The organism is Nonomuraea sp. NPDC049684, assembly GCF_044465345.1.
Taxonomy (GTDB): Bacteria; Actinomycetota; Actinomycetes; order Streptosporangiales; family Streptosporangiaceae; genus Nonomuraea.
The window spans coordinates 495,327-548,669 of record NZ_JBITLO010000005.1; the positions used below are offsets into that span (position 1 = coordinate 495,327).

Consider the following 53,343-nt stretch of genomic DNA (forward strand, 5'->3'; position numbering starts at 1 on the left):
CCTCTCGACGGAACACGTGTGCGGTGTCTTCTTCTCGTTCTCCCGCCGCGAGGCGTTCTGCTGCCCTGGGCTTGTGCAGCTCGGTCAGCACTTGGACACCCCACTTGGGGACTAGGAGGACGCGACGGGATTTCGGTGTTTTCGTGTCTCCATTTCCTGCTGTGGTCCTTCCATGGCAGGGGACCAGTAGCGATGGAGTGGAATCCAGCAGGAGTGTTGCCTACGCCCGTCCCTGAGCTCACTCCATACAGGTCAGACGCGTATCGGCACTGATCGGAAACTCCCGCGCCACGTACGCGATCGTCCGCTCGCTGCCCAGCGCCATGCCGACCCCTTCTTGCATGAGCTATGGCGAGATGCCTAAGACACCTCGTCACGCACCTGCCTTGTCGATGGCGTCCGTTTGCTGGAAGTTGGCCTGGAGGCGGCTTCATGCGCCAGGTCAAGGGAAGGAAATTAGCGGCGGCTTCTGCCCATCCTCTTCCGCTAGATCAATCCAATCGGCCCACGATAACGAGGTGATCAGATCATGCTGGAAGTCGAACTCGACATTTTTTCCGGAATGCCGAATCCTACGTGGACCCTCACCTATGAAGAGGAGGGTGAGCTGACAGAACGCATTCGGGCTGTACCGCAGCAGGTTTCGCCGCTGCATACGAGCGGCGAGGCGTTCGGTCTCGGTTATCGCGGATTCATCGTGCGTCTGATCAAGGACGACAATGGCCCCTGGAGTCGGTATCAATCCTCCAGAGAAACTCCGTTTCCCATTGAGTTTCGAGTAGGAAGTGTGCCAACAGATGCGGGGTCGTCCGTTGCCGAGTGGCTACTCGAAACGTCTGCAAGGCGAGTGGGGGTAGACGACGAGCTGCTGTCATCTGCATCGCGGGGGGTAAATCTTATTCCGCCGCCACCTGAGGATCCGCCACCGCCACCCCAGTCTGGGGGCTCCCGCCCTGGCAAACAGGAACAATCATTCGAGGGCATACGGGGAGTTTGGCTAGATCCATGCCCGGACGCCAATTCCCTGTATTGGGACAACTATGCGACATTCAACGGTCCGGACGTCGTAGGAAAGAACAACTGTTACTGCTTCGCTGCAAATCACATCGCAAACCGCCGCTATGCCCTGCCCGGGCTTAGAGGAGGGGCGCCGGCCCAAAGTATGTCAGTCGGCCAGATAGCGTCGGGGTTGGACGCTGACGGCTGGAGGGAGACTTGTCAGCAGCCAGACGGGTTGACTATCGCGGGAGCGGTTTGGCCCGGTCAGGACTACCATTTCTACCGCTTGGTAACCAATGGGGACGAGTGGCTTTGGGCGCACAAGCAGGGCGGGACTCCGGTCATCCATGAAGACAGGTCCGGCCGGACGTTGAAGAGGATTCAGACGGGGCCCTACACAGATATCTGGTGGCATCCAGAGGTTTGCGATAGAGGCGACTATACGGCTTTCGTCGGTTTTTTCTATCAAGAGAACGCCACGGCGCTAGTCAAGTAGCTGCCTTTGGTCGCCGTCCCCGAGGCTGGGTACGAGCGCGTCGCCGAGCGAGTCTTTGGGGCGGGCACGTTGAGCCGAGCTCGTCGCGAATGAGCACTTTCCGGCGCGGCCGGAGGAACGTCTGGTCCGGCCCGTTCGTCGTCATGGTGTGACCCTCTCCCCGGAACTCGACGAACGGCTGCGCGAGGCGTCCGCCAGGATGCACCGCGCCGAACACGTCCGGCGGCTGCGCGGGAACGCCGCGCAGCAGATCGCGGACGTCCGCGACACCCTGAAGGGCCTGGAGTCCGAGCTGGCCGGCGAGGAGCGCGACGTCGCCCGGCTGGAGGGCGGGCTGTCCGCCGTCCTGTCGCGCATGCTGGGCAACCGGGAGGAGCGCCTGGCGCGCGAGCGCGCCGAGGTGGTGGTGGCCAGGGAACGCGTGGACGGTCACCGCGCCCGGCTCGCGCAGCTCGAAGCCGACGTCGCGGCGGCCGACGCCGAGCTGGCCGTCCTCGACCCCGCCTCCCGCGAGTACGCGCGGCTGCTGGTCGAGAAGGAGCAGCAGCTCGTCCGCGGCGGCGATCCGCGCGCGCGGGAGCTGGCCGACCTGGCCGCCGCGCTCGACCGGGTGAGCGCCGACGTGCGCGAGTGCGACGAGGCCCACCACGCGGGGCAGGGCGCGCACGACGCGCTGGCCGTCGTGCTGCGCCTGCTCGACTCGGCCAGGACGGCCTCCACCTTCGACGTGTTCGGCGGCGGCCTGATCGCCGACGCCTTCGAGCACGACCGGCTGACCAGCGCCGACCAGGCCGCCTGGCACGCCCAGCGGGCCCTGGACGTCTTCTCCCGCGAGCTGGCCGACACCGGGATCGCGTCCCGGCCGGTGATGCCCAAGGTGGACACCCGGTGGTTCGTGGACGCCTTCTTCGACAACATCATCAGCGACGTGCTCAAGCATCAGCGCATCGAGAGGACCAGGGCCGAGGTGCAGAGGCTGGCGCAGTGGGTGCGCGAGACCAGGGCGCACCTGAGGGGGCGGCGCGGCCAGTTGCTGGCCGAGCAGTCGCGGCTGCTGACCAGGCGTGAGGAGCTGCTGCGTCCGGAGTAGCCGTGCGCCGGGCGTCACCGACCACTGTCGTCACGGACAGTAGTTGAGCGACTGCACTGCGTGCATGATGGCGGGGACGACGGCGCCACGGCGCCGTACCTCAAGGGACAGGAACGCGCTCATGCTCCGTACCACGACCAGCCTGACCGGCCTCGCCACCGCCGCCGCACTCGTCCTGAGCCTGGCGACCCCCGCCTCGGCCGCGACCGGCACCCTCTACATCAACTGGGCACAGCACGAGAACCCCAGCGGCTGCTACACCTCCGACAGCGCGAACCCCTTCGTCTACAACCGGACCGACGCCGTGGCCTTCGCGTTCCTCGGGCCGGGCTGCCAGGGGCCGATCACCGGGACGGTGCCGCCGGGCGACGGCCAGGAGATCGTCGGCACCAGCGTGCTCATCCGGTAGGGGAAAGGCGTCCGGCCACGGCCCCGCGGCGTTGTGCGGGGTCGTGGCCGTCGTCGTTCCGGGGGAGGGGGCGGCTCACATCGAGGCGGCGCCGGAGGCGAGGGCGACGATGCCGACGACGGTCATCAGCAGCGTCGTGCCGGGGTGCATGGTGATCGAGATGCGGATGTCCTGCTTCTTCCAGGCCAGCCAGACGCCGGGGTAGAGGAAGACGAGCTTCGACAGGACGGTCCACGGGGCCCAGAAGTGGTACACGGAGAACAGGAGGGTGTTGAAGATCGGGGCCCACTTGCCGAGCTGCGGCAGGCGGGGCAGCAGGAAGCCGCGGAAGTAGTACTCCTCGATCAGCGGCAGGGTGAAGCCGGTGAACGGCCCGCAGACGATCAGCGTGGTGAGCACGACCGCGTGCGGGTAGCCCTGGAGGTAGGTGGTGCCGTCGGGGCCGGCGCCCTGGTAGTCCACCCAGGTGAAGAACCAGTCGTAGACGAGGTTGTCCAGCGGGGTCAGCGCGAGCGAGACGACGGTCATCCACACCAGGCACGCGCCCCCGAGCCACATGACCTTGCCGCGCGAGAGCGGCTTGTCGCGGTAGCGCAGGACGCCCTTCAACGTGAAGCGGCCGGTCTGCTTCTTTCCCAGCCACAGCAGGAACAGTTGGACCGGGAAGAGCACGATCGCCAGGGCCATGGCCCAGGCCGCGAAGATCGGCGCGCCCATCGCCCGCACCAGCGGGGCGGCGACGAACGCGTACACGGCGACGATGGCCGCGCCGGGCACCAGGTGCAGTGCGACGGAGAGCGGGACGGAGTGACGATCCGCGAGAAGCTTCGCGACGAAGCCTGTCGGGTGGGGGCCGGCCGGGGGCCGCGTTGCTGTGTCCATGCCGGCAATCGTGGCCGGACGACCCGACACGGCCCTGACATCGTTCTGACACGGCTTGGAGCCCCGTGCAAGGCGCACGTCACGAGGGGCCGGAGCGTCCCTGCCGAGGGGGAAGGTGTCAGGCGGGCCAGCGGCCGGTGGCCTTGGCGGCCTCGATCGCGGCGCGGCCCGCCGGGCGCATCCGGCCGGCGGCCGTCAGCGCCTCGGCCTTGGCGACGTTGATGTCGGACCAGGGGCTGCGGCGGGTGCGCGGGGAGTAGCGCTGGAGGTAGTAGTCGCCGTCGAAGGCCCTGCGGTGGCTGTCGATCCAGCCGTGGCACAGGGCTTCGTCCAGGGCCTCGTCGAGGGTGACGGTGGTCGCGGCGCTGTTCTTCTTGGCGATCAGCAGCCAGACGTCGGCGGCCGTCTCGTGGTGCTCGGTGAGCCAGGATTTCCAGGCGGCGGCGTCGTCCAGGCGCAGGGCGTCGTCGGTCATCGTGGTCAGCCCTTCAGGCTCGCGAGGACGTTCAGGTAGTGGTGGTTGATCATGATGCCGAGGATGTTGCCGAAGGGGTCGCGGACCGAGGCGGTGGTGAAACCGGGGCCGCGCTCGGTGGGCTGGTCGTAGGGGGTGGCGCCCATGTCGAGGAGTCGCTGCCAGGTGGTCTCCAGGTCGTCGACGGCCCAGTAGGCGATGGCGCCGCCGTCTTCGGCGGTCCGGCCTCGGGGGGCGTAGCGGGCGTCGATGATGCCGAGTTCGTGCTGGTAGTCGCCGAGGCGGAACTCCACGTAGACGGGGTCGCCCTGTTCGGGGCGCTGGAAGTAGGCGGGGATGCCGAGGAGGTCGGCGTACCAGTCGCGGGCGGCGGCGACGTCGTGGGCGTAGAAGCTGATGGTGGTGAGTCCGCGGAGCATGTTCCGGGCCTTTCGTGCGGTGGCTTGTGAGATCGATACTTCCAGGCAAAGTGCTCATCGAATGAGCACTTTTTCTGGCATCGTCGAAGACATGAGAGCGGATCGACTGGTGGCCGTCCTGCTGCTGATGCAGTCGCGCGGACGGGTGACGGCGGCGGACGTCGCCGCCGAGATGGAGGTGTCCGTCGCCACGGCACGCCGCGACCTGGAGGCCCTGTCGGCGGCGGGCATCCCCGTGTATCCGCAGGCCGGACGCGGCGGCGGGTGGGCCCTGCTCGGCGGCGCCCGCACCGACCTGTCCGGGCTCAAGGCCTCCGAGGCCAGGGCGCTGTTCCTGCTGCTCGGCCCGGCCGCGGCGATCGCGCCGGAGGCCAAGGCGGCGCTGCGCAAGCTCGTACGCGCCCTGCCCTCGACGTTCCGGCAGGAGGCCGAGGCGGCGGCGGATGCCGTCGTGGTCGATCCGGCGCGCTGGGGCGAGCACCGCCGTACCCGGCCCGTGCTCGTCAACCTGCTGGAGGACGCGGTGGTCCGGCGCCGGAAGGTCCGCCTCACCTACTCCGGACGGGAGCGCGTCCTCGCCCCGTACGGCCTCGTCGACAAGGACGACACCTGGTACCTGATCGCCGGCACCCCCGACGGGCAGCGCACCTTCCGCGTCGACCGGGTCACCGACGCCGAGGTCACCGACGAGCCGGCCGAACGCCCGGCGGACTTCGACCTCGCGACGGCCTGGGACGAGGTCGTCACCGCGATGGAGGCCCGGCGCTCGACCACCACGGCCACCGCCACCATCGAGCCCCGCTACCTGCGCGTCCTGCGCGACCGCTTCGGCCGCCACTGCGAGGTGATCTCCCATGGGGAGCGGGTACGCGTCACGCTCACCGCGCCGACCGCGCTGGACATCGCCCGCCAGCTCGCGGGCTGGGGCGACCTCGTCGTCGTGGAGGGCCCGGAGTCCGTCCAGCACGAGCTGACGAAGCTGGCCGCCCAGGTCACAGCCCTGTACGGCGAGGCCTGACAGCCCTACCGGGCGGTGTCGCGGCGGTAGGTGTAGAGGATGAGGCCCTCGTGGAACCTGCCGATCTTGTCGTACAGCGCGCGGGCCTGGGCGTCTTCGAGGGTGTTCCAGTAGAGGCTGGGATAGCCGTGGTCCTTGGCGTCGCGGGCCACCCACTCGATCACCGCCGTGGCGATGCCCCGCCGCCGGAAGTCGGCGTCCACGAACAGGTCCGCCATGTAGCACCTCCCGGCGTACCAGACGCTGGCGTGGAACAGGTAGTGCGCGATGGCCACCATCCGGCCGTCCAGGCGGGCGGTGATCCCGCGGGTCTGGTCGTCGTCGATCAGGCGTCGCCAGGTGCGTTCGTAGGCGGCGTCGTCGCGTTCGGTGTCGAAGTAGGCGTCCTGGCCGCGGGCCAGCACTTCCCAGTGGGCGCGGTCGGGTTCGGCGAGGAAGTCGATCTCCAGCATGGCGTCATCCTGCCGCAGGCCGGCGGTCAGCGGTCGCGGACGAGGGCGAGCATCTCGGCCACCGATCCGGCCGGATCGGTGATCGGGAACTGCACGGCCCGGACGACCGCGTCGGGGTCGACCAGGAGAGTGACGCGCTTGAAGCGGTCGACGCCGGCCGTCCGGAAGGTCGGCAGCAGCAGCCCGGCGGCGAGCCTGTCGTTCTGGTCGGACAGCAGGGGAAAGGGCAGTTCCGCGTGCCGGACGAACGCGGCGAGCTGGTCGGGGCGCTGGGTGCTCACGCCGCGGATCGTGGCGCCGGCCGCCTCGAAGTCGGCGAACCGCGACGCGTAGGTGAGGGCCTCCAGCGTGCAGCCCTTCGTGCCGGGGATGTCGGCCCAGCCGGGCGGGGGGTCCTGGACGCCGGGGGCGAACGCGCCGGGAAAGAAGTAGAGCACCGTCCAGACGTCCGGCGCGTTGGGCGCGACCAGCTCGCCGTCGTGGCGTTCCAGCAGGACGCCGGGGAGCCTGCGGCCGGCCAGCTCGTGCACGCGACGGCTCTCGGCGGAGCCGTTCTCGCTGGTGGCGGTCAGGGCGCCGTCGCCCATCACGTGCCTGGCGCCCCAGTCCTGGAGGGCGATGAGCGCGGGCAGCAGACCTTCGCCCTTCGCCGTCAGCACGTAGTCGTGGCGCGGGGGGCGGGTGGAGTAGGGCCGCCGTTCGAGCACGCCGTGTTCGACCAGCTTGGCCAGGCGTTCGGCCAGGGCCCGGCGGCTGACGCCGAGCTCGCGCTGCAGGCCGTCGAAGCGGGTGGTGCCGCCCGCGATGTCGCGCACGACCAGGAACGTCCACCAGTCGCCGATCACGCCGAGCGCTTGGGCGATGCCGCAGTCGGAGTCGGGGAGATCGGCGCGCTTCACGGGCTCCAGTATAGTGCGTTCCATTCTGGAACTTACTCGGCGGAGGTGCGGGATGGGGATCGACGGCGCAGGCGGCGCGGCCGTCTTCTGGCGGTGGTGGACGGCCGGCACGACCAGCGCGGCCGGCTCGGCGGTCGGCGCGGTGGCGTTACCGCTGACGGCCCTGACCGTGCTCGACGCCTCCGCGTTCGAGATGGGCGTGATCGCCGCCGCAGGTTACGTCGCCTGGATCGTGATCGGCCTGCCCGCCGGAGTGATCGTGCAGCGGCTGCCGATGCGCACCGTCCAGGTCGTCGCCGACCTGGCGCGGGCGGCGGCGGTCGTGTCCGTCCCGCTGGCCTGGTGGCTGGACGAGCTGACCATCGCCCAGCTCGTGATCGTGGCCCTGGTGACCAGCTTCGCGAACGTGCTCTTCGACGTCGCCAACGCCACCTTCCTGCCGTCGATCGTGAGCAAGGAGCAGTTGCAGTCCCGCAACAGCCTGACCTCCGGCACCCACGCCACCACCCAGCTCGCCGGGCCGTCGGTGGGGGGCCTCGTCGTCCAGGTGCTCGGGGCGGTGCCCACCCTGCTCGTGGACGCGGTCAGCTACCTCGCCTCGGCCCTGCTGCTGCGGACCCTGCCGGAACGCCGTCCCGAGAACCCCGACCGCCGGCCGCCGATGGGGGCGATGATCCGGGAGGGCTGGCGGTTCGTCGTGCGTCATCCGGTCATGGGCCCGAGCATGTGGGCCGCCACCGCGGTGAACACGGTCTGCGGGGCGCAGCACGCGCTCTACGCGCTCTACCTGGTCCGCGAGCTGCACGCCGAGCCTGGCCTCGTCGGCCTGCTGCTGGCGGTGGAGGGCGTCGGCACGCTGATCGGCGCGGCGTCCACCAGCCGGCTCACGGCCCGGTTCGGCACCGCCCGTACGCTGCTCGGCGCGGGTTTCGTCGTGGTGGCCGGGGCGCTCGTCATCCCGCTCGGCGACGGCTGGCGGGGCTTCGCCGCGTTCGCCGTCGGCAACGTGGTGTTCGCCGCCGGGGTCGTGGTGCTCAGCGTGCTGACCCGGACGTACCGGCAGCTCGCCAGCCCGCCCGAGCTGCTGTCCCGGGTGATGGCCACGGTCCGCTTCGTCTCCTGGGGCGCGATCCCGGTCGGCGGGCTGGTCGCGGGGGTGATCGCGGGGCTGCTCGGCGCGCGGGCGACCCTGCTGCTCTTCGTCGTCGCGGCCGTCTGCGTGCCGCTGGTCCTGCTGGCCTCGCCGGTCCGGCGCCTGCGCGACCTCGCCGACCATCAGGGGAGCGGGGAGACCTCCGGCTCGCAGGGTCTGTCGATCACATGATGATTCGCGGAAGTGGCGGTGACGTCATGGCGATCTCGCGGCGAAAGGATCACAGCCATGAAGCGCATCCCCCTCTTCCTCTCCACCGCCGCGCTGCTGACGCTGGTCGCCACGCCGGCCCAGGCCGCCGCACTGCGCCCGATCGTCGTGCAGCCGTACGGCGACCTGACCGAGGGCGTCACCGTCGCCCCGGACGGCACGATCTACGTCGGCCTGCTGACCAAGGGCGAGATCAGGAAGGTCGACAGCACCGGCACCGACAGCTTGCTGGCCGCCCTGCCCATCGGCGAGGGCAAGCTGAACGGCCTGGCCACCGACCGCCAGGGCAACGTCTACGCCGCGCTCAACTCCGGTGCGGCCGCCACCAACGGCATCTGGCGGATCACCCCCTACGGCGAGGCCAAGCTCTACTCCGCGCTGCCGATCGGCTTCGCCAACGGCCTGGCCTTCGGCCCCGACCACGCGCTCTACGTCACCGACACCACGAACAGCGTCGTCTACCGCGTGACCGACGGCAAGGCGGCGGTCTGGGCCAAGTCGTCCCTGTTCGTCGGCTCGGACGGCACCGGGGCGAACGGCATCGCCTGGCGCGCGGGCGCGTTCTACGTGGCCGTGTCGGACGAAGGCCAGATCGTCCGCGTCCCGTACGGCAAGGGCGGGAAGGCGGGCACGCCGACCGTGTACGTCAAGGACGCCAAGCTGGCCGGGGCCGACGGCGTGGCCTTCGACGTGCGCGGGCAGCTCTACGTGCCGAGCTACACGGGCAACACCCTCAGCATCGTCCGCACCGGCGGCGGCGTGGAGGTGCTGGCCGACAAGCTGGACAGCCCGGCCAGCCTGGCCTTCGACGGCAAGGCGCTCTACTTCGTCAACATCGGCGGCAACGGCGCGCCCAGCCTGATGAAGACCAAGGTCAAGCTCCCCGGCCAGCCGCTGCTGCGCGGCTGACCCCGCTCCCGCCGCCGGCGGCAGGCGGGCCGATCAGGCTTAGGAACGCCGTGGCCGCCGCGGACGGGTGGGCTCCCCAGATCAGGTGCTCCACCCGTGCCGGGGCGTCGCGCAGGCGGACGAGGCCGAGGTTCGGGAAGCGGGGGGCGTAGGCGGCGGGGAGCAGGCCCACGCCGAGACCGTGCCGGACGAGATCGACCATGAACTCGGCCGAGGTGACCTCGAAGGCGACCTCGCGGTGGACGCCGGCCGCCGCGAACGCCACGTCCGACTGGATGCGCCCGGCGTGCCCGGCGCGGAAGTCGATGAACGGCTCGTCGGCGAGGCCGCGCAGGTCGCTCTCGCCACCGGCGAGGGGATGGTCCGGCGCGACGACGGCGACCAGCTCGCCTCTGGCCAGCGGGCGGCTCTGGACGGCCTTCGGCTCCGCGCGGGTCGGCAGGCCGAGGAAGGCGACGTCCGTCTCGCCGCGCCGGACGCGTTCGATCAGGTCTTCGCTGCCGGCGGAGACCAGCGTGATGCGCACCCGCGGGTGCCGGCGGCGGAACTCCTTCAGCACGACCGGCAGGTCCACGGCGGAGACCGTCGGGATCGAGCCGACGGCGAGCCGCCCGCGGATCTCCCCGCTGGCCGCCGCGACGTCGGTTCGCGCCCGGTCGGCGGCCTCCAGGCAGTCGCGGGCCGCGGGCAGGAACGCCTCCCCGGCCGTGGTCAGCCGCACGCGGCGGCTGGTGCGCTCGAACAGCCGGGCGCCCAGCTCCCGCTCCAGGGCGGCGATCTGGTGGCTGAGCGCCGACTGCACGACCCGGCAGCGCTCGGCGGCCCGGGTGAAGTTGCTGGTCTCGGCGACGGCGAGGACGTACCGCAGCTGCTGAAGCTCCATGGATCAATCGTGTCAGACGATCGATCTCGATGAAAACTATGTGTTGGACTCATCGATGGAGGGTCGGCAGGCTGGTCGCATGACGCAGACTCTTTCTCCGCAGGCGACGAGCTCCGCCTTCCGGGCGTGGGCCGGGGTCGCCACGATCACGGCCAGCCTCTTCGTCTTCCTCACCACCGAGTTGATGCCGGTGGGGCTGCTGACCCCGCTCAGCGAGGATCTGGGCATCTCCGTGGGCGCGGCCGGGTTGATGGTGACGTTGCAGGGCGTGTCGGCCGGGCTGGGCGTGCCGTTCATCGTGGCGTGGTCGCGGCGGGTCAACCGGCGGGTGCTGTTGTCGGTCCTGCTGGCGGTGCTGGCCGTGGGCAACCTGGTGACCGGCATCGCGCCGAACTACGGGGTGATCCTGACGACGCGGCTCCTGCTGGGCTTCGCCAGTGGCGTGTTCTGGGCCATCGGCGTGAGCATGGCGATGCGGCTGGTCCAGGAACGGCACGCCAACCGGGCCGCGGCCATCGTGATGTCCGGCATCTCGATCGCCACCGTGGTCGGCATCCCGCTCGGCACCTTCCTGGAGAGCCTCACCGACTGGCGCACCACGTTCCTCATCTGGAGCGGGCTGAGCGCGCTGGTGTTCCTGGCGGTCGCCTTCGCGATCCCGTCGCTGCCGTCGGCGAACGCCGTCTCCGTCCGCGAGGTGTTCGGGCTCCCGCTGCGGAACGTGCCGCTGCGCATGGTGCTGGTCACGGTGGTGCTGTTCGTGCTCGGCCACTTCGGGGCCTACACCTTCGTCCGGCCCTTCCTGGAGGCCAACGCGGGCGCCTCGCCGCTGCTGGTGACCGGGGTGCTGATGGTGTTCGGGGTCGCCGGCGCGATCGGCAACTTCGTCGCCGGGCACACCGTGAGCCGCAGCCTGCGGGGCAGCTTCGTCGTCGGCGCGGCGGGGCTCGTGACGGCCATGCTGCTGCTGCTCGCGATCGGCGACAGCGCCACGGGGGCGATCGTGGCGCTGGTCGTCTGGGGGCTGTCGTTCGGGGTGGTGCAGCTCGCCCAGGTCAACATGACGCTCGCCGCCGCGCCGGAGACCTTCGAGGCGGCCATGTCGCTCAACACGATGGCGTACAACACCTCCATCGCGCTCGGCGCGCTCTTCGGCGGGCTGTTCGCCGACAACGTCGGCGTCACCAGCGTCGTGTGGTTCGGCGTGGCGCTGACCGCGGCCTCGCTGCTGCTCAACCTCGCCACCGGCCGGCGGACCTCGCGGTCCGTCCAGCCGGTCGCGTGAACGACGGGGACGCCCGCCTCACGGCAGTCGCCGCGCGGCGGTCGCCTCCCAGGTCCGCAGGTACGATTCCGCGCCGTTCGCCAGGTCACGGACGATGTCCGGACCGGCGAGCAGGCGCATGTCCTCGATCCAGTCGGGGACCAGGCCGTAGTTGGCCACGCCGTCGACGTTGACGTCCCAGACCCGCTGCCCGGTGCGCTGCCGGTCGAGGCGCACGCTCCCGTCGAAGGACGTGAACGGGTACGTCACCGGGTTCGCGGCGTTGCCGGCGCGCGCGGCGGGCAGGCGGCCCATGCCGTTGACGTCCAGGCCGTAGCCGTATCCGGGCACGTTGTACTGCTGCCGCAGCGGTGCGGTGCGCCGCCACTCCGCGACGAAGTCGGGGGAGTTGTGGCCGTACTGGGTGATCATGCCGCCGAGGGCGTAGATCCGGCCGAAGAAGCCCGGGTCGGCCCAGCTGTGCGAGGAGATCACGCCGGGGTAGCGGGCCGCCTCCAGCAGGCCGAGCGTCTGGGCCGCGGCCTTCACGCTCATGTGGTCGATCTCCACCATCATGCCGCGCCTGATCAGGCCCTGGACCATGTACGTGCCGAGCGAGGTCAGCCCCCGGGTGTTGCAGTGGGGCGCCGGCGGATACAGCGGCAGCGAGACGCCCGGCGGCAGCAGCCGCGCGATCTGGTCGGGCAGCACGCCGGCCGGGTCGATGGTGTTGTCGTGCTCGGGCCCGGTGCAGGTGCGGGCCTGCCAGAACGAGCCGGTGGACAGCAGGTTGCCGACGTTGACGATCGCGCCCTGGGTGCCGGAGTCGAAGCGCACCCCGCACAGCGCGTTGTCGTACTTGTGGCAGACGAACATGCTGCGCACGCCGAGCGCGTACATCTCGTCCAGGCCCCGGTCGATCTGGGACTTCGTGCACTGCGGGATGCCGAGGATCTGCCGGCAGCCGAACGGCTCCGACGTCTCGATCCCGAGGACGACGGCCAGCTTGCCGGCCGCGGCCACGCTCCTGGCCTCGGCGGGGTCGTTCACGAGGCGGAACCAGCCGCGTCCGGGGCCGCCCGACTCGGCGTCGATGTGGTCCTGCAGCTCGCGGGCCCGCTGGGCCTGCAGGCGGATGGACGTCATCTCGTCGCAGGAGTACTTCTTCAGCGGGTAGATCGCGCAGAGCTGCCGGTTGGCCACCAGGTCGTTGACCAGCACCCGGAGCCCGCCGCGCCAGGCGCGCTCGACCCAGGTGTAGTACGCCTGCTGGTGGGTCAGCGAGTCGTTGGCCGGCCAGTCGCGGAAGGTGGGCCAGCCCACCGGGTCGTGGGTGCCGGTGGGCTTGCCGGTCCTGGTGAAGTTCTCGTACCAGGCCAGTTCGCCGTTCGGGTAGTGGTCGGGGCAGTCGGTCAGCGCGTGCTCGATGCCGTCGGGGTCGAACGGCTTGCCGCACATGAGCATGCCGCCGAACGTCTCGTAGGAGAACAGGTGGCTGTGGCCGTCCACGAAGCCGCTCACGGCGGCGGCGGCGTGCGCGGCGGCGGTCGGGACGGACGGCGCGACCAGCGCGCCGGTCAGGAGAAGGACGGCTGCGGCCGCCCGGCGGATGAGACGGTGGAACACGGGACCACCTCCCAGGCTGCGGTACCGGGGTCGCCGCAAGCATCCACCGCCGGAAGAGTCCCGGCAAGACCGAACATGAGCTGATCTCATCTAAATTCGCGACCGAAATGCCAGGCGCCCACGTCGTCGGCCAGGCGGCCGAGGCAGGCGCCGAACCGCCGCCGGTCCGGCTCGTCCCGGGACGCGGTCAGGTCGTCGAAGACGTGCCGCTGCCATTGCCGGGCCCCTGGAACGGCTGGGACCGTTCTTCGCAGCCGTTCCATGAGTTTTCCGCATGGAAGCCGTTGAACCCCGCCCGCGCGGGACGGCGTACACCCTGACGACGAGCACCGAGCCGGAGGACGGCGATGGACAGTCAGGGATGGGGTGGCGGGCTGGCCCTTCGGCCGCGCGACTACCTGGGGATGGGTGAGCCGCTGGCCGACGTGGTCGCGGCGGCGGGGCCGTACGAGGGGGAGGCGCTGCACCGGCTCGCGCTGGGCGCGGCCGCCACTCTGGCCAGGCTGCATCTGACCGGCATCGCGGGGCTGCGGCTCGGGCCGCACAACGTGCTGGTCGGGCCGCTCGGCGAGGCGTCTTTCGCGCCCGGCCCGAGAAGCAGCGACCTGCCATCGGCCGACGTGCGCGAGTGGGCCGACGTGATCGTCTTCGCCGCCGCCGGGCACGCCGGGGGCGGCGCGGACCTCGTTCGGCTGCCGCCTCCGCTGCGCGGCCTGGTCGACCGGTGCCGCCGGCCGGACCCGGCCGACCGGCCGACGGCGATCGAGCTGGTGCGCGTCCTGCTCGGGCACGCGGCCTCCGCCCGGCACGCCTCGGTGCGCGACCTGCTGCGCGAGGCCGAGGCCTGGGCCGGTCCGCACGAGCCGGCGCGTCCGGACAGGCGGCCGGCGGGACGGCACGGGCGTACGCCGTCGGGGTAAATGATCAGCTTTTATCGCTGAATCAACAGGTGGGGTGATTGATGCAAATCCCGTATCTTGTTCCTCGCCCGTGACTAGGGCAATAATTCAATATCAGTAGTTATCCGGGCGACATTTCATGATGTACGCAGCGCGAGGAGTCGCCGCGTGAATCATCGTGTGACCGACGAGGCCATGGTGCGGGCCCTGTACCGCGAATACGGGTCCCCGCTGATGGCCTTCGCCGTGCGGCTGACGGGCGGCGACCGGCGCTGGGCGGAGGACGTCGTCCAGGAGACCCTGGTACGCGCCTGGCGCAACCTCGGGGACCTGCGGACCGACAACGGCTCGTTGATGCCCTGGCTGGCCACCGTGGCCCGCCGGGTCGTGATCGACGACCGGCGCCGGGCCGGCACGCGCCCCCTCGACACCGTGGAGGAGGTCCCGGAACGGGCGAACGCCGTGGCCGCCGAGGACGACCGCCTGCTGCGCGAGATCGTGGTGACCGACGCCATGCTCTCGCTGTCGCCGGCGCACCGCCAGGTGCTCACGGAGACCTTCCTGCGCGATCGCACGCTGCAGGAGGCCGCGGAGACGATCGGCGTGCCCGTGGGCACGGTGAAGTCCCGCGTGTACTACGCGATGCGGGCCTTACGCATCGCACTGGAGGAAAGGGGGGTGGGGCTCCCGTGAACGAAGTGCACCACGAGGACGTGGCGGCGTACGCGCTGGGCCTGCTGGACGACGACGAGCGCAACGCCTTCGAACGCCACCTGCACGGCTGCCCGAGCTGCGCCGGCGAGGTCGGCGCGTTCGCGGCCATGGGGGAGCTGATGCGCGGCGTCGATCCCGACGACCTGCGCCCCGGGCCGGTCGAGTCGGAGCTGGAGTCGCCGGTCGAGTCGCTGCTGGTGCGCCGGGCCGCCGTGGAGCGCCGCCGCCGGACCCTCCATCGAGGGCTCATGTCGGCCGCCGCGTGCTTCCTCGTCGCGACCGGCGTCTTCCTCGCCGTCAACGCGGCGACCTCGGGCCCCGACCCCGACAGCGTGCACAGCCCCGCCCGCGCCCTGCTCATGACCGGCCGCACCTACCCGGTCAACGACCCCGCGACCGGCGTGTCCGGCGTGGTGGGCGTCGAGGACAAGGGCTGGGGCACCCACGTGGCGCTGGAGCTCAAGGGCGTCAAGGGGCCGCTGAAGTGCCGGCTGGTGGCCTTCGGCGACGACGGCCGCTCGGAGACCGTGGCGAGCTGGGGCGTGCCCGACAAGGGGTACGGCGTCCCGGGCGCCCCCGACCCCCTGCTGCTGCACGGCGGCACCAGCCTGACCCAGGACGATCTCAACCACTTCAGCATCGAGACCCTGGACGGCCGCATCCTCGCCACCGTGCAGGTGTGACCGCCTACCATCGAGCGATGCGCATCGACCTGCACAGCCACAGCACCGCCTCCGACGGCACGCAGCCGCCGGCCGACGTGGTGCGCCGCGCCCGCGAGCGCGGCCTCGACGTGCTCGCGCTGACCGACCACGACACCGTCGCCGGGCACCGCGCGGCCGTCGAGGCGCTGCCCGAGGGCCTGACGCTGGTGCCGGGCATGGAGCTGTCGTGCCGGCGGGCCGGGCAGAGCATCCACCTGCTCGCCTACCTCTTCGACCCCGCCGACCCCGAGCTGCTGGCCGAGTGCGAACGCATCCGCCGGGCCCGCGAGGAACGCGGCAGGCTGACCGTCGAGCGGCTGGTCGAGCTGGGCGTGCCGATCACCTGGGAGCAGGTGTCCGCGGTGGCCGGCGACAGCCCGGTCGGACGCCCGCACATCGCCCGCGCCATGGTCGCCGCGGGGGCCGTGGCCGCGCCCGAGGAGGCGTTCACGCGGGAGTGGATCGGCGCGGGCGGCCGCGCGCACGTCACCCGCTACGCCCTCGATCCCGTACGCGCGGTCCGCCTGGTGCGGTCGGCCGGCGGGGTGCCCGTGCTGGCCCATCCGAAGGCGGTCCGGCGCGGCGAGGCGGTGGCCGACGAGTGGATCGCCGAGCTGGCCGCGGCCGGGCTCTTCGGCGTGGAGGCCGACCACCTCGACCACGACGACGAGGCCCGCGCCCACCTGCGCCGCCTGGCCGCCGGGCTCGGCCTCGAAGTGACCGGGTCCAGCGACGACCACGGCGAGCTGACCGGCCACCGCCTGGGCTGCGAGACCACCGACCCCGAGGTCTACGCCCGCCTGCTGGCCGAGGCGAAGGGCGCCGCCCCGGTCACGGCGCGTTGAAGTACGTGGTGAACCAGTCGCGGGCGTGTTCCGCGACGCTCTCCAGCGCGCCCGGCTCCTCGAACAGGTGGGTGGCGCCGGGCACGACGGTCAGGCGGTGCTCGGCGCTCAGGTGCCGCTGCGCCTCCTCGTTCAGGTCGATCACGATCGGGTCCCGGCCGCCGACGATGAGCAGGGTGGGCGCGCGCACCGCGGCCAGCCGCTTCCCGGCCAGGTCGGGCCGCCCGCCGCGGGAGACGATCGCCGCGATCCGGTTGTCCGGCTCGGCCGCCGCCCACAGCGCCGCCGCCGCGCCCGTGCTCGCGCCGAAGTAGCCGATCGGCAGCCCGGCCGCCTCCTCGCGCCCGCGCAGCTCCTCCGTACGCTCCAGCAGCCGCCCGGCCAGCAGCGCGATGTCGAACACGTTGGCCCGGTCGGCCTCCTCCTCCGGCGTGAGCAGGTCGAACAGCAGCGTCCCCAGGCCGGCCTTGTTCAGCACCTCGGCCACGTACCGGTTGCGCGGGCTGAGCCGGCCGCTGCCGCTGCCGTGCGCGAACACCACCACCCCCCGGGCGGCGTCTGGGACGACCAGGTCGCCGGTCATGCTTCACCTCCGACGGGCGCGCTGCCCCGCTGCGCCACAACCTTGCCGCTACCCAGGCACGGCGACCTCTATCCATCGCTCGAATGGGCATTGACCTGGGAGTATGGACAAAGAGCCGGGGCGCAAGCAGCAGGGCGCCGGCGCGCCGCTCGGGCGGATCGTCTCGGGCGCGGCGGCCGGGCTCGCGCGCCTGCGCGCCCAGGGGTTCCGCGAGTGGCTGGGCGCCGAGCGGGACGCGTTCGCCCAGACGGTCAAGGTGACGCTGGCCTGCGTGTTCGGGTGGTGGCTGGCCACGTTCGCGCTGAAGGTGCCGCTGCCCGTGCTGGTGCCGATCGGGGTGCTGCTCACGGTGTCGGCGACCGCCTACAGCACGGTCGTGCGCGGGTTCCAGCAGGTCGGGGCGGTCGTGGTCGGGGTGGCGGCGGCGTCGGGGCTGATCTGGCTGATGGGCGTGAACGCGCTGACGCTGGGCGTGCTGGTGGCGGCCGGGCTCGTGCTGACCCGGCTGCTCAACCTGCCGGCCCAGAACGTGCAGATCCCGATCACCGCCCTGCTGGTGCTCTCGCTCGGCCGCACGTACGGCTTCGCGCGCCTGGCCGACGTCCTGCTCGGCGCGGCCATCGGCATCGCGGCGAACCTGCTCATCCTGCCCCCGCGCTTCGTCGAGCACGCCGCCAGGGAATTGTGCGACATGTCGGCCGAGCTGGCCGACCTGGCCCAGGACATGGCCGACGGCCTGAGCGGCCACTGGACCGAGGACATGGCCCGCGACTGGCTCGACCGCGCCCGCGAGCTGTCCCAGCGCCTGGAGGAGACCAAGGACACCGCCGACCAGGCGGCCGAGTCCGTGCGCCTGACCTTCCGCAGGCGCCGCCGCTACGACCGGCGCCTGCGCCAGTCGGCCGAGGCCGCGACCTGCCTCGACCACGCCGGGCACCAGCTCAGGAGCATCGCGCGCGGGCTGGTGGACCTGGTCGCCGGCGCCCGCGGCCTGCCCGGCGAGAAGGCCGCCGACCTGCCCGAACCCCTGTCCGGCGAGCTGCGCGCGCTGTCGCGCATCTTCCGCGACTTCGGCCTGATCCAGGTGGGCAAGGCCGCGTCCAGGGACATGGCGAACCTGTGCGCGGCCCTGCGCGAGGGCGAGCACCAGCAGCGCCACCTGGCCGCCGAGCTGGCCGGCTCCCCGCCCAAAGGCCCCCTGTGGCCCCTGTACGGCGCCCTGCTCGACGACTGCGCCAGGATCCGCCACGAGTTCGACCCCGACACCGGCCCCCACCAGGCCGCCTTCCCCTGACCCCGGCACCGGCCCCCACCGGCCTTCCCTGACCCAGCGCGCGGGCCTGCGAAGCGTGTCGTGATCCCCTCGTGATCGACGCGGAGACCGGCTGGTATTTCATGCACGCCTCGATCAAGGGCGTGGTCCTGACCGACGAGGGCGTCCTGCTCTGCAGGAACCCCAGGAACGCCTGGGAGCTGCCCGGCGGCTGGCCCGACCGGGCCGACGACACCCTCGCCGAGGTCGTCCGCCGCGAGGTCCTGGAGGAGAGCGGCCTCGACGTCGAGGTCGGCGGGGTCGTCGGCGCGAAGGCGGCGGGACGCCACCGCGAAGGTGACGGCCCGCCGCGCCCCCGTTCAGGCCAGGAGCAGCGCGGAGACGAACTGGAGCAGGTGCCAGGCCACGTACGCGGCCAGCGAGCAGAACGCCCACTCCTTGCTCCTGCTCACCCGCGCCACCCAGACCAGCACCTCCACCGGTTCCGACCGCGGCCTGACCGCCCGTACCGCGAAGCAGGCCGCCATCAGCCAGGCCGCCCCCGACGCGGTGAGCAGCCCGACGGACAGGGCGAGCAGCACCCCCGGCCCCGCCGGCGGGTCACCCGGCGAGAGCTGACGGGTCCAGGCCGCCAGCACCCCGGCCAGCAGGCCGAGCGTGACCCGCCGGTCCCTGCGCGCCTGTCGCTTGAGTGACTGCAGGTCTCGACGCATATGGTTCTTGAGCATCCGGATCACCTCCGTGTCGTCGCTGGTGGCACCAGCTAACGAGAAGGCGCGGAGAAGATCTGCGACCTCACTTCCGAGATTTCCCGACTTTTAGCGGTCTTTCAGGAGAGCTCCCGCAGCTCCTGCGCCGCCCGCCGGCTCTCGAAGACGTCCCCCACCTCGTCCAGCGTGCGCACCGCCTCGGCCAGATGGGCCGCCGCCGCCTCGCGGTCCCCGAGCCTGGCGGTGATCAGGCCGAGCGCCCTCAGCGCGCACCCCAGGTCGCGCCGCGTCCCGCACTCCAGGTGCACGTCCCTGGCCTGCTTGGCGTGGACCAGCGCCTCCTCGGCCCGGTCCAGGTCGAGCAGCACCATGGCCAGCGTCGTGAGCGCCGCCCCCCACCGGTCCCTGGTGCCGGTCACGTGCTGCAGCTCGACGGTCTCCACGGCGTACGCCAGGGCCGTCGCGGGCTCGCCCGCCGCGTGGAGCGCGTGCGCGATCGACAGCAGCGCGCTGGCCCTGCTGTCGCCCGTCTCCTCCCGGATCGCCAGCGAGGCCCGCGCCGCCCGCACCGCCGGCTCGTGCCGCCCCAGCGACAGGTACGTGTAGGTCAGCGTCTCCTGCACGTCGGCCTCGGCCCGCCGGTTGCCCAGCCCCTGGACCAGGTCCAGCGCCTCCAGCGCGTACACGAAGGCCACCTGGGGCAGGCCCTGGCGGCGCCGTACGCGGGCCAGCCGGTTGAGCATGCGGGCCTCGACGGGCTCGTCGCGGATCACCCGGCTGATGACGAGCGCCTGGTTGAGGTAGTCGTCGGCGCGCAGGTAGTCCGACAGCCGCCAGTGCACCACCCCGATGTCGCCCAGCGTCTCGGCCTTGCCCTGCTCGTGGTGGAGCTCGACCTGCACCGCGAGCGCCTGCTCGTAGCAGGCCAGCGCCTCGTCGTAGCGCGAGCCGTTGCGCGCGATGCGGCCCAGCGCGCACAGCGCCCGCCCGCACCCGTGCTGGTCGCCGGTGGCCGTGTACCCGGCCAGGGCGCGTTCGGCGTCGCGCCGGGCGTCCTGCTGGAGCCCGAGCTGGTCGTAGATCTCGGCCAGGCAGAGCAGCGTCTCGGCCTCGGCGTGCTCGTCGCCCAGCTCGTGGCAGATCGACAGCGCCTCCAGGCCCTCCGACAGCGCCGCGTCGGGCTCGCCCAGGCTCCGCCGCACCCGGGCCGAGATGATCAGGCTCTGCGCGGCGCCCCTGCGGTCGCCCAGCTCCTCCCGTACGCGCCGCGCCTGGCCGGCGTACCGGAGCGCCAGGTCGTTGCGTTCCTGCGACAGGTGCAGCCGGGCGAGCGTGTGCAGGCACTTCGCCACGCCGGGCAGGTCCCCGATCTCCCGGTGCACCTCCAGCGCCTCATCCGCGCGGCGCAGCGCCTCGTCCCTGTTGCCCGCGATGCCGTGCACCTCGGCCAGGTCGTTGAGCGCGCGGGCCAGCCCCGCGCGGTCGCCCAGCGAGGTGAAGTCGGCCAGCGCCTCGCCGATGAACCTCGCCGCCAGCGTGGACGGCCCGATGTCGCGGTGGATCGAGCCGAGGTGGCTGCGCATGAGCGCGACGGCCCGCCGGTTGCCCACCTGGAGGGCCGAGGTCAGCCCGGCCTGCTGCACCTCCAGGTTGTTCTCGTAGTACCGCAGCCTCCTGAACGGCTCGAACACCGCCTCGGCGAGCTGCCAGGCCATCCCGTACGCCCCGCTCTCCTCGGCCAGCCGCACCGCCGAGACCAGCGACCGCCGCTCGGCCTCGAACCACTCGCGCGGCGTGTCCGGGCCGGTCGCGACCGCCAGATAGTGGTCGAGCAGCCGCACCCTGGCCTCGCGCACCCCCGCCTCGGCGTGCCGGCCCAGCTCCCTGGCCTGCCACTTGACCAGGTCGTGCACCCGGTACCGCGACCCCGGCAGCGGCTCGACCAGGTACGCCCGGTGCAGCCCCTCCACCGCCGCCACCGCCTCGCCCACCGGCACGCCCAGCGCCGCCGCCAGCACCTCCGGCGCGAAGTCCCGCCCGGGAAGCAGCCCGACGTGCCGGAAGGCCCGGCGCTGCGCGGGGCTCAGCGACTCGTACGCCAGGTCCAGCGCCGACCTGAACGCCTCCTCCGGGTCCCCGGCCAGCGGCCGGTCCGGCGTACGCAGCTCCGCCGCCCGCGCCCGCACGCTCAGCCCGGGGTCCTCGGCCAGCTTGGCCGCCGAGATCCGCAGCGCGTACGGATGGTAGGAGCACACCCGGGCCAGCTCGGCCAGCGCGTCCCGGTCGGCGGCCCGCGGCGAGCCCTCGCCGAGCACCGACACCAGCAGCGCCACCGCGTTGCCCGGGTCGAGCACCGACAGGTCCATGAGGTCGGCGTGCCCGGTGGCGCGCAGCGGCGCCATCCGCGTCCTGCTGGTCACCAGCACCACGCAGTCCTTGCCGCCCGGCAGCAGCGCCCGCACCTGGGCCGGGTCGGCCGCGTTGTCCAGGACGAGCAGCAGCCTGCGCCCGGCGATCCTGCTGCGGTAGAGCAGCATCAGCTCGGCCTCGTCGGAGGCCGGCATGTGCTCGCCGACGCCGAGCGAGCGCAGGATCTGCCCGAGCGCCTCGGCCGAGCTCATCGGCGGCTGGGTCGGGGAATGGCCGCGCAGGTCGATCATGATCTGGCCGTCGGGGAACCGGTCGGCGTGCAGGTGGCCCCAGTGCGTCACCAGCGCGGTCTTGCCCACGCCGGTCAGGCCCTGCACGACCATGGTGTTCGTCCGCCGCTGCCGGTCCAGCCAGGCCGTGAGCAGGTCGAGGCTCTGCTGACGGCCGGTGAAGTCGGACACGTCGGCGGGAAGCTGGCGCGGCTTCGGCAGCTCGCCGACCGGCAGCGGCCCGGCCTGGGCGCCCGGCCGGGTGAGGAACGGCGTCACCCGGCCGCGCCACGGCTCGGACAGGTGCTCCCAGGCCCCCGCGGCCTCGCGCAGCGCCACCGGGTCGGCGATCCGCAGCCTGCGATACCCCGGCCGCACCAGCCAGCCGCGCCTGACCCACTGCGTGAGCTGCCGCTGCACGACGTCGGGCGCGCTGCCGACGAGATCGGCCAGCGTCTCCATGGACAGCGGCGGCGCGGCGGGGGAGGCCAGCTCGTACCGCTCGTCCAGGTGCAGCAGCCACACGGCCAGCCGGGCGGCGACCGGGGCCCGGGCCAGCGCCTCGTGCCGGCGGGCCGCCAGGTTCCTGGCGAACAGCTCCTGGACGAGCGCCGTCGCCACCGCCGGGTTCGCCGAGGCGTGCTCGCGTAACCGCCGCAGATCGATGGGCCAGGCCCGGACCTCGGTCAGGGCGTCCACCTTGACGCGCTCGCCCGGGCTCCAGAAGGCCAGCTCGCCCACCAGGTCGCCGGGGCCGCGCAGGTCGTGCACGACCTCCCGGTCGCCGCCGGGGACGTGCTCGCGGGCGTACCCGTGGTCGATCACGTGGACGCGGCTGACCGGCCGGACCGGCGAGCAGATCAGCTCGCCGCGGCGGAAGAGGCGGGGGCTCGCGCCCTCGTCCACGAGTGACCTGAACAAACCCATGCCACCACCGATCCGGGGACGGCGGTGTCCTCGACATGACAGGTTGGAAACAGTCCCAACGACAAAGTGTCACATCAGGCGAACACGGGTCAACGGATCACACGTGCGCCGAATCGCTGCGATCGGGCACGAACCGGTAGCCGACGTTGCGGACGGTCCCGATCAGCGACTCGTTCTCGGTGCCGAGCTTGGCGCGCAGCCGCCGGACGTGCACGTCGACCGTCCTGGTGCCGCCGAAGTAGTCGTAGCCCCAGACCTCCTGCAGGAGCTGGGCGCGGGTGAAGACCCGGCCGGGATGCTGGGCCAGGTACTTCAGCAGCTCGAACTCCTTGAACGTCAGGTCGAGCACGTTCCCGCGCAGCCGCGCGGTGTAGGTGGCCTCGTCGATCGACAGGTCGCCGCTGCGGATCTCGTCGGGGACGTCCTCGGCGGCGGCCTGCGACCTGCGCCCGGTCGCCATGCGCAGCCGCGCCTCGACCTCGGCGGGCCCGGCGGTCTCCAGCAGCACGTCGTCGACCCCCCACTCGGCGGTCATCGCGGCCAGGCCGCCCTCGGTCACCACCACCAGCAGCGGGCAGTCGATGCCCGTGGTGCGGATCAACCGGCACAGGCTCTTGGCCTGGACGAGCTCCTTGCGCGCGTCGACGACGACGGCGTCGGCGGGCGGCGTGTCGATGAGCGCCGACGCCTCGGCCGGCGAGACCCGGACGGAGTGGAGCAGCAACCCCAGCGCCGGCAGCACCTCGGAGGACGGCTCGAGGGCGTTGGTCAGCAGCAGCAGGTTGCTCATCACGGCCTCCTCTAACACACAAGGACCCGGAGGCGACGTCGCCCAGGTCCTGTACGCGAGGATATCCCACGGCTTAGTCGCGTCCATTGCGCGTCCACCAGGTGAACAGCGGGCCCTTTGAAACAGGCGTGTTAAGGGCGTCGCACAATAGAGCGAAGGCGATTGTGAGGCAACGCATGGCCACAGGAAAAGTACGTTATTGGGCGGCGGCCAAGGAGGCCGCCGGAGTCGCGGAGGAGCCGTTCGAAGCGGCGACTCTTGACGAACTGATGACCAAAATCACACAAAATCGGGCCGAGCTCGCCCGGGTGGTCGGCCGTTCGTCGTTCCTCGTCGACGGCGCCCCCGTGGGCCGGCGCGCCCACGACACGGTGGTGCTCGGCGAGGGCGTCACGGTGGAGGTGCTGCCGCCCTTCGCCGGCGGGTGATCGACGGCTCCGGCGGGGAAGGAGACCGCCGGATCGATAGGCTCGACACCCCCGCCGACGACAGGGAGCCCCATGCGCAAGCTGATCATCTTTCTGATCGTCCTGGCCGTCCTCTTCGTCGTCGTCGACCGCGTCGCGGTGGCCGGGGTGGAGCGTGACCTGTCCAACCGGATCGCCGCCGCCACCGACCTCAGCGGCACCCCCAAGGTGACGATCGAGGGCATCCCGTTTCTCACTCAGGCCGTCTCGGGGCACTATCCCGAGGTACGGTTCGATCTCGGCACCCTCACCTACGGAGGCGTGCCGGTGAAGAACCTGCGCGGCGTCGCCTACGACGTGACCGCCCCGCTGTCCGACGTGCTGCAGAACCGTGCCGACGTCCGGGCCGGGCGGGTCACCGTGAGCGGCGTGCTCACCCGGGCCACGATCGACAAGTACGCGCCCCGGGGCATCAAGATCAGCGGCAACGGGCGGCGGCTCGTGGCGTCGGGAGAGGTGACGGTGGGGGTGCAGAAGGTGCAGTTCACCGCGGAGATGCGGGTCGACGTGGCCGACGGGGCCATCAGGCTCCAGGCGGAGAAGATCCAGGGCGTGCCCGACCAGCTCGCCCACTTCGTCACCTACACGATCCCGTTCAAGGGCGGCCTGCCCTTCGACGTGAAGATCACCGGGGTCAAGAGCGTGGCCGACGGATTGGAGTTCTCGGCCGAAGCGTCTGACGTGCCGATCCGTGGATGAGCCTGAACCGCTGCGGCCCCCCGTACGTGATGAGGGCGTGAGCGCAGCAGGCACCGCGGACGAGGAGCTCGTACGCACCCTCTTCGACGAGCACGCCGGGCCACTCTACGGGTACGTGCTGCGACTCACCGGTGATTCCGGACGTGCGGAGGACGTGGTGCAGGAGACGCTGCTGCGGGCCTGGCGGCACCCCGACGCGCTCTCCGGCCGTCCCATCCGGGCCTGGCTGTTCACGGTGGCGCGTAACCTCGTGGTCGACCAGCACCGCGCCAAGAAGGCCAGGCCGCAGGAGACCGGCGACGAGGCCCTCGCGGTCCTGCCGGCCGACGACGAGCTGGAGCGGGCGGTCGAGTCGTGGGCCGTGGCCGAGGCGCTGGCCGCGCTGCGGCCCGAGCACCGCGAGGTGCTGCTGGAGGTCTACTACCGGGGGCGATCGGTGAAGGAGGCGTCGGCGACGCTGGGCATACCGCCGGGCACGGTCAAGTCGCGCACCTACTACGCGCTGCGCGCGCTCAAGCTGGCGCTCGAAGAGCGGGGGCTGGCGCCGTGATGACCTGCGAAGAAGTGCGCATCGCCATGGGCGCGCACGCCTTGGGCGCGCTCGAACCCGACGAGGCGCTGGAGATCGACAACCACCTGGCCACCTGCGAGACCTGCGGCGCCGAGCTGCTCGAACTCGAAGGCGTCGCCGCCTTCCTCGGCAAGGTGTCCGAGCGCGACGTCGAGCTGGTGGCCAGCCCGCCGCGCCAGGTGCTCGACCGGCTGCTCAACGCCCGCGCCCGGCGCCACCGGCGCGGCCGGCTCATGCTGGCCGTGGCCGCCTCCGTCGCGGTGATCGCCGTCGGCGGCACGGTCTGGACCGTCACCCGGCAGGACGACACGCACACCGTGGCCGCGCCCGCGGCCGCCCCCCAGTCCTCGGCGGCCGCGAAGTCGCCGCAGACCGAGGGCTTCGTCGCCAGCGACGCCGCGCCCGACGCCCAGCTCAGGAAGGCCGTCCCGACGCCGAGCGCGATGCCCACGGCGGAGCTGGGCGCCACCCGCGACGGCCGGGCCTTCAAGGGCGAGAACCGGGCCGAGGACTACTACGCCACGGTCTACGCCCTGCCCGGCGACGGGCGCACCGAGCTGCTGGTGACCGTGCGGAACGTGCCGGTCGGCACCGTGTGCAGCCTGGCCGTCTACGACGACAGGGGCCGGCGCGAGGTCGTCGGGAGCTGGACCGTCAGCCGCCGGACCTACCGCGAGGAGACCGTCTTCCAGATGGCGACGCCGGTGCTCATGCGGCGCATCGACCGCTTCGAGGTCGTCGACCGGCGGGGACGCGTCCTGGTGCACGTCGCCGGCCCGGCCAGGAAGTAATCGCGGCCGCCCGTGGTTGGCACCTGAGGTGACGGGTCTGTGGATCGCGCTGGCGACGCTGGCGCTCGGCACGGTGATCGGGGTGGTTCGTCTGCGCCGCGACGGACGGGTGCGCGCGGCGGCCGGGGAACGGCTGACCGCGGACATGCTGGGCGCCGCCATGGGCGAGCGGGCCACGCTGGTGCAGTTCTCGACCGCGTTCTGCCAGCCCTGCCGGGCGACCAGGCGGGTGCTGGCCGACGTGAGCGCGCTCGTGCCCGGGGTGGCGCACGTGGAGATCGACGCCGAGTCCCGGCTCGACCTGGTGCGGCGGTTCGACGTCATGCGCACGCCCACCGTGTTTGTGCTGGATCCGTCAGGCAACGTGGTCAAAAAGGCCTCTGGCCAGCCACGGAAGGCCGACGTACTGGCCGCGCTGGCGGTCGCGATCCCCTCCGGGGAGTCACGGCCGTCTCACGAACTGTCTCATAACCCGGACGAGATGTGACAGATGGCGAGACGACGAGTAGGGTCGTCGCTATGAACCCGTCGACAGAGCTGCTCACGAAGCGGCGCGCGGTTGATTTCTGCCGCGTCGCCACCGCGCTCTGTCGCGCTGCCTGAGGACGGTCACCGCGGACATCTGGTCCGCCCCATCCGACCCCTTCAGGAGCATCCCGCGATGCGTGCTGATCCCAGAGCGCTGCGCTTCGGCGCGGCCGTCACCACCTTGGTCCTCGCTCTCGTCCTCGTGACGGGCAGCGCGTGGCTGCTCGCCGTCCAGGCGGCGGTCTTCGCGCTGGGGGTCGTGCGCCGCTCGCCGTACACGATGCTCTTCAAGGCGCTCGTCAGGAGCGCGCCGAAGGAGACCGAAGACGCCCGCCCGCCGCGGTTCGCGCAGGGGGTGGGGCTGCTCTTCGCGGTCGCGGGGCTGGCCGGGTTCGCCGCCGGGATCACACCGCTGGCCCTCGGGGCCACGGCCGCGGCTCTCCTCGCCGCCTTCCTCAACGCAGCCTTCGGATTCTGCCTCGGCTGCGAAACGTACCTGCTCACCCGCCGTCTACTGCCCGCCGCCAAAATGGAGGTTTCCCAATGAGCCGCTCCGCCGCCCTGGTGGACGCCGACTGGGTCGAGGCCAACCTCGACACCCCCAACGTCGTACTCGTCGAGGTCGACGAAGACGTCAGCGCCTATGACAAGGGCCACATCCGTGGCGCCGTGAAGGTCGACTGGCGGCAGGACCTGCAGGACCCGGTCCGCCGCGACTTCGTGGACAAGACCGGTTTCGAGGCCCTGCTGTCGGACCGCGGCATTTCCAACGATGACACCGTCGTGCTCTACGGCGGCAACAACAACTGGTTCGCGGCCTACGCGTACTGGTACTTCAAGCTCTACGGCCACCAGGACGTCAAGCTGCTCGACGGCGGGCGCAAGAAGTGGGAGCTCGACTCCCGCGAGCTGGTCCGCGACGTGCCCGAGCGCGCCAAGACCCAGTACGTCGCCCAGGAGCAGGACACCGCGATCCGCGCCTTCCGCGACGACGTGGTCTCCGCGATCGGCAAGCTCAACCTGGTCGACGTCCGCTCGCCCGACGAGTTCACCGGCAAGCTGCTCGCCCCGGCCCACCTCCCGCAGGAGCAGGCCCAGCGCGGCGGCCACGTGCCCACCGCCCGCAACATCCCGTGGTCCAAGGCCGCGAACGACGACGGCACCTTCAAGTCCGACGACGCGCTGCGCGCCCTCTACGGCGAGGCCGGCGTCGACTTCGGCAAGGACACCATCGCCTACTGCCGCATCGGCGAGCGCTCGGCGCACACCTGGTTCGTGCTGCACGAGCTCCTCGACCAGGGCAACGTGAAGAACTACGACGGTTCGTGGACGGAATACGGCTCGCTCGTGGGCGTGCCGATCGAGCTGGGGGAGGCCCGCTGATGACCACTGCACAGGGTTGCGGAGCGCCGGAGCAGACCATCGCGCTGCCGGCCGGGATCGATCTGTCCAACCAGGCCGTCATCCAGGGCGTGGTGACGGGCGCCACCACCGCCTACGCGCGGCTGCTCGACCACTCCGGCGAGTTCACCGGTGAGGTCGTCGTCTCCGACGACGGCGTCTTCCGCTTCTTCGCCGCGCCGGGCGACTGGACCGTCCGCATCATCGCGGGCGGCGGCGTCACCCGCGACGTTCAGGTGGAGGCCCGGCTGGGTGAGGTCTCCCAGCTCGCGGTCGCCGTCTGAGCCCACGCTGAGCCCATACTGAGCCCAGACAGCGCCCACCACGGCGCCGAGACGGGGCCCGTGTCCACACCGGACACGGGCCCCGTTCCCGTTCCGGACGGGCGCAACGAAACCGGGCGCGGCGGTGTTGTAGAGGGCGTGAGTGGAACCGACTGTCTCGACCCGGTGCGCAAGGCGCTCCTCGACGACCTCGACGAGGGCTTCGCCGAGCTGTACGCCGCCCACCGCGGCCTGGTCTTCTCGACCGCGCTGCGGCTGAGCGGGCGCTGGGCAGACGCCGAGGACCTCACCGCCGAGGCCTTCCTGCGGGCGTACCGGGCACTGGCGGGCTACGAGCCCGACCGCGTGGCCGCGCTGCAGCCGCGGGCCTGGCTGATGACGATCCTCATGAACATCTGGCGCAACTGTGCCAGGGCCAGATCCCGCAAACCGCCGCCCGACCTGCGTGACGAGCCCGTGGACGAGCCCGACCCGGCCCAGGACGTCGAGGGGGCAGCGGTCCGCAGGGAGACCGGCGACGAGCTGTCGGAGCTGCTCGCACTGCTGCCCGAGGAACAACGGTCCGCCGTGGTGCTCAGGCACGTCGTCGACCTGCCGGTCAGCGAGATCGCCACCGTGCTCGGAATTCCGCAGGGGACGGTCAAGTCGCACGTGTCGCGAGGGCTGCGGCGGCTGCGCGAACTGGGAGGTGCCCGATGAACGACGACTCACTGCTGGCCGGGCTGGCCGCGCTGGCCACCGACGCGCCCGCCGGACTGCTCGACCGGATCGCCGCCCGCTGGGTGAGCGTGCCCGCGCCGATCGGCGAGCTGCGGGTGGCCTTCACCGACCAGGGCGTGGCGTACGTGCACGCCGGCGACGACTTCGCCGCCACGTTCAGGAAACGCTTCGGCCGGCCGCTGCTGGCCGCCGACCGGCCGCCCGCGGGGCTGGTTCCAGCGCTGCGCACCGGCCGTCTCGGCAAGGTGCCGCTGGACCTGCGCGGCGTCAGCGACTTCCAGCGTGACGTGCTCGACGCGGTCAGGACGATCCCGAGGGGCGAGGTGCGGCCGTACTCGTGGGTGGCCGAGCAGATTGGGCGCCCCCGGGCCGTACGGGCGGTGGGGACGGCGCTCGGCGCCAACCCGGTGCCGCTGCTCGTGCCGTGCCACCGGGTCGTCAGGTCCGACGGCGTGACCGGCGACTACGTGTTCGGCCGGGCGGCCAAGGAACGGCTGCTGCTGGCCGAGGGCGTCGACCTGGACCGGGTGCGCGCGCTGGCCGGGGAGCGGGTGTTCTACCTGGCCAGCGACACCACCGGCGTGGTGTGCTTCCCGACCTGCCACAACGCCCGCCGGATCACCCCCGCGCACCGGCACGGCTTCCGCAGCCTCGCCCAGGCCAGGGCGGCCGGCTACCGGCCGTGCCGAAGCTGCCGGCCCGCTCAGGCGGAGGGCTTGGTCGGGTAACGCATCAGGAGGGTGGCGCGCACGACGTCGGGGCCGTGCGCGCGGTACCCGTGGGGGACGTCGGAGAGCCAGGAGATGTGGTCGCCGGGCCCGGCCGTGAGCGGCTCGTGGATCGGGCCGGCGCTGAGCGTGCCGGTGAAGACCGTGACGTGCTCGCTCACCCCCTTGTGGTGGGCGGGCGAGGTCTGGGTGACGCCCGGGGGCACGCGGACGCGGTAGAGCTCGTAGGTGACGCTGTCGTCCTCGAAGACCTCCAGCAGGTCGGCCTCGATGGCGGCGCCGCGCATGGTCTGCGGCTCGGGCGGCGAGTCGAGTATCGCCCCGATGGGCACGCCGAGCTGCGCGGTGATCGCCCACAGCGTCTCCAGCGTGGGGTTGCGGGTGCCGGTCTCGACGCCGGACAGCGTGGCCTTCCCGATGCCCGCCCGCTTGGCGAGCTCGGACAGCGAGACTCCGCGCGCCTGGCGCAGCCGTCGCAGCCGGTCGCCGACGACGGCGGGGTCCTGGTCGAACGCGGGCAGCGGCTCCATAACGCCATCGTGCCGCAAGGCTCGTCCGGTGTGACCGCCTCGCGGGGGCCGAATCGTCGATTCCGGCATTTGCCAGTGCTCAGGAATGGCCTGGAAACACCCTGGCCACAGGCTGTCCACGGGTTGCTGCTGCGGCGTAAGGGACAGACCGCTACGATTCAGCAGATGTCCGGATCGACAGGTGTGATGGCCCCGCCCCGACCTGGGCCTACGCCGGCTCAGCGGATGCCGTCGCCGTATTCGCTGCCCCTGCACGCCCTGCGCCTCGCGGGGAAATGCGCGCTGCCGCTGATCCTCTGGTACGCGGCGGGCCAGGTCGTGCGCTTCGTCCTGCTGTACGCCGCCACCGAGCTCGCCTACGGCGACCTGCGACAGCTCCGGCTGGTGGGCACGGTCACCTTCCTGACCCTGATCGTCCTCGCGGTGCTGACGGTCACCACGGGCATGCTCTACACCCTGCGCGGCGCGCTGTGGGAGATGCGCGCGAGGAGGGAGGAGGGCGTCGAGGACGAGCGCTTCTTCCGGGTGCTGGACCGGGTGGCCCCCGCCTTCGCGGTGCTCTACCTGTCGTGGGGCTGGCACGTGGAGGACGCCCGCGCCCTCCAGAAGATGGACCTGAACCACCACTTCTACGACATGACGTCGGCGGCCTGGTTCGGCGAGGAGACCCAGGTCGGCAAGGGCCTCACCGACCTCGACTGGCGGGTCTCGCTCGGCGCGATGGTCGTGCTGTTCGGCCTGAAGTGGCTGTTCGCCAAGCTCGTGGAGCAGGGCAAGGGCAAGCTGTACGGCTTCGGCGCCGCCTTCTCCGAGTTCGCCTTCGTCTTCTACGGCCTGAACGCCACCGTCGCCATCGCCGGGCTGCGCTCGGACTGGGTGGAGCACCGCAGCGTGGTCGCCGGCACCGCGGACCTGGTGGAGCAGGCGGAGAAGAGCGTGCCGCTGTGGAAGACGGTCACGGGCGCGGTGGGCGACTTCTGGCCGTTCTTCATCGACGGCGTCGCCGTCCCGCTGGCCTGGCTGACCGTGGCGATGCTGGTGTTCGGCGCCTACTCCGACGAGACCCGCAGCCTGGTCAAGGGCACCCGGTTCGAACGGGGCGTGGACCGGCTGGAGGACAGCCACGACCTCACCAAGAGGTCGTTCGACCAGCTCACCGGCGGCTTCCGGGACCGCTGGCTGCCGCTGGCCAACTCCCTGCGGATGATCGCCAAGGGCGGCGCGCCGCTGTTCGGCATGATGTGCCTGAGCTACGTCGCCCTCACCGTGGGCGCCGAGTACGCCGAGCGCGCCGTGGTGACGCTCGTCGGCTCGCAGGCCGAGTGGGCGTGGGCGTACAAGGAGGGGCCCGTGACGTTCGTGCGCGGGCTGGTCGTGACCGTGCTCACCATGGCGCTGCTGGCGGCCACGTACGACCTGGCCGCCACGCGGGCCCGGCTCAAGGGCGAGCCGCTCAGCGACGTGTGAACCGCAGCACGTCCGCCTCCGGCTTGCCGGCCTTCTCCCGCTTGAAGAAGTCCGCCGTCGGGGTGTCGGAGCGGTAGTCGCTGACTCTGAAGGAGAGCTCGACCTCGTCCTTGACCGGAGTCGGCACGATGGCCATGCCCTCGAACCGGTACTCCTTGCCCAGCTCCAGCCGGTCCGTCGGGCGGTCGCCCGGGGTGAACTCCACCGTCCAGGTGCGGCCGGCGCGGTCCTCCAGCTTGACCTTGTCCGGCGGGGCGGTCATGGTGGCGCTGGACTCGTCGAGGAGCTTCTGGGTGATGTCCACCTTCAGCCAGGTGACCTCGGGGCCGTGCTTGCTGCCCTCGGGGGCCTGGACGGCCTTCAGGGCGGCCTTCCACTCGATCTCGTGCACCTTCCCCGACTGGCCGGGGGCGACGGCGACCTCGTTGATCTTGATGCCGTCGGTGACGGTCGTGTCGTAGAAGCGGTAGCCGTCGTAGGTGTTGAGGCCCATGGCGACGACGGAGGCCACGGCGGCGCCCACGGCGACCAGGACCAGCCGGCCGCGCCTGGGCGGCCGGGCGTCCTGCGGGGCCGCCGTCGGCTGCCGCACGGGCGGCACGGCGGCCGCGCCGGTGGGCCGCTGGGGGGACGGCGGGGACGGCGGCGTCATGCCGGGCCGGATGGCGGGCAGCGGCTGGGTGCTGCCTCCTGAGGACTCGCGCGGGGCGGGCGGCCACACCTGCTGGTCCGGATGCACGAACCGCCCCCGCCCGGGGCCGGGATGCTGCGCGCCGCCACGTCCCTGAGGCGCTCCGGCGGGGGCGGCCGGGGGAGCCGCGTGGCCGGCGGGAACGGGGCCCGAGGGAACGGGACCTGAAGGAACGGGACCCGAGGGAACGGGACCTGAAGGAACGGGGCCCGAGGGGTCGGGGGCGTAGCCGGGAGGCGGCGTGGGGCGGGCCGGCGGCGGGGTGGCGCGGTCGCGCGGGGAGCCAGTGCGGCGGCGCCGGGGCCTGGGGGGCAGCGGCGCCTGCGGCGACGGCGGCATCGGCCCGGCTCCGGGCTGCGTCTGCGGCGCAGGCGGGTCGGCGGGCGCGGGGGGAGAGGCGGGAGGCGGGGGAGGCGGGAAGGCCGAGGGCGCCGGGGCGGGGTCCTCGGAGTGGTGGTCGTTCCTGGGGGCGAACCAGTCGCGCTCGTTCGTGCTCACAGTGCGATCACTTCTTGACGGTGGAGTAGACGGCCTGCGGCGAGGCCGCGAGCTTGCGCGCGGCCTCCTCGTCGAGCCCGAGGTCGATCTCGACCTCCGGCTGGAACGGCTCCACCAGCATCTCGGCCGGCAGCCCGAAGACCACCCGCGCCCCCGGCAGCGCCGATGGAGGAACCTCGAAGAAGAACCGCCCGCTGACCCAGATGTCGGGCTGCACCCAGGTGTTCGCCAGCGTCAGAGGGCTCGCCACGCGGTCGGTGGCCGTGAACTTCTTGCCGTCCTCGGTCAGCAGCTGCGGCTGTCCCAGGTGGTACGGCTTGAGGCTCGACCTGGCCGAGGCGTTGACCACGAGGAACAGGTTGTCCGTCGTGATGGTCTCGTCGCTGTTCTGGATCGTCTTGGTGGCCAGGAACGAGTCGAGCCGGACGGTGAACCGCCTGGCGTCCACGTCCTCGCCCTTGACGCCCGTGTAGGTCACCCGGGCGCTCGCCTCGTTGGCGGACAGGTGGAACGTCTGGAGCCCGACGGCGGCGGCCGCCAGCAGCAGCCCGGCGCAGGCGTTGAGCAGTCTGGAGCCGCCCGGCCCGCGTCCGGCGCCGCGGCCGGGCCGGTCGGGGCGCTCGGGGACGGCGGAGGAGCGCGGCTGGGTGGCGGTCATGCCCCCTCACCCGCCTTGACCGGCAGCGTCACGCGGGCCTTGACCTCGGGGTAGAACTTGTCGTCCTTCTCCTTGGCGACCATCTGCCAGCGCAGCCGCTCGTCCTGGAAGCCGGAGATGTACTCGAAGGCGGCCACGTCGAACGTGATCTTGTCCGGTGGCCGTTCCGACGCGCCGAGCCGGTACCGGACGAGGACCTGGCTGGTCACGCCGGGGTGGAGCTGCCGGGTCTCGTCGCCCTTGTCCAGGGCGTAGACGAAGGGCCCCGACTCCTTGGAGAACTTGGGGCTGATGGAGACCAGCGAGTCGGCGAAGGACGTGCCGAGCCACGCCTTGTCCGGCTGGGCGGGGTCGGGGGGCACGCCGACGCCTGAGGTCTCGTCCCCCTTGTTGGTGACCTCGAAGACCAGCTCCACGAACCGCTTGTCCTCGTCGAACTGCGTCTTGGCCCGCTCGACCTTGACCCGCGACTCGACGAAGCGCGTGGAGTAACGGCCCTGGTCGAGCGTCGCGCCCTGGCCGAGCAGGTCGGGGCCCTTGTCGGGGGCCTCGTTCAGCCCGCCCAGCAAGGCCGTGATGCCGACGGCCGTGACCGCCACGAGGGCCAGGATGGGCACCGCCACCGGGCGTCGCTGCCTCGTGCCGTCGCCGGAGGGTTCCGTCATGGGTATGGATGGTAATAGGTCACGGTTGCCCCATCTGCCGCAATGGTCCCTTCTGGCGGGTGGAATTGCCGCGAACCCTGCCGCTACGGGGGTGGAAGCTCATACGCTGTCACGGAGCGGAAAAGGGCTGGCCCCTGCAACTAACGACATATCGCGGCCGGAGGGTCACGTGGCGGACGTGCATCCCGAGCATGCCCAGCTCCAGGCGGACCGCATCTACCTGGGGTGGCAGTACATCCTGCTGCATCCCGACCCGGGGCCGCCGCCCAAGCGTCCCTCGCCCGAGAAGGAACCGGCGCCGGACGCCGAGTCGTCCGGCCGGGCGGCGGCCGAGGCGCTGCGCCGCGAGCGGCTCCAGGAGGACATGCTCAACCGGCCCGTACGCGTCATCCGGGCCATCAGCCTGACCATGTCCGCGCTGATCCTCGTGGCCGCGGTCAGCGGCTACCTGGGCTGGTCGTTCGCGCTCCTCGGGCTGGTCGCGGCCGGCGGCGTGGCGGGCATCTGCACCTACGCCCTGCTCCAGGGCGACCGGGCGGTCCGCTACCGGGTGCTCGAACAGCAGGCCAGGGACGACCGGCAACGTCAGGAACGTGACAAGGAGCTGTTCCGCGCCCAGGAGGAGCACGCCCGGCGCTACCGCGACTGGCAGGAGTCGAAGGAGCGCCATGAACGCCAGCTCACCTGGTACGCCGTCGCCGTCCCCGACGAGATCGACCGCATCGACGTGGCCGGCGGCACGCTGCCCGGCTGGTCCGCGCTGATCACGCTGCTCGGCGCCACCCGGCTCTACAGCGGCGGCCACCTCACCGTGCTCGACCTGTCGGAGGGCGCGATCGCCAAGGACCTGATCGAGCTGGCCCGCAAGGGCGGCGACGACCCGCTGGTCTGGGTGCTGCCGGTCGACCTGCCGAAGCTCGACCTCGGGGCCACGCTCAAGCCGGAGGCGTTCGCCGACGTGCTGGCCCACGTGGTGAGCGTGAGCGAGGAGCACCGCACCACCCGCGACCTCAGCTTCGACAACGCCATCCTGGAACGGGTGCTCGAAGTGCTCGGCGAGAACGCAACCATCAGCCAGGTCACCGCCGCCCTGCGGGCCCTGGCGCAGGTCGGCGACCCGCGGGACGACCTGCGCTTCGGCCTGATCACCGCCACCCAGCTCGAACGCATCGGCACGCTGTTCGGCCGCGGCGTGAGCGACCGGGTGGTGATCGAGCGCGCCTGGGCGCTTGAGTCGCAGCTGCGCAAGCTGGAGACGCTCGGCACCCAGGCGGTGCGGCTGCCGCCCGCCCGGCTGCGGGTGGTGAGCATGGACCGGCAGGCGGGCGTGTTCGGCAACCGGGTGCTCGGCACGTACGTGGCCACCGCGCTCACCCACATCCTGCGGCAGTCGCCCGCCTCCGACCGGCCCTGGTACCACACGATCATCGTGGCGGGCGCCGACAAGCTCCGCGGCGACGTGCTCGACCGGCTCATGGACGCGTGCGAGACCTCCCGTACCGGGCTGGTGCTGACGTACCGGAGCCTGACCCCCACCGTGAAGGAGCGCCTGGGACGCGGCCACGCGGCCGTGGCGTTCATGCGCCTCGGCAACGCCGAGGACGCCCGGGTCGCCAGCGAGCACGTCGGCACCGAGCACCGGCTGGAGCTGGCCCAGCTCACCGAGACGATCAGCGACGCCCTGCCGGGCCTCGACGGCGGCTACACCTCCACCATCTCCCAGGTGGACGACGCCCGCCACGACCGCGGCGACGGCCACGCCGACCTGGCCGAGGACATCACCGAGTCCACCGAGTGGGGCAGGACCGCCGACAAGATCTCCGAGACCGAGCGGGTGCTCCACCGCTCGCGCGAGTTCCTGGTCGAGCCGCACCAGCTCCAGCAGCTCCCCACGACGTCCGTGATCGTCACCGACGCGACCGCCCAGGGCAGGCGGGTGCGGCTGGCCGACGCCAACCCGGCCATCCTCACCTTCCCCAAGACGACGCTCGGCGACCTGGAGGAGGTGCGCGAGGCCGTGCTGGCCCTGGAGGCGAAGGACGACGGCGAGGAGCCGCCGCCCAACCTCGGGCCACCACCGCCACGCCTTGACTGGCGCAAGGGCAGGCAATGACCTGGTCAAGGGCGTGGTGAGGAGCTGACGATCAGCGGGATTTTACTGAGAACCGACTGTGGGGGAATTGAAGATGCAGCCGAGTGTCTCGCTGAGCGGGCCCTGGTATCGGATCCAGTCGATCGCCGCACCCTCGCGAAGCTCGTCGGCGGAATGGGATTTCGTCACCGTGCTGCCCGCCGTGTTGTCGGCGGCGCAGCGTGACCGGCCGTTCGTCATCGGGTGGCTGTCGCGGGGTTCCGGGGCGCCGCTCGAACTGATCACCAATGCCGGCCCGCTCTCGCCGCCGCGCCAGCCGCGCCGGGCGACCGACGTGCCCGGCCTGCCGACCGGGCCCCAGCCGCTGCTGTTCCCGGGCGGCGCGCGGGGCGTCGAGCTGGACGAGGAGTACCTGGCCGACCTCGCCGACCTGGTCTGGACGCCGTGCCCCGGCCGCCAGGCGCCGCCGCTGGGCGGGCGGGGCCGCGAGTTCTCCGGGTCCGACCCCGAGGAGCTGAAGCGGCCCACGCTGTTCGAGTCGACGCTGGTCACGCTCATGTCGCGGCCGTTCGCCTGGCTCGTGGTGGCCGAGCCGACCGACCTGCTCGACGCCGAGGTGGCGCACCTGCGCACCCAGCTCAACGTCCTGCGGCAGTACGGCGACGCCTCCGAGCGCTCCCGGTTCGACGCCGAGCGGGCCGAGCGCCGCATGCAGGAGCTCGACGCCTTCCGCGAGGCCGGCCTGTGGAACGTGCGCGTGCTGGCCGGCGGTGCCACCGCCGAGGAACTGCGGCAGATCGCGCCCGTGCTCGTCGGGTCGGTCGAGATGAGCCACCACCCGTACCGGCTGCGCAGCGCGCACGGCGCGGTCTACGCGCTGTCGGAGGCCCTGGCCATCACCATGCAGGACCCGGCCGACGGCGCCGCCGCGCCCTTCGCGGCCACCGCCGGGGCGCTCGCCGCGCTGGCCGGGCTGCCCAGGCGCGAGGTGCCCGGCGTGCGCGTGCTCGACTCCGGCTTCTTCGACGTGACGTCCGAGGCCGACGGCGGCGAGCTGGAGCTGGGCGAGATCCTCGACGGCCAGGACAGAGGCGTGGGCAGCTTCCGGGTGCCCCTGGCCACGCTCAACAGGCACGCCTTCGTCACCGGCGCGACCGGCTCGGGCAAGTCCCAGACCGTCCGGCACCTGCTGGAGCAGCTCAGCGAGGCGCGCATCCCGTGGCTGGCCATCGAGCCGGCCAAGTCGGAGTACGCGGCCATGGCCGGCCGCATCGCCGACCCGGTGACGGTGATCAACCCGTCGGCCCCCGAGGGCGTGCCGCTCAGCGTCAACCCGCTGGAACCCGAGCCGGGCTACCCCGTCCAGGCGCACATCGACATGATCAGGGCGCTGTTCATGGCCGCCTTCGACGCCGAGGAGCCGTTCCCGCAGATCATGTCGCTGTCCCTGCAACGGGTCTACGAGGCCACCGGCTGGGACGTCGTGACCGGCGGCGCCGTGCCCGGCTCGAACGTCCCGCCCAGCGTACCGACGCTCGAACAGCTCCAGCAGCACGCCATGGACGTCATCAAGGAGATCGGCTACGGCCGCGAGGTCCAGGCCGACGTCGAGGGCTTCATCTCGCTCCGGCTGCGGTCGCTGCGGGTCGGCTCGGCCGGGCGCTTCTTCGAGGGCGGCCACCCGGCCGACATCGGCGGCCTGCTGGAGCGCAACGTCGTCCTGGCCATCGAGGACGTCGCCAACGACGAGGACAAGGCGTTCCTCATGGGCACGCTGATCATCCGGATCGTCGAGCACCTGCGCATGCGGGCCAGGAAGGAGAAGTCCGCCGGGCTGCGGCACGTCATCGTGATCGAGGAGGCCCACCGGCTGCTGCGCGACCGCGGCCACGGCCGGGCCTCCACGCACGCCGTGGAGCTGCTGGCCGGCCTGCTCGCCGAGATCAGGGCGTACGGCGAGGGCATCGTGGTGGCCGAGCAGATCCCGACCAAGCTCGTCTCCGACGTCGTGAAGAACACCGCGCTCAAGGTCGTCCACCGGCTGCCCGCCGAGGACGACAGGAAGCTCGTCGGCGCGGCCATGAACCTCAGCGACGAGCAGTCCAGGCACGTCGTCTCGCTCCAGCCGGGCTCGGCCGCGGTCTTCGCCGACGGCATGGACCGGCCGCTGCGGGTGCGCGTGCCGCTGGGCGAGTCGCGGGAGAAGCCGCTGCCGGGCCCTCAGCCGCCCATCCGCGGGCGCAGGTCGGCCGCGTGCGGGGCGCAGTGCCGGACCGGCCAGGCGTGCACCCTGGTGGAGCTCAGAGAGGCCGACGTGCTCGCCGACGGGCCCGACTGGGCGTGGCTGCGCATCTGGTGCGACACGGTCGTGCTCGCCTTCGTCAGCAACCGGCCGCTGCCCGGCGTGCCGCGCGCCCTGTCGGCCTCCTGGGGCGAGCTGCCCGCCCGCCGCCGCGAGTGCCTGCTCGCCACGCTGGTCGAACGCGCCGTCCAGCGGCGGGCCTGGTCGTTGCGTAGCTGGTTCGACCCGGCGCTGCTCACCGAGAAGGCCGCCGAGGTCGCCGCGCGGCTGCTGTCGGGGGCCGAGCCCGGCGGCGACCGTCCGGGCGCGTCGTGGGTGATCCCGCAGGTGCGCTGGCTGCACGAGGTCGACCGGCTCTTCCCGTACGGCCAGCCCGCCCCCAACCTGCGCAGCCCGGCCCCGCCCATGGAGTACGCCCTGTTCCGCCAGCCCAACGGCAACGGCACGGCCGACCTGGTGCACGCCGAGCTGCTCGGCCACCGCGCCAAGGCCCTGCGCCACCACCCGCTGTCCATGGAGGTGGACCACAACCGGGCCCTGGCCTGGCGGGTCATCCTGGGCGACGACGAGAACGAGAGCGTCCAGCGCGACATCACCAACGTGGCGATCGGCATCGAGGCGTCGGCCAGGATCAGGCACGTCGGCCAGACGATGGGCGCGGGCTGGCTGGAGGGCGTGTTGTCGTGGCCGCAGCGGTTCGTCCTGCCGTTCGACCACGGGGGCGCCCCGGAGATCGCCTTCGTCGACGCCCCCTCGGCCTGACGCCCGCCTCCCGGGGCGGGGGTCAGCGGTCGCGGCGGCGTTCGAGGCGCTTGCGGCGGGCCACCTCGCGCTTGTGCTCGGCCAGCTCGCGCCGCCGGTCCCGCCGCCCCTGCGCGGCCTGCCGCCTGCGGCTCTCCAGCTCCAGCCGCATCGCCTCCTGCGCGGCCGTGCTCCGTACGGACACCTGGGCGGCGGCCCGCGCCGCCAGCTTGGCCGCCCGCTTGGGGTTGACCCGCCGCGCCCGCTCCCCGCCGGCCACGGCGGGCGCGGCATGGGCCTGCTCCAGCAGCGCGACGCCATGACGCATCAGGTACGCGTGCAGCTCGGGATCGGTGGGCTCGGACCCGAGGGTGAACCGGGTCGCCCGCAGCCGCCCGCCCTCGGCGACCTCCAGCACCCCGACCCAGAACGGGCCGTCCAAATAGACCGACAACGTGACCATCTTCTCCGCCCTTCACCAGACATGCCGGGAAAGTGACCTGGACAGGCCGCCTCCGGCACACCGGACATCCCTGGAAGGGCGGATACGTGATGCTTCGCCCGGGCTACCAACCGGGCCGCGTTTTCGTGTGCAACTCCAGAGTACGACTCAACGGCGACTAGGATCCATGTGCATGACCCAGCTTCCTCTGCGGGCTCAGCTCGCCAGCGCCCTGGGACGCAGCGCCGCCACGCTCTCGCGGATGACCGGGCGCGGTGACGGCTCGGTGATCGGCGGCAGGGTCGGCCTGCTGCTTGAGCCCGACCTCCTGCGCAAGCTGGCCCGCGACCGCAAGCTGGCCCTGGTCAGCGCCACCAACGGCAAGACCACCACGACCAGGTTGATCACCTCCGCGCTGCTGGAGATGGGCGAGGTCGCCACCAACGCCTTCGGCGCCAACATGCCGGCCGGGCACGTCTCGGCGCTCTCCCAGCACAAGGGCGCCCCCTACGGCGTGCTGGAGGTCGACGAGAAGTACCTGCCGGAGGTGCTCGACACCACCGGCGCCGGCGTCGTCTGCCTGATGAACCTCAGCCGCGACCAGATGGACCGCGCGGCCGAGATCTGGCTGCTCGCGCAGAAGTGGCGCAGGGCGCTGTCGGGCAGGCCCACCCACGTCATCGCCAACTGCGACGACCCCCTCGTCACCTGGGGGGCCTCCACCGCCGCCAAGGTCACCTGGGTCGCCGGCGGCCAGCGCTGGAAGGAGGACTCCTGGTGCTGCCCCGAGTGCGGCGGCCCCCTCGACCGCAAAGACGCCGACTGGTCCTGCCGTGAGTGCACCTTCCACCGTCCAGAGCCGCAGTGGGTGCTCGACGACGACGTCGCCGTCGACCCCCGCGGTCAGCGCTGGCTGCTCGACATCCAGCTCCCCGGCCTGGCCAACCGCTCCAACGCGGTGATGGCGCTGGCCGTGGCCGACGCGTTCGGGCTGCCGGTCGACCGGGCGCTGCCCCGGCTGCGCGAGGTCACCTCGGTGGCCGGCCGCTACACCACGGTCGAGCGCGAGGGCCGCCACGCGCGGCTGCTGCTGAGCAAGAACCCGGCGGGCTGGCTGGAGGCGTTCGACGTCGCCGACCCGCAACTGCCGATCATCCTCTCGGTCAACGCGCAGGGCCCCGACGGCCGCGACACCTCGTGGCTGTGGGACGTCGACTACCGCATCCTGCGCGGCCGTCCGGTCTTCGTCACCGGTGAGCGGCGGCTCGACCTGGCGCTCCGGCTCGACGTGGCCGACGTGCCGTTCACGTTGTGCAGCTCGTTCTCCGAGGCGCTGGCCATGCAGCCGCCCGGCCGGGTCGACGTGATCGCCAACTACACCGCCTTCCAGCAGATCCGATCGGAGTTCGGACGTGCCGTCTGACAGCGCCCTCAGCATCGTCTGGATCTACCCCGACCTGCTGAGCACCTACGGCGACCAGGGCAACGTGCTCGTCCTGGAGCAGCGTGCGCAGCGCCGGGGCATCGAGGTCGAGACCGTCTACGTCCGCTCGGCCGACCCCGTGCCGGAGACCGGCGACATCTACCTGATCGGCGGCGGCGAAGACCGTCCGCAGATCCTGGCCGCCCAGCGCCTGCGCCGCGACGGCGGGCTCCAGCGGGCCATCGCCCGGGGCGCGGCGATGCTGGCCGTGTGCGCCGGCTACCAGATCATGGGCAGCACGTTCGGCGGCGAGGAGGGCCAGCCGGTCGACGGCATCGGCCTGCTCGACATCGCCAGCTCGCGCGGCCCCGCCCGCGCCGTGGGCGAGCTGGTCGCCGAGGTCGACGCCGCCCTCAACCTGCCCACGCTGACCGGCTTCGAGAACCACATGGGCGTCACGCACCTCGGGCCGGGCGTGCGGCCGTTGTCCAAGACGGTCGCCGGGGTCGGCAACGGCGACGGCTTCGAGGGCTGCTACGCGGGCCACGTGGTGGGCACGTACCTGCACGGCCCGGCCCTGGCGCGCAACCCGGCCCTGGCCGACCTGCTGCTGTCGTGGCGCGTGGGCGAGCTGACGCCCCTCGACGACTCCCGCTACGAGGCCCTGCGCCAGGAGCGGCTGAGCGCCGTCCTGTCCGGCTGACGGGCCTAGTAGACCAGGGCCTGTGCGCCCTCGCTGACCGCCTCCTCCACGAAGGCGGGCGCGCCGGCGATGCGCACCCCCTCGATCACGTCGTCGACCGTGATGTCGCGGCGGGCGGCGCACTGCGTGCACAGCGTCACCCGGCCCGCCGCCAGGACGGCTTCCAGCAGGTCCGCCAGCGGCGCCGCGTGGGGCAGGGAGAACTCCTTGGCCCGCCCCGGCAGGGCGAACCAGGACGACTCGCCGGTCAGCCAGAGGGAGACCGGGACGCCGCTCGCGAGCGCGGCCGCCGCCACCGTGAATGCCTGGTTGCACCGCTCAGGGGCGTCCGCCCCCGCGGTCACCTTGATCACCAAAGATCGTGCCATGGCGTCACCCTAACCCTGACCGACGCGGCCCCACACGTACGGATCGGCCTGGGCGCTGCCGAACGGCGACCAGGCCAGGCGCGTCTGCCCGGTCCTGTCCCGGGTGTCGGAGTCGTAGACGAGCACGTTCGCTCTCAGCGCGGTGGGCGGCGCGGGCAACAGCGCGAACGGTATGCGCACCTCGACGCCGTACCCGCCGTCGTGAACCGCGGACGCCACGCCCACCCGCGGGGCGGGGCCCTGGCGGGCGTCGGCGTCGCGGGCCGCGCACGGGCCGCCCCCGGCGGTGTAGGGCAGGACGCCCAGCTTGAACGTGGTCGAGGTGTCGTCGGAGTCGCCGCGCGGGTCGAGGGCGATCTCGACCGCGTCGGTGCGCCAGTGGCGCTCGCACTCGTCGAGGGCCGCGCCGCGCGCCTCGTCGGTGACCTCGACCTGGACGTAGAGGTCGGCGCCGTGGCGGGTCAGCCGGGCGGTCGCGGCGCAGTCGGCCGCCGGGCAGCGCTCGCCCTCCCAGTGGGCGAGGGGCAGGGCCGGGCCCGCGTACTCGCCGGGGGAGGCGACGCCGTCGAGCACGGGTGCGCGCCCGGCGACCGGGAGCGTGGTGGCGGGCGGCGCGGGGTAGTCGGGCTGCGCCCGGTTGGCCAGCCAGGGCAGGCCGGTCGCGCGCGCCCAGTCGCGGAACTCGGCGTACAGAGGACGCAGGCCCGCCTGCTCGACGACGGGAGCCGGCACCGGCCGCCCGCCGTCGAAGACGACCGAGAACCAGTCGCACCCGAACGGCCCGGCCACCTTCGCCGGCCGCGCGGCGAACCCCTGCGTGCGGTACGCGCGCTCGGCGTCGCGCTCCCGCTGGGCCCACGTGACGCGGTGGCGCGGCGACCAGGCGCCCGCCCAGACGCCGAGCTGCGGCAGCCCGGTGGCCGGGTCGCGCAGGCCGGACGTCGCGCAGCCGGGGCCCACCGGGCCGCGCAGCCCCCAGTTCTGGGTCAGCAGCCGGGTGGCCCGCCAGGGCGCGCCCTTCCCGGGAAACGCGGCGGGGTCGGCGGCCAGCCGGAACGCCTCGACGGCCAGCCGGGCGGCGAGCTGGTGCCCGCCGTGCTGGCCGAAGGGCCGCGGGTCCATCGTCACCACGGTCGAGGGCCTGGTCGCCCTGATCGTCTCGACCAGCCGCCCGAGGGTGCCCGGCCCCCACGCGCGGGCGGTCAGGGGCGCCGACAGCGTGTACCAGAAGTCCGGTCTGTCCAGGTAGAAGACGTCGTGGATGCCCGCGTGCGCGACCGCCTCGCGCTCCTCGGCCTCCCTGATCCGGCCGAGCGCCGCGCCCTTCTCCGGCCCGGCGGCGTTGCCGCCGCCCTCGCCGCGGGTGACCGTCACGACCCCGGTGGTCAGCCCCAGGCGTTCGCGCCACTGCCCGAACGTGGACAACGACTGGTACTCGTCGTCCGGATGGGCGCCCACGAACAGCACGTCGACGTGCGGCGGCACGGCCCAGGCATCCAGCATCGCGGCTCCCCCCGGCGAAACCTCTCCCCGATCCAGAAGGTTAGCGACCGGCGCTAGGCTTGGTGAGCATGGAAGAACCTGAGGTGCACCCCGCTCTGGAGCAGATCGCGTTCCTGCTCGGCCGCTGGGAGGGCGCCGGCGTGGGCGGCTATCCGACGATCGAGAGCTTCAACTTCGGCCAGGAGATCGAGTTCGGCCACAACGGCAAGCCGTTCCTGACCTACGTCAGCCGCACCTGGCTGCTCGACAACGACGGCAACCGGGTCAGGCCGCTGGCCACCGAGTCCGGCTACTGGCGTCCGCAGCCCGACCGGCAGATCGAGGTGGTGCTCGCGCACCCGACCGGCATCGTCGAGATCTACATCGGCGAGGTCGTCTTCCACAAGATCGAGCTGCGCACCGACGTCGTGGCCCGCACCTCCACGGCCAAGGAGTACACCGCCGGCCACCGCCTCTACGGCCTGGTCAACGGCAACCTGATGTGGGCCTACGAGATGGCGGCCGTCGGCCACCCGCTCACCGACCACATGTCGGCCGAGCTGAAGAAGGTGTCCTGAGCATGACCTCGCCCTTCACCCCCGACGCCGTCGAGGCGATCAAGCGCCACATGAACGACGACCACACCGGCGACGCCCTGGTCATCGTGCGCGGGCTCGGCGGCCGGCCGCAGGCCGCCTCGGCGGTGACCAGCGACGTCGACGCCGAGGCCATGGAGTTCACGGTCGACGGCGGCGAGCGGGTGCGCGTGCCGTGGGGCGAGACGCTGACCGAGCGCGCCCAGGTGCGCAAGGCGGTCGTGCGCCTCTACCGGGCGGCCTGCGCCGAACTGGGGATCGAACCCCACGGGGAACACTGAGGGGAGAAACAAGAAGGGCCCCGGGCAACACTCCGCCTGCCGAGCAGACGGGCCGGATGGACCATGGTCGGGATGCGTCATCCCGCCCTCCGGCTGCCAGGGGCCCCGGTGGTTGCCTCGGATTCGCTTGCGACACGAGACAACAGTCCGCAGCGCTAGCGGACAACCACCTCGCTAGCCCGACTATGACTATCCATTATTCGGACCACCTCCTTTCCGCGTACTCACGAAGCTATGCGGTCGCGAGCGCCGGGGGCAAGTAATTATCGGACGGCCGCGAACAGGCGATCGTGCGCTTTACACTCGGGGGCATGACCGAGACGCAGTGGCACGAGGAACTCCGCGCCAAGGGCTACCGGGTCACCCCGCAGCGGCAGCTCGTGCTCGAAGCGGTCAAGGATCTGGAGCACGCCACGCCCGAGGAGATCTGCACCAAGGTGCGCGAGACGGCGCGCGGGGTCAACATCTCCACGGTCTACCGCACGCTCGAACTGCTCGAAGAGCTCGGCATGGTCACCCACACCCACCTCGGTCACGGCGCGCCGACCTACCACCTGGCGGCCGAGGCCGACCACGTCCACCTGGTGTGCCGGGGTTGCGACGAGGTCTTCGAGGTGCGTCCCGAGCTGGCCGAGGGGCTGGTGAAGGGGCTCGACGAGGAGCTGGGGTTCGCGGCCGACGTCCATCACCTCACGGTGTTCGGCCGCTGCCGCAACTGCCGCTGACCTCTCGGCTCCGGCGCGGGCACCGGCGTCGGGCGGCGGCGCGCGGGCGGATAGCCTTGGGTACATGCGTAGCCCTCTGCTCGATCTCCCCGGCGCCGTCGCGGCCGACGGGCCGGACGCCGACGTAGCCGCGCACTATGGCGACCTGTTCGCCGAGCAGCGCGCGCTGGCCAAGGGTGAGGCGGTCGTCGACCGCAGCAACCGCGAGGTGGTCCGCATCTCCGGCGCCGACCGGCTGAAATGGCTCAACGACCTGACCTCGCAGAAGCTCGACACGCTGACGCCCGGCCAGTGGACCCAGACGCTCGACCTCGACCTCCAGGGCCGCGTCCTGCACCACCTCACGCTGGTCGACGACGGCGAGAGCGTGCTGGCGCACGTCGAGCCCGGCACGGCGCAGAGCCTGATCGACTATCTCGACCGCATGCGGTTCATGCTGCGCGTCGAGGTCTCGCGGGCCGACGACCTGGCGGTGCTGTCCACGGCCGGTGAAGACTTCCTGGTGCCGCGGGACGAGCTGGCCGATCATCTGGGCCGGCCCCTGGCGGGGTTGTGGGCGTACGAGGCGCTGCGCATCGAGGCCCACCGGCCGCGGCTCGGCTTCGAGACCGACCACAAGACGATCCCCCACGAGGTGGGCTGGATCGGCTCGGCCGTCCACCTGAGCAAGGGCTGCTACCGCGGCCAGGAGACGGTCGCGCGCGTCCACAACCTGGGCCACCCGCCGCGCCGCCTGGTGTTCCTGCACCTCGACGGCAGCGTCGACACCCTGCCCGCGCACGGCGACCCGGTGATCTTCGAGAGCCAGGAGATCGGTGTCGTCGGCTCGGCCGCCCGCCACCACGAGCTGGGCCCGATCGCGCTGGCCGTGGTCAAGCGGACGGTCCCGGTCGACGCGCCGCTGCTGGCCGGTGGCGTGGCCGCCGCCCAGGAGGTCGTCGTGCCGCCGGACGCCGGTCGCAACGTCAGCATCGACCCCTCGCTGCGCCGCCGGATCCGCTGACCCCGCTCAGGCGTCGATGTCGAGGACGAGCGTGATCGGCCCGTCGTTGACCAGCGAGACCTTCATGTCGGCGCCGAAGCGGCCGGTCTCCACGTGGGCGCCGAGCGCCCTCAGCTCCTCGACCACGGCCTCCACCAGCGGTTCGGCGACCGGCCCCGGAGCCGCGGCCTGCCAGGTGGGGCGCCGGCCCTTGCGCGCGTCGCCGTAGAGGGTGAACTGGCTGATCACCAGGAGCGGGGCGGAGACGTCGGAGCACGACTTCTCGCCGTGCAGCACGCGCAGGCCCCACAGCTTGGCGGCGAGCTTGGCGGCCTCGGCGCGGGTGTCGGTGTGCGTCACGCCGACCAGGACGAGCAGCCCCGGCTCGTCGACCGCGCCGACCGTCTGCCCCTCGACCTCGACGGAGGCCGAGCTCACTCGTTGTACGACTGCTCGCATGGCATCCCATTCTGGCGCAGATGGAACTGTTCGTAGACTCGTGCCGAAAGGGGGCGCGTAATGTCGCTTGTTGTCGAGGTTGTCCGGTCGGGGTTCGTGGAGTCCACCCATCAGGCCCGCATGCTGACCGTGGACGCGCAGGGCGTCCCGGTGGAGACGCGGGGAGCGGTGCACGTGCCGGCCTCGCCGCGATCGTCGATGAAGCCGCTGCAGGCGCTCGGCATGATGCGCAACGGCCTCCGGTTGGAGGGTGAGCTGCTGGCCCTGGCCTGCGCCTCGCACTCCGGTGAGGCGTTCCACGTGGACGGCGTACGGAAGATCCTGGCCGGAGCGGGCCTGGACGAGTCCGCCCTGCTGTGTCCGGAGGACCACCCGTACGAGCGCACCTCGACCGAGTTCGGCCGGGTCTACATGAACTGCTCCGGCAAGCACGCCGCCATGCTGGCCACCTGCGTGCTCAACGACTGGCCGCTGACGACGTACCTGGAGCCCGCGCACCCGCTCCAGCGCGCGATCCGCGCGACGGTCGAGGACCTGACCGGCGAGCGGGTGGCCGCCTCCGGCGTGGACGGCTGCGGCGCGCCGCTGTTCTTCGTCTCGATGCTCGGCGTGACCAAGGCGTTCCGGGCCTTCCCGCTGGCCGCGGAGGGCTCGTTCGAGCGGCGCATCTTCGACGCCATGCGCGCCCACCCCGAGTGGACCTCCGGCACCGACCGGCCCGAGGCCAAGCTCATGCGGGCGATCCCCGGGCTGATGCTGAAGGCGGGCGCGGAGGCGTTCGACGCGTTCGCGTTCGAGGACGGCCGGGCCGGCACGATCAAGATCGAGGACGGCTCGCAGCGGGCCCGCGTGCCGGTCACCGTGGCGGCCCTGCGCTCGCTCGGCCTGGACGCGCCCGAGCTGGCCGAGCTGGCCCGGCCGGCGCTGCTGGGCGGCGGCCGGCCGGTCGGGGAGCTGCGGATCCGCTAGAGGGGCGAGTCCGCAGCCGCCGCCACGCGGAGTGTCTAGAGGGTGCGGAACTGGCGGCTGGCGGAGATGGCCCCCGAGGTCGTCGTGGTGAACGTGCGCATCGACCCGGCGAACTTGGACAGGTCCCACTCCGCCGGCCCGTGGTACCAGTAGAGGTTGTCGGCCTGGTGGCCGTTGCCGGTCACCGAGGCCACCACCCGCGACCAGTGCTCGACCCCGTCGAAGATCACCGCGTACGGCAGGTAGCGCGAGAACAGCTCCACCCGGTGCTGCTCGGGCACCTCGCCGAGGTCGCCGGAGAACAGGTACTCGCGGAAGCCCATCGTGTGCGCGAGCGCGGCCGAGCCCTTGGCGGTCTTGGCCGGCATGTACTGGCCGCCGACGGCCAGCGCGCCGCCCGCGATGACCAGCGCCAGCCCCAGCAGCCCGTACGTGGTGAACCAGGCCAGCCCGACCGTGGCCAGCAGGCCCAGGCCGATCAGCACGACGCCGATCGTCGTCCACCGGGTGCGCTCGGTGTCGGGACGGCGGGCGAACCAGCCCTGCTCGACCACGTCGGTGTAGAGCGCGTCGCGCACCTTGCCCAGATGGCCGGCGAACGAGCCGGACAGCTGTGACAGCAGCACCGCGTCGCGGCCGTCGAAGACCGCGTCGTACAGCGCGCGCTCGTACGTCAGCAGCGAGTTGACCGGCGCGTTCTGCAGCCTGACCAGCAGCCAGTCGGGGGCGTCGTAGGTCTGGCGGGGCTGCTCGTCGATCCGCAGGTAGCCGCGGACGGCCAGGTCGACGATGGTGGCGGTCACGTCGACCACGTCGGCCTGCTCGTCCACCAGCGTGCCGATCTGGCCGGGACGCACGCCGTCCGGCGGGGTGAAGTGCCCGTTCTGGATGGGGTCGATCCCGCCCTTCTCGTGGCCCGCGACCCGGGCGTCCCGGCCGCGCGTCCAGTAGAGCAGGCCGACGCCGCCGAGCAGCAGCACGAGCAGGGCGGCCAGCGCGCCGCCGGTGACCAGGTCGAGGGTGAACGCCGAGGCCAGCGAGAAGCGCCGCTCCAGGATGGGCGCGCCGGAGCTGGAGCCCTTGGGGTAGCCGACGACCACCGTCAGGGCCTGGCCCGCCGCGAGGTTGTCCTGCTCGAAGTCGGCCCGGGTGCCGGTGTGGTCCATCGAGGCCGAGGTGCAGCCGATCGCCGAGGTCAGGTCACCGGCGAAACACGACAGGTTCTGCACCTGGCCGGGCCCGCTGACCTGGACGGTCGCCTTGGTCACGGGGACGTTCCAGCCGCTGACGGCGAACCAGCGCAGCTCCTCGGCCCCGCCGGAGGTGGTCACCGCGCCCTTGACGTCGTACTCGACGGTCTGGCCCGTCACGGTCAGGACGTCGCCGTCGAGCTTGCCGCCCTTGACGTTGGTGACCCGGTAGACGCGGTCGTTGTCGTCGTCGTAACGGGTCTTGGTGAGCAGGGTGCGCTTGAGGCCGCCGGACGCCCCGGTGATCTTCTCGACCACGTGGAGGGTGCCGTCCTTGGCGAGCGTCATCGTCACCTGGTCCGTGATCCCGGCCTCCGCCGAGGCGGGGGTGGCCAGCAACGTCAGAGCGGTGGCTCCCAGGGCGGCCAATGTGAGTCTGAAACCCGTCATGGCGGGACATCGTAGCGGTTGCGGGTGTCAATCCAGGGTGATGGCGTCGGCCGCCCGGCGTACGCTCTCGGGCGAGGCGGCCATGCCCGGGTTCTCCAGGGCCAGCGCCTGATTCAGGGCGACGTAGGGCCGCATGCGCCGCTCGTACCGGTCGAACGCCCCCTCGGGGGCCTGGCCCAGTTCCTCGGCCAGCACGTACGCCCCGACCAGGGCCAGGCTGGTGCCCTGCCCCGACAGCGGGGAGGGGCAGTACGCCGCGTCGCCGATCAGCGCGACCCGGCCCTGCGACCAGCGGTCCATCTCGACCTGGGCCATGGCGTCGAAGTAGAAGTCGTCGGCCTGCCACATGGCATCAAGCAGCTTGGGCGCCTCCCAGCGCAGCCCCGAGCAGTGCTCCTGGACCAGGCGCTTCTGCTGCTCGACGTCGCGGTGGTCGTAGTCGATCGGGCCCGCGGCGAAGCCCAGGTTCACCTTCATCACCGCCGGCTCGCGGTCGCTGAACAGGCCGAACCCGGCCTCGCCCTCGCGGTGCCAGAGCTGCCAGCGGTCCAGGCCGAGGAAGTTGTCGGCGGTGTAGATGGAGACGTACATGCCGAGGTGCTTGAGGAAGCGCTCCTCCGGGCCGAACACCAGCCGCCTGACGTTGGAGTGCAGGCCGTCGGCGCCGATCACGTAGTCGTAGCGGTCCCGGACGCCGCTGTCGAAGGTCACGTCCACGCCGTCGCCGTCCTGGGCGAGGGCGGCGATGGAGTCGCCGTAGCGGCAGGGGGCGTCGGTGACGGCGCCGACGATCGCGGTGAGGTCGTCGCGGGCGATCTCGACGTCCGGGCTGTCGAGCCGGCCGCCGCTGATCGTCTCCTCGGTGCTGCGCATGATCTCGTTGCCGTCGCCGTCGACCATGGACATGCCGCGCATGGTCGTCCGCGCGGCCCTGACCTGCTCCAGGATGCCCATACGGTCGGCCACGACGAGGGCGGCGCCGCGGAGGTCGACGGCCTGGCCGCCCTTGCGCGGACGCGGCGCGCGCTCGACCAGCGTGACCTCGAAGTCGCGCCGCCGCAGCCAGTGAGCCAGGACGGGCCCGCCGACGCTCGCTCCCGATACCAGAACCTTCATGCTGCGCCCCTTGTTGTTGACGTTGTACGCGGAACTGAATGTACGGCGTACATACAGCAGCTCACAAGGGCAGACTGATAAGATCTATACTAGTACAGAGAAAGGGTTGCGATGACCGCTCCGCCCTACGCGCGCATCGTCGAGGACATCAGGCGGCGCATCGCCGACGGCCGGCTCCGCCCCGGCGACCGGGTGCCCTCCACCAGGCAGCTCGCCCGCGACTGGGAGGTCGCGCTCGCCACGGCCGCCAAAGCGCTCACCGTCCTGGCCCAGGAGGGCGTGGTGGTCGCCGAGCCGCGCGTGGGCACGATCGTGGCCGAGACCCGCGGTGGCAGGGCGCGGCGGGCCCCCGTCCCGTCCGGCGACGACCTGACCCGCGAGCGCATCGTGGCCGCGGCCGTCGAGATCGCCGACGCCGACGGGCTCGCCGAGCTGACCATGCGCGGCGTCGCGGGCCGGCTCGGCGTGGCCACCATGTCCCTCTACCGGCACGTCGGTGGCAAGGACGACCTGGTCATGCTCATGATCGACCAGGTGATCAGGGAGTTCCCGCTGCCCGACCCGCCGCCCGACGGATGGCGGGCCAGGCTGGAGACCGCCGCCCGGATGCAGTGGGCGGGCTACCGCACCCATCCGTGGATGGCCAGGGTCACGTCACTGACCAGGCCGCTGCCCTCGGCCAGCCTGATCACCCACACCGAGTGGGTCATGCGCACGCTGGAGGGCTCGCCCCTCGATCCCATGAGCAAGATGCACGTGCACACCCTGCTGTTCAGCTTCGTCCAGGGACTGGCCGCCAACATCGAGATGGAGCAGCAGGCCCAGGCCGCGACCGGGCTGACCGCCGACGAGTGGATGACCAGCCGGGAGGGGGAGCTCCAGGCGCTGGCCGAGTCGGGGCGGCTGACCGCCTTCACCGGCGTCATCGAGGAGCTGGGCGGCGAGTTCGACCTCGACCTCGACCGGCTGTTCGCCTTCGGCCTCGACGCGCTGCTCGACGGGCTCGCCGGGCTGATCGAGCGGCGCTAGTCGGAGATCGCGATGCGCAGCCGGCGGAAGCCGCGGCCCTTGCTCTCGATCTTGGCCACCTTGATGCGGCCGATCTGCTTGGTCGAGGCCACGTGGGTGCCGCCGTCGGCCTGCGTGTCGAGGCCCACGATGTCGACGATGCGCACGTCCTGGACGGCCTCGGGCACCAGGTTGCTGGCCGTGCGGATGATGTCGGGGATCTCGAACGCCTCCCGCCGCGGCAGCACGCGCACGTCGATGCGGCGGTCGGCGGCGATCTCGGCGTTGCACGCGTCCTCGACGGCCTCCTTGAAGCCGGGCGGCACCTCGGGCAGGTCGAAGTCCATGCGGGCGCTCAGCTCGTCCATGTTGCCGCCGGTGACCAGGCAGCCGTAGTCCCTGAACACCACGCCGCACAGCACGTGCAGCCCCGAGTGCGTACGCATGAGCGCCGAACGCCGGGCGTCGGCCACCGCTGCCTCGACCACCGTGCCGGCGGGCGGGATCGGGTCGCCTTCGGCGGGGATCAGGTAGAGATCGTCGCCTTTGCGTACTCCGACGATGCGCGTCTCCACGCCCTGCCAGACCAGAACTCCGTGATCGGCAGGCTGGCCGCCCCCGCCTGGATAGAATGCCGACCTGCTCAGCACGATCCCCTCAGGCGCCGCGTCCAGCACGACGGCTTCGAAATCTCGCAGGCTCTGGTCGGACAGTTCGAGCCGCTGCGTGCGTCCGTGGAGGTCGGCGGTCATATCGGCAGCCTAGTGCCCCGGGGTGATTATGCGTGGCCTGATGCTTCGAGGAAGAATCGCCCCGGTCATCGCAATAATGGGGATATTTGCTGGAATTTCAGCATGTACGAGTGCGGTGGCCCGGACGCCGCCGCAGCGGGCGCCTGAGGCCGTCCCTCCCGCCCGTCCGGCGGTGCCCGTGATGATGTTCGTGGGCGACAGCTTCACGGTCGGATCCGGCCCGGTGCCGCCCTGGCGGACCTACGCCTCGGAGTCGGCGCGGCTGCTCGGCTGGCAGCCGGTCATCGCCGGCGCGGGTGGCACCGGCTATCTCAACGAGGGCAAGGTGGGCCGCACGTTCCGGCGGTCGTTCGAGGAGGAACTGGCCTGGCGGCCGGCCCCCGACGTGCTGGTCATCTCCGGCGGCCACAACGACCAGCGCTGGAGCACCGGGCAGGTGCGCGAGGCCGCCGCCGACCTGCTCGCCGAGGTGCGCCGCCGCTGGCCGGTCACCAAGGTCGTGATGGTCGGCCCGATCTGGCTGGAGGACACCCCGGCCAAGGCCTACCGGGTGCGCGACGCCCTGGCGGAGGTGGCGGGCGCCGCGGGCGTGCCGTTCCTCGACCCCATGCGCCGCAAATGGGTGACCGGCAGGCCGTCGGAGACGGTGCTGCCCGACGGCGTGCATCCCACGTTCGCCGGGCACGAGCGCATCGCCGCGTGGCTGGCGGCGGAGCTGGCCTGAGCCGGCCAGGGGCCGGCCGGGCCGGTCTACCAGGGGCCGTAGGGGCCGCTGTTGCCGCGGCCCATGCCCTTGACGGCGGGCTTGACGTCGACGATGTAGATGGTGGCGGCGATGACGGCCAGGATGGAGAACAGGCCGAGCCCGTTCAGGCCGATGAACCGGAAGCCGCCGATCAGCATGAAGTCGTTGAAGTAGCCCAGCGCGCCGCCGCCGGAGAGCAGGGTCGCCAGCGCGAGGATGAGCACCCAGATCTTCTTCTGCAGCTTGCCCGCCGAGACGAACGCGTTGGTCGGCACGCGTGCCGCGTGCACCAGCGCGTAGATCGACATGCCGAAGATGACGGCGGCGAGCACCAGGAAGAGGAAGTTGAAAACGCCGTTGATCATATTCATGTTGCTGGCTCCACCCAACGCCGCGATGAAATCGGCCCCAGCCTAATAGGCGTCCCCGACAAGCGGGCGCCGGAACAGAAACGGGCCCGCCTCCGCGGAGGCGGGCCCTTTCGGTCGCTCAGGCCTTGGCCCGAGGGGTACGCGTGGTCTTCTTGACGGGCTCGGCGACGGGCGGCTCGG

Annotated in this window: 61 protein-coding genes and 1 pseudogene (2 of these 62 running past the window's edge); 36 read left to right on the plus strand and 26 right to left on the minus strand. The window is 72.0% G+C overall.

Translation table 11 applies throughout. The features are described 5' to 3' along the window. Positions 1-211 carry the 5' portion of a tyrosine-type recombinase/integrase gene (locus ACIBST_RS19615; protein WP_397173548.1) on the minus strand. It extends 392 nt beyond the left edge of the window, so only the first 211 of its 603 coding nucleotides appear in the window; it begins with the start codon at positions 209-211; its stop codon lies beyond the left edge, outside the window. Positions 212-529: 318 nt separating this feature from the next. Here ACIBST_RS19615 and ACIBST_RS19620 point away from each other — a divergent pair, with 318 nt between their 5' ends. From ACIBST_RS19620 to ACIBST_RS19630, 3 genes are all read left to right on the plus strand, one after another. After that, complete coding sequence (locus tag ACIBST_RS19620) at positions 530-1,495, plus strand: hypothetical protein (protein WP_397173301.1); 966 nt, start codon at positions 530-532, stop codon at positions 1,493-1,495. A 148-nt stretch (positions 1,496-1,643) separates the two neighbouring features. Next, the gene (locus ACIBST_RS19625) at positions 1,644-2,585 is read left to right on the plus strand and encodes a hypothetical protein (protein WP_397173303.1); all 942 of its coding nucleotides are present in this window, start codon (positions 1,644-1,646) and stop codon (positions 2,583-2,585) included. Between the two features lie 121 nt (positions 2,586-2,706). After that, a complete protein-coding gene (locus ACIBST_RS19630; protein ID WP_397173305.1) occupies positions 2,707-2,994 on the plus strand; it encodes a hypothetical protein in 288 nt (95 codons plus the stop codon). Between the two features lie 75 nt (positions 2,995-3,069). On the opposite strand, the gene ACIBST_RS19635 is transcribed toward ACIBST_RS19630, so the two are convergent. The 3 genes from ACIBST_RS19635 to ACIBST_RS19645 all read right to left on the minus strand — a co-directional run bounded on the left by ACIBST_RS19635 (position 3,070) and on the right by ACIBST_RS19645 (position 4,770). Then, complete coding sequence (locus ACIBST_RS19635) at positions 3,070-3,876, minus strand: type II CAAX prenyl endopeptidase Rce1 family protein (RefSeq protein WP_397173307.1); 807 nt, start codon at positions 3,874-3,876, stop codon at positions 3,070-3,072. Between the two features lie 118 nt (positions 3,877-3,994). After that, positions 3,995-4,351, minus strand: coding sequence for a YdeI family protein (locus tag ACIBST_RS19640; protein ID WP_397173308.1), 357 nt, complete (start codon positions 4,349-4,351; stop codon positions 3,995-3,997). 5 nt (positions 4,352-4,356) lie between these two features. Next, positions 4,357-4,770: a VOC family protein gene (locus tag ACIBST_RS19645; protein WP_397173309.1), complete on the minus strand. Its 414-nt coding sequence runs from the start codon at positions 4,768-4,770 to the stop codon at positions 4,357-4,359. Positions 4,771-4,861: 91 nt separating this feature from the next. Between ACIBST_RS19645 and ACIBST_RS19650 the strand changes: the two genes are divergently transcribed. Beyond that, positions 4,862-5,788 carry a helix-turn-helix transcriptional regulator gene (locus ACIBST_RS19650; protein ID WP_397173310.1) on the plus strand — a complete coding sequence of 309 codons (927 nt, stop codon included), beginning with the start codon at positions 4,862-4,864 and terminating at the stop codon, positions 5,786-5,788. 5 nt (positions 5,789-5,793) lie between these two features. Here ACIBST_RS19650 and ACIBST_RS19655 read toward each other — a convergent pair whose 3' ends face one another. Together ACIBST_RS19655 and ACIBST_RS19660 are read right to left on the minus strand one after the other, a co-directional pair. After that, positions 5,794-6,240 carry a GNAT family N-acetyltransferase gene (locus ACIBST_RS19655; protein WP_397173311.1) on the minus strand — a complete coding sequence of 149 codons (447 nt, stop codon included), beginning with the start codon at positions 6,238-6,240 and terminating at the stop codon, positions 5,794-5,796. Positions 6,241-6,266: 26 nt separating this feature from the next. After that, positions 6,267-7,139, minus strand: coding sequence for a winged helix-turn-helix transcriptional regulator (locus ACIBST_RS19660; protein WP_397173312.1), 873 nt, complete (start codon positions 7,137-7,139; stop codon positions 6,267-6,269). Positions 7,140-7,191: 52 nt separating this feature from the next. On the opposite strand from ACIBST_RS19660, the gene ACIBST_RS19665 reads away from it, so the two are divergent. Next, on the plus strand, positions 7,192-8,463 hold the full coding sequence (locus ACIBST_RS19665) for an MFS transporter (protein WP_397173313.1): 1,272 nt from the start codon (positions 7,192-7,194) through the stop codon (positions 8,461-8,463). A 57-nt stretch (positions 8,464-8,520) separates the two neighbouring features. After that, entirely contained in the window at positions 8,521-9,411 is an 891-nt protein-coding gene (locus ACIBST_RS19670; RefSeq protein WP_397173315.1) for an SMP-30/gluconolactonase/LRE family protein, read from the plus strand. Here ACIBST_RS19670 and ACIBST_RS19675 read toward each other — a convergent pair. Then, positions 9,377-10,294, minus strand: a complete 918-nt coding sequence (locus tag ACIBST_RS19675; protein WP_397173317.1) for a LysR substrate-binding domain-containing protein — start codon at positions 10,292-10,294, stop codon at positions 9,377-9,379. The genes ACIBST_RS19670 and ACIBST_RS19675 overlap by 35 nt on opposite strands. 79 nt (positions 10,295-10,373) lie before the next feature. Between ACIBST_RS19675 and ACIBST_RS19680 the strand changes: the two genes are divergently transcribed. Continuing rightward, positions 10,374-11,579, plus strand: a complete 1,206-nt coding sequence (locus ACIBST_RS19680; RefSeq protein ID WP_397173319.1) for an MFS transporter — start codon at positions 10,374-10,376, stop codon at positions 11,577-11,579. Between the two features lie 18 nt (positions 11,580-11,597). Here the strand turns inward: ACIBST_RS19680 and ACIBST_RS19685 are convergent, their stop codons facing one another. Together ACIBST_RS19685 and ACIBST_RS19690 are read right to left on the minus strand one after the other, a co-directional pair. Then, complete coding sequence (locus ACIBST_RS19685) at positions 11,598-13,184, minus strand: Coagulation factor 5/8 type domain-containing protein (RefSeq protein WP_397173321.1); 1,587 nt, start codon at positions 13,182-13,184, stop codon at positions 11,598-11,600. A gap of 86 nt (positions 13,185-13,270) precedes the next feature. Further along, on the minus strand, positions 13,271-13,447 hold the full coding sequence (locus ACIBST_RS19690; RefSeq protein ID WP_397173323.1) for a hypothetical protein: 177 nt from the start codon (positions 13,445-13,447) through the stop codon (positions 13,271-13,273). A gap of 84 nt (positions 13,448-13,531) precedes the next feature. Between ACIBST_RS19690 and ACIBST_RS19695 the strand changes: the two genes are divergently transcribed. The 4 genes from ACIBST_RS19695 to ACIBST_RS19710 all read left to right on the plus strand — a co-directional run bounded on the left by ACIBST_RS19695 (position 13,532) and on the right by ACIBST_RS19710 (position 16,346). Further along, complete coding sequence (locus tag ACIBST_RS19695) at positions 13,532-14,104, plus strand: hypothetical protein (protein WP_397173325.1); 573 nt, start codon at positions 13,532-13,534, stop codon at positions 14,102-14,104. Between the two features lie 177 nt (positions 14,105-14,281). Next, complete coding sequence (locus tag ACIBST_RS19700) at positions 14,282-14,776, plus strand: sigma-70 family RNA polymerase sigma factor (protein ID WP_352355860.1); 495 nt, start codon at positions 14,282-14,284, stop codon at positions 14,774-14,776. Further along, positions 14,773-15,480 (plus strand): anti-sigma factor family protein, encoded by a 708-nt coding sequence (locus ACIBST_RS19705; RefSeq protein ID WP_397173326.1) that lies wholly within the window; start codon positions 14,773-14,775, stop codon positions 15,478-15,480. Before ACIBST_RS19700 ends, ACIBST_RS19705 begins: the two co-directional genes overlap by 4 nt. Positions 15,481-15,497: 17 nt before the next feature. Next, complete coding sequence (locus tag ACIBST_RS19710) at positions 15,498-16,346, plus strand: PHP domain-containing protein (protein WP_397173328.1); 849 nt, start codon at positions 15,498-15,500, stop codon at positions 16,344-16,346. Here the strand turns inward: ACIBST_RS19710 and ACIBST_RS19715 are convergent. Beyond that, on the minus strand, positions 16,333-16,929 hold the full coding sequence (locus tag ACIBST_RS19715) for a dienelactone hydrolase family protein (RefSeq protein WP_397173330.1): 597 nt from the start codon (positions 16,927-16,929) through the stop codon (positions 16,333-16,335). The genes ACIBST_RS19710 and ACIBST_RS19715 overlap by 14 nt on opposite strands. A gap of 103 nt (positions 16,930-17,032) precedes the next feature. Between ACIBST_RS19715 and ACIBST_RS19720 the strand changes: the two genes are divergently transcribed. Both ACIBST_RS19720 and ACIBST_RS19725 read left to right on the plus strand, forming a co-directional pair. Further along, a complete protein-coding gene (locus tag ACIBST_RS19720; RefSeq protein WP_397173332.1) occupies positions 17,033-18,223 on the plus strand; it encodes an aromatic acid exporter family protein in 1,191 nt (396 codons plus the stop codon). Positions 18,224-18,324: 101 nt separating this feature from the next. Then, positions 18,325-18,498: pseudogene (locus ACIBST_RS19725) on the plus strand (NUDIX domain-containing protein); the annotation flags it as partial. 63 nt (positions 18,499-18,561) lie between these two features. On the opposite strand, the gene ACIBST_RS19730 reads toward ACIBST_RS19725, so the two are convergent. The 3 genes from ACIBST_RS19730 to ACIBST_RS19740 all read right to left on the minus strand — a co-directional run bounded on the left by ACIBST_RS19730 (position 18,562) and on the right by ACIBST_RS19740 (position 23,268). Beyond that, positions 18,562-18,930, minus strand: a complete 369-nt coding sequence (locus ACIBST_RS19730) for a hypothetical protein (RefSeq protein ID WP_397173561.1) — start codon at positions 18,928-18,930, stop codon at positions 18,562-18,564. 101 nt (positions 18,931-19,031) lie between these two features. After that, positions 19,032-22,478 (minus strand): tetratricopeptide repeat protein, encoded by a 3,447-nt coding sequence (locus ACIBST_RS19735; protein WP_397173334.1) that lies wholly within the window; start codon positions 22,476-22,478, stop codon positions 19,032-19,034. Positions 22,479-22,575: 97 nt separating this feature from the next. Beyond that, entirely contained in the window at positions 22,576-23,268 is a 693-nt protein-coding gene (locus ACIBST_RS19740) for a winged-helix domain-containing protein (RefSeq protein WP_397173335.1), read from the minus strand. Positions 23,269-23,444: 176 nt separating this feature from the next. Between ACIBST_RS19740 and ACIBST_RS19745 the strand changes: the two genes are divergently transcribed. The 11 genes from ACIBST_RS19745 (at position 23,445) to ACIBST_RS19795 (ending at position 29,457) form a co-directional block, all read left to right on the plus strand. Then, a complete protein-coding gene (locus ACIBST_RS19745) occupies positions 23,445-23,696 on the plus strand; it encodes a MoaD/ThiS family protein (protein ID WP_397173337.1) in 252 nt (83 codons plus the stop codon). Positions 23,697-23,768: 72 nt separating this feature from the next. Next, positions 23,769-24,434 (plus strand): DUF2993 domain-containing protein, encoded by a 666-nt coding sequence (locus tag ACIBST_RS19750; RefSeq protein ID WP_397173339.1) that lies wholly within the window; start codon positions 23,769-23,771, stop codon positions 24,432-24,434. Between the two features lie 37 nt (positions 24,435-24,471). Beyond that, a complete protein-coding gene (locus ACIBST_RS19755; protein ID WP_125643242.1) occupies positions 24,472-24,984 on the plus strand; it encodes a sigma-70 family RNA polymerase sigma factor in 513 nt (170 codons plus the stop codon). Further along, positions 24,984-25,796: an anti-sigma factor family protein gene (locus tag ACIBST_RS19760; protein ID WP_397173340.1), complete on the plus strand. Its 813-nt coding sequence runs from the start codon at positions 24,984-24,986 to the stop codon at positions 25,794-25,796. Before ACIBST_RS19755 ends, ACIBST_RS19760 begins: the two co-directional genes overlap by 1 nt. Positions 25,797-25,824: 28 nt before the next feature. Further along, positions 25,825-26,283 carry a thioredoxin family protein gene (locus ACIBST_RS19765; RefSeq protein WP_397173342.1) on the plus strand — a complete coding sequence of 153 codons (459 nt, stop codon included), beginning with the start codon at positions 25,825-25,827 and terminating at the stop codon, positions 26,281-26,283. Between the two features lie 32 nt (positions 26,284-26,315). Beyond that, positions 26,316-26,399 carry a putative leader peptide gene (locus ACIBST_RS19770; protein ID WP_350668905.1) on the plus strand — a complete coding sequence of 28 codons (84 nt, stop codon included), beginning with the start codon at positions 26,316-26,318 and terminating at the stop codon, positions 26,397-26,399. 58 nt (positions 26,400-26,457) lie between these two features. Next, on the plus strand, positions 26,458-26,871 hold the full coding sequence (locus tag ACIBST_RS19775) for a DUF4395 domain-containing protein (RefSeq protein ID WP_397173344.1): 414 nt from the start codon (positions 26,458-26,460) through the stop codon (positions 26,869-26,871). Beyond that, positions 26,868-27,707 carry a sulfurtransferase gene (locus ACIBST_RS19780; RefSeq protein ID WP_358289377.1) on the plus strand — a complete coding sequence of 280 codons (840 nt, stop codon included), beginning with the start codon at positions 26,868-26,870 and terminating at the stop codon, positions 27,705-27,707. Before ACIBST_RS19775 ends, ACIBST_RS19780 begins: the two co-directional genes overlap by 4 nt. Then, positions 27,707-28,009, plus strand: coding sequence for a DUF1416 domain-containing protein (locus ACIBST_RS19785; protein ID WP_357706203.1), 303 nt, complete (start codon positions 27,707-27,709; stop codon positions 28,007-28,009). Before ACIBST_RS19780 ends, ACIBST_RS19785 begins: the two co-directional genes overlap by 1 nt. 138 nt (positions 28,010-28,147) lie before the next feature. After that, positions 28,148-28,708, plus strand: a complete 561-nt coding sequence (locus tag ACIBST_RS19790) for an RNA polymerase sigma factor (protein WP_397173346.1) — start codon at positions 28,148-28,150, stop codon at positions 28,706-28,708. Then, positions 28,705-29,457 (plus strand): methylated-DNA--[protein]-cysteine S-methyltransferase, encoded by a 753-nt coding sequence (locus tag ACIBST_RS19795; RefSeq protein ID WP_397173347.1) that lies wholly within the window; start codon positions 28,705-28,707, stop codon positions 29,455-29,457. Before ACIBST_RS19790 ends, ACIBST_RS19795 begins: the two co-directional genes overlap by 4 nt. Here the strand turns inward: ACIBST_RS19795 and ACIBST_RS19800 are convergent. Further along, on the minus strand, positions 29,433-29,987 hold the full coding sequence (locus tag ACIBST_RS19800; RefSeq protein WP_358289368.1) for an XRE family transcriptional regulator: 555 nt from the start codon (positions 29,985-29,987) through the stop codon (positions 29,433-29,435). The genes ACIBST_RS19795 and ACIBST_RS19800 overlap by 25 nt on opposite strands. A 225-nt stretch (positions 29,988-30,212) precedes the next feature. Here ACIBST_RS19800 and ACIBST_RS19805 point away from each other — a divergent pair, with 225 nt between their 5' ends. Further along, the gene (locus tag ACIBST_RS19805; RefSeq protein WP_397173350.1) at positions 30,213-31,454 is read left to right on the plus strand and encodes a hypothetical protein; all 1,242 of its coding nucleotides are present in this window, start codon (positions 30,213-30,215) and stop codon (positions 31,452-31,454) included. Here ACIBST_RS19805 and ACIBST_RS19810 read toward each other — a convergent pair. The 3 genes from ACIBST_RS19810 to ACIBST_RS19820 form a co-directional block, all read right to left on the minus strand. After that, a complete protein-coding gene (locus ACIBST_RS19810) occupies positions 31,441-32,193 on the minus strand; it encodes a hypothetical protein (protein ID WP_397173352.1) in 753 nt (250 codons plus the stop codon). The two genes, ACIBST_RS19805 and ACIBST_RS19810, sit on opposite strands and share 14 nt — an antisense overlap. Before the next feature lie 457 nt (positions 32,194-32,650). Continuing rightward, a complete protein-coding gene (locus tag ACIBST_RS19815) occupies positions 32,651-33,301 on the minus strand; it encodes a hypothetical protein (RefSeq protein WP_397173354.1) in 651 nt (216 codons plus the stop codon). Continuing rightward, positions 33,298-33,966 (minus strand): hypothetical protein, encoded by a 669-nt coding sequence (locus ACIBST_RS19820; protein ID WP_397173356.1) that lies wholly within the window; start codon positions 33,964-33,966, stop codon positions 33,298-33,300. The genes ACIBST_RS19815 and ACIBST_RS19820 overlap by 4 nt, the downstream gene beginning before the upstream one ends. Positions 33,967-34,135: 169 nt before the next feature. On the opposite strand from ACIBST_RS19820, the gene ACIBST_RS19825 reads away from it, so the two are divergent. Both ACIBST_RS19825 and ACIBST_RS19830 read left to right on the plus strand, forming a co-directional pair. After that, a complete protein-coding gene (locus tag ACIBST_RS19825) occupies positions 34,136-36,079 on the plus strand; it encodes a hypothetical protein (RefSeq protein ID WP_397173358.1) in 1,944 nt (647 codons plus the stop codon). 73 nt (positions 36,080-36,152) lie between these two features. Next, a complete protein-coding gene (locus tag ACIBST_RS19830) occupies positions 36,153-39,122 on the plus strand; it encodes an ATP-binding protein (protein WP_397173360.1) in 2,970 nt (989 codons plus the stop codon). Positions 39,123-39,144: 22 nt separating this feature from the next. Here the strand turns inward: ACIBST_RS19830 and ACIBST_RS19835 are convergent, their stop codons facing one another. Then, on the minus strand, positions 39,145-39,555 hold the full coding sequence (locus tag ACIBST_RS19835) for a YjdF family protein (protein WP_397173362.1): 411 nt from the start codon (positions 39,553-39,555) through the stop codon (positions 39,145-39,147). A gap of 181 nt (positions 39,556-39,736) precedes the next feature. Here ACIBST_RS19835 and ACIBST_RS19840 point away from each other — a divergent pair, with 181 nt between their 5' ends. Beyond that, positions 39,737-40,966 (plus strand): MurT ligase domain-containing protein, encoded by a 1,230-nt coding sequence (locus ACIBST_RS19840; protein WP_397173364.1) that lies wholly within the window; start codon positions 39,737-39,739, stop codon positions 40,964-40,966. Beyond that, complete coding sequence (locus ACIBST_RS19845) at positions 40,956-41,669, plus strand: type 1 glutamine amidotransferase (RefSeq protein WP_397173366.1); 714 nt, start codon at positions 40,956-40,958, stop codon at positions 41,667-41,669. The genes ACIBST_RS19840 and ACIBST_RS19845 overlap by 11 nt, the downstream gene beginning before the upstream one ends. 5 nt (positions 41,670-41,674) lie before the next feature. Here the strand turns inward: ACIBST_RS19845 and ACIBST_RS19850 are convergent, their stop codons facing one another. Then, entirely contained in the window at positions 41,675-42,037 is a 363-nt protein-coding gene (locus ACIBST_RS19850; RefSeq protein WP_352319743.1) for a DsrE family protein, read from the minus strand. A 9-nt stretch (positions 42,038-42,046) separates the two neighbouring features. Further along, positions 42,047-43,540, minus strand: a complete 1,494-nt coding sequence (locus tag ACIBST_RS19855; protein WP_397173368.1) for a sugar-binding protein — start codon at positions 43,538-43,540, stop codon at positions 42,047-42,049. Between the two features lie 68 nt (positions 43,541-43,608). On the opposite strand from ACIBST_RS19855, the gene ACIBST_RS19860 reads away from it, so the two are divergent. From ACIBST_RS19860 to ACIBST_RS19875, 4 genes are all read left to right on the plus strand, one after another. Further along, complete coding sequence (locus ACIBST_RS19860) at positions 43,609-44,097, plus strand: FABP family protein (RefSeq protein ID WP_352319740.1); 489 nt, start codon at positions 43,609-43,611, stop codon at positions 44,095-44,097. A 2-nt stretch (positions 44,098-44,099) separates the two neighbouring features. Continuing rightward, positions 44,100-44,396 (plus strand): DUF2470 domain-containing protein, encoded by a 297-nt coding sequence (locus ACIBST_RS19865; protein WP_387679382.1) that lies wholly within the window; start codon positions 44,100-44,102, stop codon positions 44,394-44,396. A 311-nt stretch (positions 44,397-44,707) separates the two neighbouring features. Beyond that, complete coding sequence (locus ACIBST_RS19870; RefSeq protein WP_357967168.1) at positions 44,708-45,121, plus strand: Fur family transcriptional regulator; 414 nt, start codon at positions 44,708-44,710, stop codon at positions 45,119-45,121. A 64-nt stretch (positions 45,122-45,185) separates the two neighbouring features. Further along, positions 45,186-46,124, plus strand: a complete 939-nt coding sequence (locus tag ACIBST_RS19875; RefSeq protein ID WP_397173370.1) for a YgfZ/GcvT domain-containing protein — start codon at positions 45,186-45,188, stop codon at positions 46,122-46,124. A 6-nt stretch (positions 46,125-46,130) separates the two neighbouring features. Here ACIBST_RS19875 and dtd read toward each other — a convergent pair whose 3' ends face one another. Beyond that, the gene (gene dtd, locus ACIBST_RS19880) at positions 46,131-46,562 is read right to left on the minus strand and encodes a D-aminoacyl-tRNA deacylase (RefSeq protein ID WP_357967172.1); all 432 of its coding nucleotides are present in this window, start codon (positions 46,560-46,562) and stop codon (positions 46,131-46,133) included. 60 nt (positions 46,563-46,622) lie between these two features. Here dtd and ACIBST_RS19885 point away from each other — a divergent pair, with 60 nt between their 5' ends. Beyond that, positions 46,623-47,531 (plus strand): asparaginase, encoded by a 909-nt coding sequence (locus tag ACIBST_RS19885; RefSeq protein ID WP_397173372.1) that lies wholly within the window; start codon positions 46,623-46,625, stop codon positions 47,529-47,531. Positions 47,532-47,566: 35 nt separating this feature from the next. On the opposite strand, the gene ACIBST_RS19890 is transcribed toward ACIBST_RS19885, so the two are convergent. Both ACIBST_RS19890 and ACIBST_RS19895 read right to left on the minus strand, forming a co-directional pair. Continuing rightward, the gene (locus ACIBST_RS19890; protein ID WP_397173374.1) at positions 47,567-49,171 is read right to left on the minus strand and encodes a DUF2207 domain-containing protein; all 1,605 of its coding nucleotides are present in this window, start codon (positions 49,169-49,171) and stop codon (positions 47,567-47,569) included. 27 nt (positions 49,172-49,198) lie between these two features. Continuing rightward, entirely contained in the window at positions 49,199-50,287 is a 1,089-nt protein-coding gene (locus ACIBST_RS19895) for an FAD-dependent monooxygenase (RefSeq protein ID WP_397173376.1), read from the minus strand. Between the two features lie 111 nt (positions 50,288-50,398). On the opposite strand from ACIBST_RS19895, the gene ACIBST_RS19900 reads away from it, so the two are divergent. Continuing rightward, positions 50,399-51,316, plus strand: a complete 918-nt coding sequence (locus tag ACIBST_RS19900) for a TetR/AcrR family transcriptional regulator C-terminal domain-containing protein (protein ID WP_397173378.1) — start codon at positions 50,399-50,401, stop codon at positions 51,314-51,316. Here ACIBST_RS19900 and ACIBST_RS19905 read toward each other — a convergent pair. Next, positions 51,313-52,047, minus strand: coding sequence for an alanyl-tRNA editing protein (locus ACIBST_RS19905; RefSeq protein WP_397173380.1), 735 nt, complete (start codon positions 52,045-52,047; stop codon positions 51,313-51,315). The two genes, ACIBST_RS19900 and ACIBST_RS19905, sit on opposite strands and share 4 nt — an antisense overlap. A 181-nt stretch (positions 52,048-52,228) precedes the next feature. On the opposite strand from ACIBST_RS19905, the gene ACIBST_RS19910 reads away from it, so the two are divergent. Further along, on the plus strand, positions 52,229-52,771 hold the full coding sequence (locus tag ACIBST_RS19910) for an SGNH/GDSL hydrolase family protein (protein ID WP_397173549.1): 543 nt from the start codon (positions 52,229-52,231) through the stop codon (positions 52,769-52,771). A 26-nt stretch (positions 52,772-52,797) separates the two neighbouring features. On the opposite strand, the gene ACIBST_RS19915 is transcribed toward ACIBST_RS19910, so the two are convergent. Both ACIBST_RS19915 and ACIBST_RS19920 read right to left on the minus strand, forming a co-directional pair. Then, complete coding sequence (locus ACIBST_RS19915; protein WP_357967187.1) at positions 52,798-53,163, minus strand: DUF2516 family protein; 366 nt, start codon at positions 53,161-53,163, stop codon at positions 52,798-52,800. Between the two features lie 118 nt (positions 53,164-53,281). Continuing rightward, a protein-coding gene (locus tag ACIBST_RS19920) for a hypothetical protein (RefSeq protein ID WP_397173382.1) crosses the window boundary here: on the minus strand, positions 53,282-53,343 show its final stretch. 349 nt of this gene lie beyond the right edge of the window; only the last 62 of its 411 coding nucleotides appear in the window; its start codon lies off the right edge, out of view — the gene reads right to left on this strand; the stop codon is at positions 53,282-53,284.

Coding starts and splice junctions, on each gene's coding strand:
- ACIBST_RS19620 (WP_397173301.1), top strand. CDS start 530: ATGCTGGAAGTCGAACTCGACATTTTTTCCGGAATGCCGAATCCTACG.
- ACIBST_RS19630 (WP_397173305.1), top strand. CDS start 2,707: ATGCTCCGTACCACGACCAGCCTGACCGGCCTCGCCACCGCCGCCGCA.
- ACIBST_RS19635 (WP_397173307.1), bottom strand. CDS start 3,876: ATGGACACAGCAACGCGGCCCCCGGCCGGCCCCCACCCGACAGGCTTC.
- ACIBST_RS19640 (WP_397173308.1), bottom strand. CDS start 4,351: ATGACCGACGACGCCCTGCGCCTGGACGACGCCGCCGCCTGGAAATCC.
- ACIBST_RS19645 (WP_397173309.1), bottom strand. CDS start 4,770: ATGCTCCGCGGACTCACCACCATCAGCTTCTACGCCCACGACGTCGCC.
- ACIBST_RS19650 (WP_397173310.1), top strand. CDS start 4,862: ATGAGAGCGGATCGACTGGTGGCCGTCCTGCTGCTGATGCAGTCGCGC.
- ACIBST_RS19655 (WP_397173311.1), bottom strand. CDS start 6,240: ATGCTGGAGATCGACTTCCTCGCCGAACCCGACCGCGCCCACTGGGAA.
- ACIBST_RS19665 (WP_397173313.1), top strand. CDS start 7,192: ATGGGGATCGACGGCGCAGGCGGCGCGGCCGTCTTCTGGCGGTGGTGG.
- ACIBST_RS19670 (WP_397173315.1), top strand. CDS start 8,521: ATGAAGCGCATCCCCCTCTTCCTCTCCACCGCCGCGCTGCTGACGCTG.
- ACIBST_RS19675 (WP_397173317.1), bottom strand. CDS start 10,294: ATGGAGCTTCAGCAGCTGCGGTACGTCCTCGCCGTCGCCGAGACCAGC.
- ACIBST_RS19680 (WP_397173319.1), top strand. CDS start 10,374: ATGACGCAGACTCTTTCTCCGCAGGCGACGAGCTCCGCCTTCCGGGCG.
- ACIBST_RS19690 (WP_397173323.1), bottom strand. CDS start 13,447: ATGGAACGGCTGCGAAGAACGGTCCCAGCCGTTCCAGGGGCCCGGCAA.
- ACIBST_RS19695 (WP_397173325.1), top strand. CDS start 13,532: ATGGACAGTCAGGGATGGGGTGGCGGGCTGGCCCTTCGGCCGCGCGAC.
- ACIBST_RS19710 (WP_397173328.1), top strand. CDS start 15,498: ATGCGCATCGACCTGCACAGCCACAGCACCGCCTCCGACGGCACGCAG.
- ACIBST_RS19715 (WP_397173330.1), bottom strand. CDS start 16,929: ATGACCGGCGACCTGGTCGTCCCAGACGCCGCCCGGGGGGTGGTGGTG.
- ACIBST_RS19720 (WP_397173332.1), top strand. CDS start 17,033: ATGGACAAAGAGCCGGGGCGCAAGCAGCAGGGCGCCGGCGCGCCGCTC.
- ACIBST_RS19730 (WP_397173561.1), bottom strand. CDS start 18,930: ATGCTCAAGAACCATATGCGTCGAGACCTGCAGTCACTCAAGCGACAG.
- ACIBST_RS19735 (WP_397173334.1), bottom strand. CDS start 22,478: ATGGGTTTGTTCAGGTCACTCGTGGACGAGGGCGCGAGCCCCCGCCTC.
- ACIBST_RS19740 (WP_397173335.1), bottom strand. CDS start 23,268: ATGAGCAACCTGCTGCTGCTGACCAACGCCCTCGAGCCGTCCTCCGAG.
- ACIBST_RS19745 (WP_397173337.1), top strand. CDS start 23,445: ATGGCCACAGGAAAAGTACGTTATTGGGCGGCGGCCAAGGAGGCCGCC.
- ACIBST_RS19750 (WP_397173339.1), top strand. CDS start 23,769: ATGCGCAAGCTGATCATCTTTCTGATCGTCCTGGCCGTCCTCTTCGTC.
- ACIBST_RS19760 (WP_397173340.1), top strand. CDS start 24,984: ATGACCTGCGAAGAAGTGCGCATCGCCATGGGCGCGCACGCCTTGGGC.
- ACIBST_RS19770 (WP_350668905.1), top strand. CDS start 26,316: ATGAACCCGTCGACAGAGCTGCTCACGAAGCGGCGCGCGGTTGATTTC.
- ACIBST_RS19775 (WP_397173344.1), top strand. CDS start 26,458: ATGCGTGCTGATCCCAGAGCGCTGCGCTTCGGCGCGGCCGTCACCACC.
- ACIBST_RS19780 (WP_358289377.1), top strand. CDS start 26,868: ATGAGCCGCTCCGCCGCCCTGGTGGACGCCGACTGGGTCGAGGCCAAC.
- ACIBST_RS19785 (WP_357706203.1), top strand. CDS start 27,707: ATGACCACTGCACAGGGTTGCGGAGCGCCGGAGCAGACCATCGCGCTG.
- ACIBST_RS19795 (WP_397173347.1), top strand. CDS start 28,705: ATGAACGACGACTCACTGCTGGCCGGGCTGGCCGCGCTGGCCACCGAC.
- ACIBST_RS19800 (WP_358289368.1), bottom strand. CDS start 29,987: ATGGAGCCGCTGCCCGCGTTCGACCAGGACCCCGCCGTCGTCGGCGAC.
- ACIBST_RS19805 (WP_397173350.1), top strand. CDS start 30,213: ATGCCGTCGCCGTATTCGCTGCCCCTGCACGCCCTGCGCCTCGCGGGG.
- ACIBST_RS19815 (WP_397173354.1), bottom strand. CDS start 33,301: ATGACCGCCACCCAGCCGCGCTCCTCCGCCGTCCCCGAGCGCCCCGAC.
- ACIBST_RS19820 (WP_397173356.1), bottom strand. CDS start 33,966: ATGACGGAACCCTCCGGCGACGGCACGAGGCAGCGACGCCCGGTGGCG.
- ACIBST_RS19830 (WP_397173360.1), top strand. CDS start 36,153: ATGCAGCCGAGTGTCTCGCTGAGCGGGCCCTGGTATCGGATCCAGTCG.
- ACIBST_RS19840 (WP_397173364.1), top strand. CDS start 39,737: ATGACCCAGCTTCCTCTGCGGGCTCAGCTCGCCAGCGCCCTGGGACGC.
- ACIBST_RS19850 (WP_352319743.1), bottom strand. CDS start 42,037: ATGGCACGATCTTTGGTGATCAAGGTGACCGCGGGGGCGGACGCCCCT.
- ACIBST_RS19855 (WP_397173368.1), bottom strand. CDS start 43,540: ATGCTGGATGCCTGGGCCGTGCCGCCGCACGTCGACGTGCTGTTCGTG.
- ACIBST_RS19860 (WP_352319740.1), top strand. CDS start 43,609: ATGGAAGAACCTGAGGTGCACCCCGCTCTGGAGCAGATCGCGTTCCTG.
- ACIBST_RS19865 (WP_387679382.1), top strand. CDS start 44,100: ATGACCTCGCCCTTCACCCCCGACGCCGTCGAGGCGATCAAGCGCCAC.
- ACIBST_RS19870 (WP_357967168.1), top strand. CDS start 44,708: ATGACCGAGACGCAGTGGCACGAGGAACTCCGCGCCAAGGGCTACCGG.
- ACIBST_RS19875 (WP_397173370.1), top strand. CDS start 45,186: ATGCGTAGCCCTCTGCTCGATCTCCCCGGCGCCGTCGCGGCCGACGGG.
- dtd (WP_357967172.1), bottom strand. CDS start 46,562: ATGCGAGCAGTCGTACAACGAGTGAGCTCGGCCTCCGTCGAGGTCGAG.
- ACIBST_RS19885 (WP_397173372.1), top strand. CDS start 46,623: ATGTCGCTTGTTGTCGAGGTTGTCCGGTCGGGGTTCGTGGAGTCCACC.
- ACIBST_RS19890 (WP_397173374.1), bottom strand. CDS start 49,171: ATGACGGGTTTCAGACTCACATTGGCCGCCCTGGGAGCCACCGCTCTG.
- ACIBST_RS19895 (WP_397173376.1), bottom strand. CDS start 50,287: ATGAAGGTTCTGGTATCGGGAGCGAGCGTCGGCGGGCCCGTCCTGGCT.
- ACIBST_RS19900 (WP_397173378.1), top strand. CDS start 50,399: ATGACCGCTCCGCCCTACGCGCGCATCGTCGAGGACATCAGGCGGCGC.
- ACIBST_RS19905 (WP_397173380.1), bottom strand. CDS start 52,047: ATGACCGCCGACCTCCACGGACGCACGCAGCGGCTCGAACTGTCCGAC.
- ACIBST_RS19910 (WP_397173549.1), top strand. CDS start 52,229: ATGATGTTCGTGGGCGACAGCTTCACGGTCGGATCCGGCCCGGTGCCG.
- ACIBST_RS19915 (WP_357967187.1), bottom strand. CDS start 53,163: ATGAATATGATCAACGGCGTTTTCAACTTCCTCTTCCTGGTGCTCGCC.